The following is a 57,671-nucleotide window of genomic DNA, read 5'->3' on the forward strand; positions in this document are numbered from 1 at the left end:
TAAATTCCGAAACCCCTGTTTGCTAACGCGAACAGGGGTTTTGTTTTGTCCGCAGTAAAGTGGCCCGACCTTCATTTTGGCCTACAGGGCCGGCCGTTAGAGGAAATCGAACTAAATCACGCGCGCAGTTTTTGGTATGGTGCAGCTCGTTTTTTAATGGACTGATTTCCAAAGCCAGCGGACCCGGCTTCCTTTCAAAGTCAAAGAGCCGCTGCAGAAATGCCTGAACCGATACCCATCAAAGACCACGAAAAAGAGACGCGCCTCGTCAACAAGCGACTCATGGCCTGCGCCTTGTTCGTGGTCGCAATTACCTGCGCACTGGTTGTGCGCATGTATGTCCTGCAAGTAGTCGAGTTTGACTACCACTCCACGATTTCTGAAAATAACCGCGTGCATGTATTGCCGATCACCCCGACAAGAGGGCTGATCTACGATCGCAATGGTGTAGTTCTGGCGGACAATCGACCCAGCTTCAACCTGACCATCACTCGCGAGCGCGCCTCTGATATCAAGGAAGAGCTGGATGAGGTCGTAAACCTACTGCACCTGCCTGCAGACGATCGCACATTGTTCGACAAGGCGATGAAGCAAGCCCGGCACCCATTCGTGCCCGTGACCCTGTTCTATGAACTCAGTGAAGAGCAAATCGCAGTGCTGGCGGTCAACGAGTTTCGTTTGCCGGGTATCGATGTAGAACCGCAATTCGTTCGCCACTACCCCATGGGCGCACACTTCGCGCATTCAATCGGCTATGTCGGCCGGATCAACGAGAAAGAATCCAAAGCCCTGGATACGGTGGAGTACCGCGGCAGCCAATCGATCGGCAAGACCGGCATCGAGAAGTTCTACGAATCGGAACTGCATGGCCACGTAGGTTACGAGGAAGTCGAAACCAATGCGCAAGGTCGAGTGCTGCGAGTGCTCAAGCACACTGATCCAATTCCCGGCAAAAACATCGTCCTGAGCCTCGACGTCAAACTTCAGGAGGCCGCCGAGGAAGCGCTGGGTGATCGTCGAGGTTCCGTCGTCGCGCTGGATCCATCCACCGGTGAAGTGCTGGCGATGGTCAGCAAGCCGAGCTTCGACCCTAACCTGTTCGTCACCGGTATCAGCTTCAAAGAATACGCAGCGCTGCACGATTCCATCGATCGACCGCTCTTCAACCGCGTCCTGCGGGGGCTCTACGCGCCCGGATCAACCATCAAGCCGGAAGTGGCCATCGCTGGTCTTGACGCAGGTGTAGTAACTCCACAGACCCGTGTCTTCGATCCGGGCTACTACCAGCTTCCGGATTTCGATCACAAGTACCGTAATTGGAACCACAGCGGCGACGGTTGGGTGGACATGGACGCAGCGATCATGCGTTCCAACGACACTTACTTCTACGATCTGGCCCACAAACTGGGTATCGACCGCCTGCATGACTACATGGCGATGTTCGGACTCGGCGAGAAAGTCTCTCTGGACATGTTCGAAGAATCCGCCGGCCTGATGCCCTCCCAGGCCTGGAAACGCGCGACGCGCCGCCAGCCATGGTTCCCGGGGGAGACGGTGATCCTCGGCATTGGTCAAGGCTACATGCAAGTCACACCCCTGCAACTGGCTCAGGCCACGGCGCTGATCGCTAACAAAGGCGTGTGGAACCGACCGCATCTGGCGAAGACCGTGGACGGTGTTGCCCCCGTGGACGAACACCCAATGCCGAATATTCTGCTCAAGGATCTGCGTGATTGGGAACAGGTCAATCACGGTATGCAGATGGTGATGCACGACGCTCGCGGCATTGCTCGAGCCGCAGCGGCGGGTGCCCAATACCGCATCGCCGGCAAGAGCGGTACGGCCCAAGTGGTTGCGATCAAACAGGGCGAACGCTACAACCGGGCGAAAACCCTCGAACGCAACCGCGACAACGCATTGTTCGTAGGTTTTGCCCCGGCTGAACACCCGAAGATTGTCATTTCGGTGATGATCGAAAACGGTGAGGCGGGCGGTCGCGTTGCCGGTCCCGTGGTGCGCCAGATCATGGATGCCTGGCTACTCGATCAAGACGGTCACCTGAAACCGCAGTACGCCACACCGAGCAAAGTCCCGGGCGACCCTCACGTCTGATCAGTCAATGCAGCGATCCGACGAAGAACGATCTCCCGATCTACCAAGTTCAACGCAAGTGCCATAAGGCACTTGCCATCCCCCTGACGTTAACGTAAAGATTGCGGCAGGGCGCTGAACTAAAATAAGCGCAAAGCGGACCGATCCGGAGCGCTTGATGACGCTAATAAAAACCACATCCCCCAAGCTGCACCACGAAGCCCGGCTGGCCCGGGAAAAACTTCATCTGGAGGGCGAAGTCCCCGACGGCGTATTGCGCGCGGAAATCGACGCGTCGTGGCGCCGCAGCCTCGGCCATGGCGTGCATTTCAATGGCAAGCACGAGCTCGCGCTGGAATCGAGCGCCAGCCTGGAAGTCCTGCTGGCCAGCAATCGACTGCTGATCGACGCTGCATTGCCCGCCATCGACTACCTCGCTGAACGCCAAGGCAAGGAAGGTCTGATTATCCTGGCCAATTCCGACGCCACCATCCTTGCTGTCGAAGGTCGCGCTGATCGCCTCAAAGGCAGTGGGTTGCAAGACATTACCCTGGGTGCCTGCTGGAGCGAAGCCGCTCGCGGCACTAATGCCTTGGGCACTGCACTGGTCGAAGCCCGCCCGACGATGATCGATTGCGGCGAACATTACCTCGATCGTCTCACCGACTTTTCCTGTACATCGGTTCCCATTCATTGTCCGCAAGGCGACATCCTCGGCGTGCTCGACCTGACTCGCGAAGGTCCGCTCGGCCGTGTCCATGACAGCACTGCGCTGCTGGCGATGGCGGTCAGCCAGATTGAAAGCCGCGTGTTCAATGCCAGCTATCCAGACGAAATTGTCCTGGCTTTCCACAGTCGTCGGCAGTACCTCGAATCTCCCTGGCAAGGCCTGTTGGCGGTGAGCCTCGGCGGACAGATTCTCGCCGTCAGTGCCCAGGCTTGCCAGTTGCTGCACGCCGAGCGTTCGGCGCTGGTCGGTCGTCGTTGTGAAGAGTTTCTCGGCGTCGATGGCTTGCAACTGCTGTCGAGGTTGTATCAGGGCGGCATCGGCAGTCTGCAGACTGCCAAAGGCGAATTCTTCTACAAAACCCTGCGCGCACCACAGCGTTCGATCGGGGTCAGCACGCCCTCGCGCAGCGCCTCGAAAACCGCCAAACCCACTCCAGATCTGGAGTCCCTGGCCGGCAGCAATGTCCGTTACGCCAAGGCGTTGCGCATGGCCAGACAAGGTTTGGCCAATGAACTCCCTGTATTGCTGCTCGGCGAAACCGGTACCGGCAAGGAGGTCATCGCCCGTGCCCTGCACATGGCCGGCACTCGGTGCGACAAGCCCTTCGTCGCGGTGAACTGCGCCGCAATCCCCGAAGGCCTGATCGAGTCGGAGTTGTTCGGTTACCGTGAAGGCGCCTTCACCGGTTCTCGTCGCGGCGGCATGATCGGGCGTCTACAGCAGGCCCACGGCGGCACCTTGTTTCTCGACGAAATCGGCGACATGCCTCTGGCACTGCAAGCCCGCCTGTTGCGAGTGTTGCAGGACCGAAAAGTCGCGCCACTGGGGGCGGGCGAGGAGCAGGACATCGACGTCGCACTCATCTGTGCGACCCACCGTGACCTCAAGCGTCTGGTGGAAGAAAAACACTTTCGCGAAGACCTCTTCTATCGGGTCAACGGCATCAGCGTGATGCTTCCAGCGCTACGTGAACGTGAAGATTTCGACGGGCTGGTATCGCGCTTGCTCACCCGTCTGGACGCACCGACCGTCCTCTTGCATGACGACCTGAACCGTTTGCTCAGCGGCTATCACTGGCCTGGCAACATCCGCCAACTGGAGATGGTTCTGCGCACCGCCCTGGCAATGCGCGAACCGGGTGACACCGTACTCACCCTCGACCACCTGCCCGACAGCATGCTCGACGAGTTGACCGCCAGCGAGCGTCCGCAATCGGGCAGCATTCGCGAAAACGAGTTGGAAATGATTCGTCAGTCCCTGGACAGTCATCAAGGCAACGTCTCCGCCGCGGCCGACGCCCTCGGTATCAGTCGCGCGACCCTGTATCGCAAGCTCAAACAGTTACGTTCGTGATGCAGCGCCTGATCGTCCGGCTGATCGACAGCCAGAACCCCGAAGCCCTGCAAGCGGCACTTCGCTGGCTCTACAGTTTCGTGCGTCCGCACCGTTTGGCCATCGCCGGTTTGCTCGGTTTGTCGGTCTGCGCCTCGCTCCTGGTATTGGTGCAACCCTGGCTGACCAAGCTGCTCATCGACGATGGCCTGCTCGCGCGCGACTTCTCGATGCTGGTGCTGATCGCCGGCTTGATGATTGTCGCCGGCCTTCTGGGCACAGCGTTGTCGGGTATCAATCGATACCTGCACACGCGACTGTCCGGGCGGATTCTGTTTGCCCTGCGCGATGACCTCTACCGGCATTTGCAAACCCTGTCGCCGAGTTTTTACGGTCAGCGGCGCATCGGCGATTTGATGTCGCGCCTGGACGGTGATGTCGCCGAGATCCAGCGTTTCGCCGTGGATTCCTTGTTTTCGGCGGTATCGAGCGTGATCGGACTGGTGTGCGCCGTGGCCATGTTATTGACCCTGTCGTGGAAGTTGTCCTTGCTGGCACTAATACTGATTCCCCTCGACGTGCTGTGGCTGCGCTGGATGCGGCGCAAGGTCGAGCGGGATGTGCGGCAGTTGCGCGAGCGTTCGGCGGACATGTCCTCGTTCATGGTCGAGACACTGCCCGTGATGAAGTTCATCCAGTCCGCCGGTCAGCAACAGCGAGAATCGCGGCGCCTGGAAACCCTGGGGCAGGGCTACATGAGCCAGTTGCTGCGCCTGCAGGTCACCGAATTTTTCACCCAGGCCGTGCCCGGCACACTGACGTCATTGTCCCGCGCCTGTGCATTTCTGATTGGCGGTTACTGGGTGGTGCAGGGCACCTGGCAGTTGGGTGCATTGATCGCCTTTTCCACCTACCTCGGTATGGCCGTTGGACCTGTTCAGAGCCTGCTCGGGCTCTATGTCGCCATTCAGCGGATGACCGTCAGCCTTGGTCGGGTGATGGAGTTGCGTGGTGAAGAACCGACTGTGCTCACCCCTCACTCGCCTAAGCCGATGCCTGCCTCGGGCGAGTTGCGATTCGACAATGTGCACTTCAGCCATCCCGGCCGGCCCACCACTTTGCGCGGCATCGAAGCGCGAATTCCCTACGGCCTGAAAGTGGCCCTGAGCGGTGGTTCGGGCGTCGGCAAATCAACGCTCATCGACCTGCTGCAACGGCATCACGATCCACAGTCTGGCCGCGTGCTGCTGGGTGACGTCGATTTGCGCGAACTGGACCTGTTCCAGCTGCGTCGGCGGATTGCGGTGGTCAGTCAGGACATCGTGCTGTTTCGCGGCAGTCTCGCTGACAACCTGGCTTACGCCGTGCCCGACGCCAACCGCGAAGCCATTGCTGAAGTCGCCCGCCTGGCCCAGCTCGACAGCCTCATCGCGTCTTTGCCCGAAGGTCTCGACAGCCCGTTGGGCGAGCGTGGCCAGCAGTTGTCTGGCGGACAAAAGCAGCGCATCGCCATTGCCCGGGCTCTGCTGCAGGACCCGCTGATCCTGGTGCTGGACGAAGCGACGTCAGCGGTGGATGAGGCCACCGAGCGTGAAGTCATAGAAGCCATCGACCACCTGTTTGCGGGACGCACACGAATCCTCATCAGCCACCGTCCTTCAACCCTGGCCGATGCCGATCTGCGCTTTGAATTGCTCGATGGAGTACTCACCTCCAAGACGGTGCTGCATGAAGCCTGAACTGCGAGTCGGTGTGGTGGACAGCGGCCATTCGGCGGCGCAAAGGGTGCAGGTCATCGCCGGACGACGCTTCTCGCTGTTGAACGATGGGCTGGTCGAAAGCGAGTTGCGCGACGATCCGCTGGGGCACGGTAGCGCGGTGATCGAAGCGATCGGCCGACGGGCTCCCGCGGCGGTATTTTGCGTCGGTCAGGTGTTCGACCAGCGTGGTGTCACCAGTGCGTTGCAAATTGCCACGGCCATTGATTGGCTGGTCACGCAGAACGTGCGCCTGATCAATCTGAGCCTGGGCCTGCGTCAGGATCGCAGCCTGTTGCGCGAAGCTTGCGCGGCGGCGGTGGCGCAGGGCGTTTTGCTCTGCGCGTCGAGCCCGGCCCAGGGCGAAGGAGTCTTCCCGGCGAATTATCCACAGGTGCTGCGGGTGACCGGCGATGCCCGTTGCGCCGAGCAGGAATGGTCGTGGCTCGACAGCGCACAGGCGGATTTCGCCGCGTGTGTGCATGGCACCTATCCGGGGCAGTCTGGTGCGAGTTTGGGGTGCGCGGCGTTGAGCGGGCACATCGCGAGCTTCCTGGTCGAGCAGCCGGCGGCGAGTAATGAGCAGGTAACCCAGTGGCTGCGTGAAAATGCCCACTACCGTGGCCCTGAAAGGCGCTTCGGAGCATGACCAGGATTGTCGTACTCGGCGCCGGGCCGGCAGGCGCCGCAGTGGCCTTGGGGCTGCGACGACTCGGTTACGCAGTCGCGCTCATCAGTGAATGGCGCCGCTTCGCAGCCCTTGAAGGGGTGTCCGTCAGGGTGCTGGAGGCCTTGCGAAGTGCAGGGCTTAATCAGGCGTTGGCAGACGCGGCGTTACCTTCCCAACGGCAGGTGTCGTGGAACGGCCAGCAGCATGCGCAAAATATCGAGTTCCTGTTGGACCGTCCGGGTTTTGACCGCGGTCTGCGTGAAGACCTGCGTCTTGCCGGCGTAGACCTGATCGAGGGACGGGTGTTGACCGTTCAGACCTCAACCGCAGGTCATCGCATAGACATTGAAGGACATGAGGCACTGAACGCCGATTTCCTGGTGGAAGCCCGCGGTCGTCAAGCACCTGCGCTGGGCAAAGGCCTGCGCGGGCCGGAGACGGTCAGTCTGCTCAATCGCTGGCAAGGCCCTCCAGGCGACACCGCCAGCGCTGTGGAAAGCCTGGAGGACGGCTGGGCCTGGATGGCACGACGGGCCGACGGACAGTGTTACTGGCAATGGACGGTGGACGTGGCCAGTGCCGATCTGCCGGGCAAAGCGCAGTTACTCGATTACTGCCGTCAGCGACGTTTGAATTCGTCAGTGGCTCGAGCGTTTTTTGCCGATGGGCCGGAAAACGACCTGCAACTGCATGCTCGCAGCAGCACCGCGATTCTCAACCCGCAGGTCTGCGGTAATCACTGGATTCGAATTGGCGACGCAGCGATGGCGGTAGATCCGCTGTCGGGCAACGGGATTTTTCAGTCGTTGTCATCAGCGTTGCAGGCGCCGACCGTGATCAACACGTTACTGCGTAAACCCGAACGGGCCGCGTTGGCGCGTCAGTTTCATCAGCAGCGAGTGGAGCAGCTGTTCTTGCGATTCGCGCGGATCGGTCGGGATTTCTATGCCGATGAGCAACGCTGGCAGGACCGGCCATTCTGGCAGGCTCGGCGGCAGTGGCCGGATGCCGAAGTTGCGCATGCCGAGGTGGATTTCAGTTCGTTGAAAATCGCAACCGCGCCGGTGCTCAAGGATGGTTTTGTCGACGAGGCCGAGGTGGTCATCACCGCTGATCAACCCCTGGGCATCTGGCACGTTCAAGGAGTTGAGCTCGCGCCATTAGTGCGGCGGTTGAAGACCGAGCCGGCTGAGCAGGCGTTGGCAGGATTGACTGTGGAGCAGGGGCGGATGATTCGCGGCTGGTTATTGGCTCAGGGGTTTAAACCCTGAAATTCAAGTTGTCCTGCCTGACCTCACCGCTAGCAGGCTAGCTCCCACATGGGTTCTGCGTCGTTGGAACCCATGCGGGCCTGCTCCGGGCGGCGCTTTGACGAAAGCGGCTTACAGCCCGCCGCCCATCAAAGCTTGATCAACACCGACTTCAACTCCGTGTAATGCTCAATCGCCGCATACCCCATCTCCCTCCCGACCCCCGACATCTTGTAACCGCCAAACGGCAGTGCCGGGTCCAGCGCACTGTGACAGTTAACCCACACCGACCCCGACTTGATCCGCGGAATCATTCGATGCACCGCCGCCAGATCATTCGACCAGATACTCGCGCCCAGCCCATACGGGCTGTCATTGGCCATGCGCAATGCATCGGCTTCATCATCGAAGGGAATCGCTACCAGCACCGGACCGAAAATCTCCTCCTGCACCAGCGAGTGCTTCTGATCGACATCAACGATCACCGTTGGCTTGACGAAAAAACCCGGTCCGAACTGCTCGCCACCGCAGGCAATCGTCGCGCCGCTTTCGCGCCCTTTCTCGATGTAGCCATACACCCGCTCCTGCTGACGCGCAGAGATCAGTGGGCCCATCTCGACGCTCGGATCAAGTCCGTTACCCAACTTCATGGCATTGGCAATGTCAGCGATGTCCGCCACCACATTGTCGAAATGCTTGCGCTGCACATACAGCCTGGAACCGGCGCAGCACACCTGGCCCTGATTGAAGAAAATCGCGCTGGCGGCACCCGCTGCGGCACTCTTCAGATCGGCATCGCCCATCACGATGGTCGGTGATTTACCGCCCAGTTCCAGCGTGACCCGGGTCATCGAGTCCATGGCAATCTTGCCGATCTGTTTGCCCACGGCGGTGGAGCCCGTGAAGGTCAGTTTGTCCACCAATGGGTTGTGGGTCAGCGCGGAGCCAGCCGTAATGCCGGTGCCGGTGACCACGTTGAGTACGCCTTCGGGATAGCCGGCTTCCAGCACCAGCTCAGCGAGTTTCAGCGCGGTCAGCGGCGTTTCATCGGCGGGTTTGAGCACCACGGTGCAACCGGTCGCCAGCGCGGGACCGAGCTTCCAGCAGGCCAGGAGCAACGGGAAGTTCCAGGCGACGATGGCACCCACCACGCCGACGGCTTCGCGACGAATGAAACTGTGGAACTGATCGTTCGGCATCAACGGCAACGACACTTCAACGCTGGAGCCTTCGATCTTGGTCGCCCAACCCGCCATATAGCGCAAGAAATCGATGGCCAGTTGCACGTCCATCACCTGCGCAACCGCAGCGCTCTTGCCGTTGTTCAGGCACTCCAGTTGCGCCAGCAGTTCGGCGTCCCGTTGCATCAGGTCGGCGAGTTTCCATAGCAGGTTCTGCCGCTCACGGGGGCGAGTGCGGGTCCAGGTCGAATCATCGAACGCATGGCGGGCAGCAAGCACCGCGCGGTCGACATCTTCCGGCGTGGCACGTGGCACCACGCACAACACCTCTCCTGTGGCCGGGTTGTGCAGGGGCATGGTCTGGCCGTCAGCGGCCTCGACCCATTCGCCGCCAATAAGCATGCGCGGCGCACGCTGGATGAACGCCGAAGTGGCAGGAAGCAGAGCAGGAAGCGACATGATGAAACCTCGTCTTGTTCGTGTGACGAGGTCATTCGCAACGGTTGTGCCAGTTGTGTTTATTGGGCGCACACGCCTGGTTTTAGCGGGGGAGGCGGGCGGTCTGCACAGACCCGGAGGAGCAACGGCCGTCGCAAATTGCGACGCGATGAGACAAACAGGATCAAAAAGTCCCCGCCTCTGGCAGCCCCTGCATCCACCCCCTGTTGGAGCTGCCGCAGGCTGTGATCTTTTGATCTTGATCCTATGCTTGTCTCAGAGTGCAACAGATGTCGCGATATTAAACGCAACACGCCATCTGCCACCCGCTGGTAGCACTACAAAAATTCCACAACCAACTGATAAACAACACTATTCATAAGCTGGCACGCTCCGTGTATTGCTCATCGCAGACGTTTCTCTTGCCTCCGTCAGCGTTCACCGCCGGCGGCAGAAACCATAAAAACGATAAGCCACAAAAATAAGAAAGCACCGTGCGAGGTTCGACGTTGATGAAGAGAAAACTCCGATCAGGCCTGAGTGCCAGCCTGCTGGCCGTGGCCACCTGTATCGCGCTGCATTCGCCTTACAGCCTGGCAGCTCGCGATGCCCAGACCATTCTCAAGGAAACTTGCCAGGGCTGTCATACCCCTGAAGCCGATAACGCGCTGAGCCGCATCAGCCACCAGCGCAAAACGCCGGAAGGCTGGCTGATGAGCATCGCCCGGATGCAGACCATGCATGGCCTGCAGATCAGCGATGACGACCGCCGCACTCTGGTCAAGTACCTGGCCGACACCCAGGGCCTGGCGCCAAGCGAAACCGATGGCGTGCGCTATGCACTGGAACGTCGGCTCAATACCGTCGAGAAATTCGACGACCAGACCAGCCAGATGTGCGGTCGCTGCCACTCCGGCGCGCGGGTTGCCCTGCAACGGCGTCCGGCCCAGGAATGGGAGCGTCTGGTGAACTTCCATCTCGGCCAATGGCCGTCCCTCGAGTACCAGGCCCTGGCCCGGGACCGTGACTGGTTTGATCTGGCCCGCAAGGAAATGGTGCCGCTGCTTGCCAAGCGTTACCCGCTGGACAACCCGGCCTGGAAAAAGTGGCTGACCACGGCGCCAAAAGCCGAGGCGCTTGTCGGCGACTGGAGCTTCAGCGGCCACTTGCCCGGCAAAGGCGAACTGGCCGGGATCATGAGCGTGACGGCGGATGGTAACGACACCTTCAAGGTCAGCGTCAAAGGCCAATACGCCGATGGCAGCCCGTTCAATGGCGACAGCAGCGCAATTCTCTACACTGGCTATGAATGGCGCGGCAACGTGACCATCGACGGCGTAACCATGCGCCAGGTGTTCGCCGCCCAAGGCAACGCCATGCAAGGCCGGATGTTCGAGGCAGAGCATGATGAACGCGGCCTGGATTTCGTCGCCGCCAGGCAAGGCTCCAATCGTTTGCTCGCGGTGCAACCGGGTTATCTGAAGGCTGGCAGCGAAAGCGAAGTCACCCTGATCGGCAGCGGTCTCAGCGGCAAACCGAACTTCGGCAAAGGTGTTGAAGTGGTCGAAGTGCTGGAGCAAAGCCCCGAGCGAATCAGGGTCAGACTCAAGGCCGCCGCCAACGCCCAACCAGGCGTGCGCGCAGTCACGGTTGGCACGCTGAAAGGCCCGAGCCTGTCGGTGTACAGCAAGATCGATGCAGTCAAGGTCGTGCCTGAATTCTCGGTTGCACGGATCGGCGAGGGCGGCGGATCGACGCCGAAAGTCCAGGGCCGTTTCGACGCTGAAGCCTGGGGTAAGGGTGCCGACGGCAAGCCTTACCGCATCGGCGTATTCCCGGCACAGTGGAAAGTCGAAGCCTTCGACGACCGCGCCAGGGAAGACGAAGACGTCAAGTTCGCCGGCACTATGCAGGCCGACGCGGGCGTGTTCACCCCAGGCGATGCCGGGCCGAACCCACAGCGCAAAATGTCCACCAATAATGCCGGCAACCTAAAGGTGATCGCCGCCGTCGACGACGCAGGAAAATCCCTGACCGGCGAGGGCCACATGATCGTCACCGTGCAACGCTGGAACAATCCACCCATTCCATGAGTTGGCTGACCCAAACGGTTTTAGACACTTTTTCGGAATGACCGCAGCCCCCGGAAGCGGGGGTTGCACAGGAGGTTTGCAATGGGCGCTATCTTGAATCTGGTTGAGCGAAATCTGCATGAAGTGCACGTCGATGCCGACCGCATGCTGTTTCACATTCCCAGCAGTTCGCTGTTCGCCAGTGACGAACTCACCGGCACCATCATCGACACCTTGCGCGGTCCCGGCTGCTCGTCGGAAGACCTGATCGAGCGTCTGGCGGCGCGCTTCAACGGCGAAGAAATTACCGAGACCCTGCGCGAGTTGATGTCCCTGGAACTGGTCAGCGACGGTTCACCGCTGACCCCGGACATCGGCACCAAACGGGTCGAACGCACCGCGATCAACACCGTGGTGCTCAACGTCAACACCGGCTGCAACCTGAGCTGCACCTACTGCTACAAGGAAGACCTCGACAAGCCGTCCGCGGGCAAAAAAATGGATGTGGAAACCGCCATCGCGTCGGTGGAAATGCTGCTGCGCGAATCCCCGGACGAAGAGCGTTTTACCGTGGTGTTTTTCGGCGGCGAGCCTTTGAGCAATCGCAAGCTGATCGAGTACATGGTCGACTACTGCGAAAAACGCTTTTCGGAGGCGGGCAAGTTCGTCGAATTCGTCATGACCACCAACGCGACGCTGCTGACCGAAGACACCGTGGACTACCTCAATGCCCACCGTTTCGGGCTCTCGGTGAGTATCGACGGACCCAAAACCGTGCACGACCGCAACCGCATCACCGTCGGCGGGCAGGGCACCTATGACGTCGTTCGGCGCAAGGCTCAAATGCTGCTGTCGCGCTACAACAGCCGTCCGGTCGGCGCACGCGTCACCCTGACCACCGGCGTCACCGACGTCGAAACCATCTGGGATCACCTGTTCAACGAACTGGGGTTTGCCGAGGTCGGTTTCGCGCCGGTGACTTCCGGTGACATCAGCACGTTCAACCTGTCCAGCGACGAGCTGATCGAAGTCTTCGCCAACATGAAGAAACTCGGCCGACGCTATCTGGAAGCAGCGCTGGAGCACCGCAACATCGGGTTCTCCAACCTGCACCAGCTGATCACCGACATCCACGAAGGCCATAAAAAAGCCCTGCCATGCGGCGCGGGCCTGAAGATGCTGGCGGTGGATCACAAGGGCGAACTGAACCTGTGCCACCGTTTTACCGGTTCGTCATTACCGACCTTCGGCAACGTCCACAGCGGCGTCAAACAGGTGGAATTGAACGACTTCCTGTCCCAGCGCCTGGACCGTACCAACACCGGTTGCGAGGACTGTCAGATCCGTAACCTCTGTTCCGGCGGCTGCTACCACGAAAGCTACGCCCGTTACGGCGACCCGACCCACCCGACCTACCACTACTGCGAACTGATGCGTGACTGGGTCGATTTCGGCATCGAGGTCTACACCCGGATCATGGCCCACAACCCTGCGTTTATCAGCAGCTACATCACTCCGCGCAAGGCTCACTGATATGAAACATCTCAAGGCAATCAACAATAAAGCGTTGAAAATGGATCTGGCCGCGGCCGAAAACCGTATCGAAGAAGTGGTGGCGATGAGTTCTATCGCCGGCTGCGCCTCGACCACCGACCCCGGTTGGGAAATCGATGCGTTTGGCGGCGTGTCCTCGCTGTGTCAGCCGATGGAAGCCGATCTTTATGGGTGTTCCGACCCTTGCTGGTGGCCGGCCCAGGTGCCCGACATGATGAGCACCTACCCGGACTGGAACAAGGATGCCCAGGCGTCCAACGATAACTGGCGCAACCTCGGGACTGTCTTTCCAAAAGACAAGTGATCGGTCAACAGAAGGATTTCAGCATGCCTCGCATCAATGCCTGCGGCCTGGCCGCATTCGCCGTCCTAAGTGCCTGTTCGCTCACTGTCATGGCCGATGAGAACACCGCGCTCGAAACCGGTCACGAATACATGGTGACCACCAACTACCCGAACAACCTGCACGTCATCGACCTGGCCACCGATACCCTGTTGAAGACCTGCAAGATGCCCGATGCCTTCGGTCCAGGCACCGTGCAGCTATCGCCGGACCGCAAGACTGCCTATGTGCTGAACAATCACTACGCGGACGTCTACGGGGTCGAGCTGGACAGCTGCAAACAGGTGTTCCACGCCAGCATCACCCAGAAGCCGGGCGAAAAGGCGAAGTCCATGTTCGCCTTCACCCTGAGCCATGACGGCAAGGAATTGTTCGCCATCGCCAACCCCACCTTGATGCTCAACGACCGCTACGAAGTGCAGCAGCCACGGCTCGATGTGTACGCCACCGATGCCGGAATGGACGCAAAACCCGTGCGCAGTTTTCCGGCGCCGCGGCAGTTGACCATCATGCAGAGTGGCGATGACGGCACGTTGTATGTGGCAGGTGCGGACGTCTACAAGGTTGATGTGAAAACCGGCAAGTTCGATGTGCTGATTCCCAGCCGGCACTGGAAGCGAGCGAACTACAGCGCGCCGGATGTGCTGTACGTATGGAACCAGCAGACGTATCGCCATGACTTTTCGCTGCTCTACACCGCCGCGAAGTTCAAGGATAAAAAGCAGGACCCGGCCACTGCCGACTACCTGTACGGACTGTTCAGCATCGACCTGAAAACAGGCAAGACGGAAACCACCGATTTCGGCCCGCTGACAGAAATCTACTTCAGCGGCATGCGCTCGCCGAAGGATCCCAACCTGATGTTCGGCGTGCTCAACCGACTGGCCAAGTACGATATCAAGGAGAAGAAAATGCTCCAGGCGGCGACGCTTGATCATTCCTACTACTGCATTTCCTTCAACAAGGAGGGCAGCAAGATCTACCTGTCCGGAACGTTCAACGATGTGGCGATCTTTGACCCGGAGACCATGAAACAGATCGGCAGTATCAAGCTGCCGGGTGGGGACATGGCGATCACCACGGCGCAAGTGTTTACTCGTTAACGACGGCGTCTGATCCGACGCTATCGTCGGAACGCCGCCCGGAGCAAGCTGTGCTCCCACGGTGATCAATGATGTTCACAAAATTGTGATCACACTGAAGACCCACTGTGGGAGCTAGCCTGCTAGCGATGGGGGCCTGGATCAAACCCCCGGCACCGGACAACTCATATCCCCCTCCTGGCACTTCAAATAATTCTTGAACGTCTCCACCCGCGCCTTGGTTAACCCGGTAACGCAATTGCTGTAGATCAACGGGTACACACTCCCGCCCTCAACTGAGGACGCCGAAAACTTGCACTCCGCATCTCGAAACGCAATCCACGAACGCTGAGCACCGATCAGCAACTTCTTGCCGTCCGGGTTGCTCTTCAAGCGCGTGGTGATCTGCTGATACAGCGCATTCAGTTCCTTGTCCGCCGCCTTGTTCTGCTGCGCTGCGCACTGATTCATCGTGGCCTGGTCAGCGGCGTTGTCGCAATCCACGGCAAAGGCCGCATGAGTGAACAGCAAAGGCGTCAGCGCCAGGAGAAAGCGTGGGGTCATGGGGATTCTCGCTGTGACATCAAAAAGTGGAAGGCAGTGTAACGAACGCTTGCACGGTCAGTTGCCGGTATAGCCGCGCAAACGCATGCAATCGTTAACCAGGTCGATCTGCTTCTCGGCCACCACAATCCCGTCACCCACCCCGGCCCCCACGGCTGCAGACATACTCTTGTCCGACGGCGTGCTGCTGTAACTGGCCGTCGCGGCCTTGGCCTGGTACTCGCACTGGGATTTATCCTTATCAACATCCGCCTGAGTCGCGCCCGGCCGGCTCCAGTGATTGACGGACGTGGCGCAGGCGGTGAGGCACACGATTGATAAGCAGGTAAGGATTCGAGTCAGCGGCATTATTGGCGTCCCGAGCTTGGGTTTAGCGTTGAGGCGAACGTTTCGAGTCTAGACCCGTTCTCACGGGGTTGCGGATTCATGCCGACGGGCGAGGCGGTACTTTTCCAAGTAAATCCGGAACTTACCCTGAAATCACAGCTGAGCATTTCATACAGGGTTGATTGCAACGGCCTGTTGGTACAACTTTAGGGTGGGTCTTGTGGTCTTACAGGCCTACTGTTCATTACAGGAGGTGGCATATGAACCCAGCATCAGATCGCATCGAAAGGAAAATCCTGCTCAAAGTGCCGCGTTCGCACGTTTGGCGGGTGATCGCCCATGCTGAGGCATTCGGGCAGTGGTTTGGCGTGTCACTGGAGGGCAAGCGCTTTGTCGCCGGTGAATGGACCCAAGGGCAGATTACCTACCCCGGCTATGAGCACCTGCTGTGGAACGTGCTGGTGGAGCGGGTCGAGCCGGAACGGGTGTTTTCGTTTCGCTGGCATCCCTACGCGGTGGAGCCCGACGTCGACTATTCCCAGGAGCCCACTACGCTTGTGTTGTTCGAGCTTGAAGACATGGATGAAGGCACGCTGCTCAAGGTCACCGAATCGGGTTTCGATCATATTCCCCAAGCCCGTCGGCTCAAGGCGTTCCGTATGGACAGCCGTGGCTGGGATGAGCAGATGAGCAATATCGAAGAGTTTTTGAAGACCAACGCCAAACTCCACGCCCGTCAGGAAGAGTAAAGGCTGCATGTTTGAACCCTGGTTGAAACGCTGGGCGCTGGTGCCGGACGGAGAGCCGATCATCACGCCTGGCAGCCGCTTGTTACCGGTGCGGATGGGCTCTGCACCGGCGATGTTGAAGATTGCGATGGATGCCGACGAACAGGTCGGCAACCAGTTGATGACTTGGTGGGACGGCGAGGGCGCCGCACCGGTTTTCGCCCATCACGAGCAAGCGTTGGTCATGGAGCGGGCGATGGGCTCGCGTTCACTGATGCGCATGGCGCTCGAAAATCAGGACGACGAAGCCAGCCAGATCCTGTGCATGGCGCTGTCCCGGCTGCATACACCCCGATCCTTGCCGGCGCCGCCGCTGGTGCCCCTGGCGCTTTGGTTCAAGTCGCTGCGCCGGGCGGCTGATCTGCAGGATGGCCCGTACGCCTTGTGCCTCGCCACCGCCGAAGCGTTGCTGGCCGACCCGCAGGATGTGGTGGTACTGCACGGGGACATGCATCACGACAACGTCCTGGATTTCGGTCCGCGGGGTTGGTTGGCCATTGATCCCAAGCGCGTGATCGGTGAGCGCGGATTCGATTACGCCAACCTCATCTGTAACCCCGACCTGCCGACGGCCGCTGATCCTCGCCGCTTTCAACGACAGATAGACGTTGTGGCAGACGCCGCCGGCCTCGAACGCCGCCGATTGCTGCAATGGGTGTTGGCGTTTGCCGGACTGTCGGCCGCCTGGTTTCTCGAAGACAACGACACGGTGAGTGCAGAAGGTCAGCTACAGGTCGCGAAATTGGCGTCTTGTGCACTTGAGGCATAAGGCCATTAAGGGGTTTCGGAAGCAGGGTTATAGCGAATGTCTTACACGCGATGGTAGTGATATCGTCTGTTACAAATTGGATCCGATGCGTATTCTGACCCCATCAACCGAGGCACAGGAAGTGCCTCGGGATCATGGATGATCGACCATCAGCAAGGAACGCTACCGACAGGGAGTCGACATGGTCTTGGGAAAACCCGCTTCGGCGGGTTTTTTTTCGTCTGCAGGAAAGTCCACTCGCTCACACCTGCGAAAGACCACTTGTAGCAGCTGCCGAAGGCTGCGTCCGACTGCGAAGCAGTCGCTCGATCAATCAACACTGTCTTCCAGATAGGTTGCATTCAACCCAAGCGCGACTGCTGCGCAGTCGGACGCAGCCTTCGGCAGCTGCTATCAGGTCAGCGGCTCACAAACTGGCCGCCACCCGCTCAGTAATCAATGTCCGTTGCTCCAGCGATTGCGCCGCACGCCGATGAGCCTCCGCCAACACAGCAGCAGGCGCAGTTTGCGGGCTGCCTGAAGCAAACGGTGGCGCCGGCGCATACTCCAGCTGCAATTGCACCAACTGCGCCGTGCCCGCATCAAACAATTCCGCCGCCAGTGTCAGGGCAAAGTCGATCCCGGCCGTAATCCCGCCACCGGTCAGCAAATTGCCATCGCGTACCACCCGGTCGTTTACCGCAATCGCCCCCAAAGGCTTCAACAGTTCGTGGTAAGCCCAGTGGGTCGTAGCGCGTTTGCCCTTGAGCAATCCCGCCGCGCCCAACACAAGCGCTCCGGTGCACACGGACGTCACATAACGCGCATTCGCCGCTTGAGCCTTGATGAACGCCAGCGTCACTTCATCTTCCATCAAAGGCCCGACACCACTGCCGCCGGGAATACAAATCACATCCAGCGCCGGGCAATCGTCAAACGTGGTGGTCGGATTCAGCACCAGTCCGGTACTTGCAGTGACCGGCGCCAGATCCTTCCAGACCAGATGCACCTTCACATCAGGCAACGAAGCCAACACGTCATAGGGCCCCGTCAGGTCCAGTTGTTGAACCTGGGGAAACAACAGAAAACCGATCTGCAACGTCATGGTGTTTTTCTCACGCAGTGGGGTGGACGGCTTGATAGTAGACTCGTAGGATCTGGCGTATACGCCAATCACCCCACGAATTACGCCAATATGCCCAAGACCATTCATGTGCTCGCGTTCGCCAATGTGCAACTGCTCGACGTCACCGGGCCGTTGCAAGTGTTCGCCTCCGCCAACGACATTGCGCGCCAGCAGGGTTTTCAGCCGCCCTACGCACCGACGGTGATTTCCAGCGGTGGCGGGGCGGTCATGTCGTCCGCGGGATTGGCGCTGTTAGCCGAACCGTTGCCCGAACAGGCCAGCGATACATTGGTCATCGCGGGTGGCTGGGGTGTCTACGCCGCGGCAGAAGATGAGGCGCTGGTCGCCTGGGTGCGTGCGCAGGGCGTCGGATGCCGTCGGGTGGCCTCCGTGTGCACCGGCGCGTTCCTGCTCGCGGCCAGCGGTTGGCTCGACGGGCGTCGCGTGGTCACTCACTGGACCCGTTGCGAGCAACTGGCGCAGGCGCATCCCCGCCTGCACGTGGAGCCCAACCCGATCTTCATCAATGACGGCCCGGTCTGGACGTCCGCAGGTGTCACCGCAGGCATCGACCTGGCGCTGGCCATGGTCGAGGAAGACCTCGGCCGCGCCATGGCCATGGAAGTCGCCCGGCAACTGGTGGTGTTCCTCAAGCGCCCCGGCGGTCAATCGCAGTTCAGCGTGACCCTGTCCTTGCAAAAGGAAGACAGCCGATTCGACGAGCTTCACGCCTGGATCAGCGAAAACCTCACCCTCGACCTCGGCATCCCGACACTGGCCATGAAGGCCGGCATGAGCGAACGCAGCTTCGTCCGTCACTACCGCGCCGACACCGGCCAGACGCCCGCGCGGGCCATCGAACTGATCCGCGTCGAAACCGCCCGCAGACTGCTCAGCGACACTGGCCTGCCCATCAAACGTGTGGCAGTCCAATGCGGATTTGGCAGCGAAGAAACCCTGAGGCGCAGCTTCCTGCGATCGATGGGCGTCACGCCGCAAGCCTATCGGGAGCGGTTCTGCGTCAGCGCTGCAGCAGGCTAGACGCCTAACCGTTTGAATCGCTGCCGAAGACCGATGCAGTTCCCCCAAGGATCCCGAACCTGGCAGATCCGGTCACCATCCGCAATCTTCAGCGGCCCTCGATAAAGCACGCCGCCGATGGACTGCAGTCGAGCAACCTGCGAATCAAGATTTTCGACTGACCAATACACGACAGAACCTGCCGGGCCGCAACCCACCTTGTCGTCGGCATCGACAATCTCCAGGGCAACCCCGCCGATATCAAGGTGACCATAATCGTCGGACTCGGGATGGATCTGATTTGCCGTCTCAAACGCTCGAACGTACCACTGCGTGGCCGCGCGCCAGTCAGGTACATGAATCAGCACGGACACAATGGGAAAATCAGACAAACCCGCGCACTCCTCAGTCCACTGTCATTCAGTCTTGCGCCACCTGATTGAAATACTTCGACCGGTCCGGCGTGAACGTCACCACCATGGCGGTCCGCGAACAGGTCAGCTCAAGCTCTTCACTCAGATCGATATTCAAATCTTCCCCGCGCAATCCCTGCCATTGGGCCAGGTATTTGAGAGATCCGAATTTTTCGAGCTTCTTCAAACTGCGACTGACGCCACCTTTCCAGCCCAGCACAGGCAGTTCACCGGCGAGGCACTGGTTGGCGAGTTCGGGAAAGCGCGCCGCGCGTTGGCGGCCGACCTCCCAGCATTTGATCAGGCCTTTGTCGTGGTCTTCCCACAATTGCTCGCGGTTCAGACCCGTTCGTAGTGGAGAGTCGATGCTGCGCTGAATGTGTTGGCTCATTCGGGTTCCTTGAATCGGGTGGTGTTGGACAGCTCCGCTGTGCCCGTTGAGCGTGGATGTTAGGTGGGGTTCTGGACGCTGGCAACCTGCTATCTGCGCTGCATAGAACGATCAATTCGCGGATGTCGTTTAGCCGTTGTAGGAGCAAAGCTAGCTCGCGAAAGCGTCGTTTCAGTCGATATCAATCGCGAATGACAGTTCGCCGTCGCGAGCAAGACCGGCTCCCACAATCAACTTGTAGGACAGGCTACAACGGCAACCCAATCTACGGCTGCCAACTGGTCTTCTCGCCACTCAACCGCCGATCCAGAAAACTCGCCGCGCTGATCAGCGCCAGATGCGTCAGCGCTTGAGGCGTATTGCCCAGATGTCGCCCGCGGCTATCAAACTCCTCGGCATACAACCCCAATGGATTGGCGTACCTCAGCAACTGCTCGAACTCCAGATGCGCCTTTTCCACCTGGCCCGCCCGCGCCAGGCATTCAACGTACCAAAACGAGCACGCCGCAAACGCGCCCTCGGTCCCTTCGAGACCATCAATGCGGGCGTCGTCGTTGCGATAGCGGTAAACCATTCCATCACGCACCAGGGTCTTTTCAATCGCTTCCAGCGTCGAAAGCCAGCGTGGGTCCTTGGCGCTGACGAAGCGTACCAGTGGCATCAACAGCATCGAACCATCCAGCGCGGTGCCGCCAATATGCTGGACGAAATGCCCGCGTTCTTCGTTCCAGAAGTTTTCCCAGATATCCGCGTAGATCGCCTGGCGTGTCTCATCCCAACGGGCGAAAGGCGCAGGCAGCGAGCGTTTCGACGCCAGACGAATGGCCCGGTCCAGCGCCACCCAGCACATCAGCCGCGAGTGCAGGAAATGGTGTTGCTCGCCGCGCATTTCCCAGATGCCGACGTCTTTTTGCTGCCAGGTTTCACACACCTGATCGACGACTTTCACGGCGTGCTTCCAGCCTTCGTGGGAAATAGCGTCGCCGTATTTATTGACCAGGTACACCGCGTCCATCAGTTCGCCGAAGATGTCGAGCTGAACCTGATCGTAGGCCTGATTGCCGATCCGCACCGGCTTCGCATCGCCGTGACCGGTCAAGTGCGAGAGTTCGGTTTCCGGCAGTTCCTGACGACCATCGACGGCGTAGAGGATGTTGAGTTTCATCGGTTTACCCTGGCAATCGCTCACACGGCCACGCAGCCAGCCCATGTAGGCGTTGGCTTCCTCGACGAAACCCAGGCGCATAAAGGCATACACCGTAAAAGAGGCATCACGGATCCAGGTGTAGCGATAGTCCCAGTTGCGCTCGCCACCGGGGGTTTCCGGCAGGCCGAAGGTCGCGGCGGCGAGGATGGCGCCATGTTTGCGCGACGTCAGCAACTTCAGCGCAAGGGCGGAGCGGTTGACCATTTCCCGCCAGCGCCCTCGGTAATTGGACTGGGCGCTCCAGTCGCGCCAGAACTTCAGGGTGCGTTCCATGCACATCTCAGCGCCACCCTCCTTGAAGCGCGGGTCGTCCAGGCCACCGAGCAGAAATTGCGCGCTCTGGTCCTGTTCAAGGGTGAACTGCGCCACCGCCGCACCGTCCTCGACGCGCAGCACCTGGTCCGACGACAAGCGCAAGGAGGGCTGACCGGCGGCTTCGAATGCCACGTCTTTTTCCTCCATGCGTGCACGGGTATCGGCACGCGCATAGTCGTGCCGCACGGCGCAGCGCATGTGGAATGTCGCTTGTCCACTGACCACCCGGACCCGGCGCATCAACACCGGCAGATCGTCCTCACTGTCGCCGATGGGCAGCAGGTCGGTGACCTCGACCACTGCGCGGTCGCTGAGCCAGCGGGTTTGCAGGACGTTGGTGTCCGGCAGATAAATCTGTTCACGGCGAGCGTCAGGCAGGTCCGGTGCCAGCTGGAAAATGCCGGCCTCGGGCGTGTCCAGCAATGAACAGAAAATCGACGGACTGTCGAATTCCGGCCAGCAGAAAAAATCCACGCTGCCTTTGTCGTTGACCAGTGCAGCGCTGCGCATGTCGCCGATGATGCCGTGGGCGTCGATGGCGCTTTGTCGTTCGGGATGATGATCAGCCATTGCCGCGAAACTCCGGATAGAGGCTCATGCCGCCATCGATAAAAAGGGTGGTGCCGACGATGTAGTCGGAGGCATCGGAGGCGAGGAATACCACCGCATTGGCGATGTCCTCGACGTCACCAATGCGGCCATAGGGAATGAGTTTGAGCAGTTCCGGCGCGGCGTCGTCTTCGGTGGCGGCGCGATTGATCGCCGTGCGGATCGCCCCCGGCGCGATGCCGTTGATGCGGATGCGCTGGTGGCTGACTTCCTGGGCGAGGGTCTGCATCAGCATGTCGATCCCGCCCTTGGAGGCGGCGTAATTCACATGGCCGGCCCAGGGAATGCGCTGGTGCACCGAGCTCATGTGAATGATCTTGCCGGCCGCGCGGGACACGCCCTCACGAACGCCTTGTCGATTGAAAATGCGCAGGGCGGCGCGGGCACAGAGGAACTGGCCAGTGAGGTTGACGCCAATCACCTGGTTCCAGTCGGCGAGGCTCATGTCCACCGCCGGAGCGTCCTTCTGCATGCCTGAATTGGCCACCAGAATGTCCAGCGAGCCAAACGCTTCGAGGGTCTGGGTGAACAACAGTTCAACGTCTTCTTCGTTGGAAACGTCAGCGCCAATGGCCATGGCGCGACCGCCTTCAGCGATGATCTGCCGGGCCAGTTCCTCGGCGGGGGCGGCCTGGGAATTGTAGTTGAGCACCACGGCGGCACCGGCAGCCGCTAATGCCTTGGCGGCACCGGCACCAATGCCGGAACTGGCGCCGGTGACGAGGGCGACTTGTTGGTCGAGCGTTATCAACATGAACGTTAGCGCCTTGAGGTGAGGGCTTAACTAGCTGACTGGCGCTCTCCCTCCAGAGTTCACGTCGAAAAATGAAAAGATCGTCACAGTCCGGTTGATCCCGGCCATTGTTAACCCTGTTTTCGGCTCCACCCAATAGCCACCGACGTTCAAGTGTGGAGCAGTAGCCGCCCTGGTCCGCATCGGTCAGACATGGTATCGCGCGCTATGTTTATGCCACTCCAGGTTTCCAGCGATCCACGCCTTCAGGCCTGTGAGGTAACGCTTGAGCAACGGTGACGCGTCAGCCAGCAGGGAGTGCTCGGCTGCTTCGTAATCGGCCATTACGTCATCATGAATATCAGCAATTCGATCGATCGCCTGTTGCAGGGTGCATTGGTGTTCATTGGCAAGTAGATAAGGCAGTTTGAATGCTCCGACTTCGTTGATGTGCTCCTTGTAGGCAGAATAGAGATCGTTGACCAGCGTCGTTGCGAGGGACGCGAGTGCGGTGATGCGATGGACCTCAGGCTTTGAATACAGGTTCGCGGGTACCTCGTAACCACCCACCGGATCGATCAGTACCAGGCACGGCCAGAAGCTGTTTACCTGCCTGCTTGCCAGGTATTGCGCAATAGTGGGTTTGGTGCCGTGCATGCGCCATGAGCCTTCGGCGGCCATGGTCACAAACATGGCAATGCTTATCTGGCGAACTCTGGCAACTTGTGATGGGGTGCAAAACTGTTCAACCCGCTTCATGTAAGCGCGCAGCCCTACCAGAACCGGGTCGCTGTCGAGTTGGCGCTCCAGTTCAATGTCGAATGGCCGGGGCAGGTAGACCGGGTCCATGGCAGCGATGGCAAACGACAGGCGAGGGGCGACCGTTTTGGGGCTACAGCCAAGTGAGCGGTCATCGCAAAAATGGTCATCTACGGCGAACAGGGCCGCCAGGCATTGCCCCTGTAGCAGGAGACGATCAGGGTCCTGCGTATCCGCGTGACACAGCATCGCGTAGCGACCGAAATCCGAATCCCGAATCTTTTCAAGCTTGCCGGCGAAGATTCCGATTTCCTTGACCCACATCATCAATCGGTTATTGACCTCTCTTCCGAGCGCTTCGTCGATTCTTAGTGGCGCCGGACAGCGGAGTGGGCGCACTGCGAAAGGTGCAAGGGGCTCGGGAACACTTGTCCCAAGGGATAATCGGTCAGTCATGACGTTCTCCTGCCTCTGCCATTTTTTTCCAGATGTTCAAGTCTTCTGGTCCATTGGTTTCAAATATCCGGCGAAACCAGACACTGAACATGTAGGGGGCCGCTGCAATGAGAACGGGAATTTGCGAAGGTACTACCCACTGCCAGCTATGGGCTTCTTCGGGATTGGCGACCGGATCTTGATGACCGATGCCGGCGAAGACATGATCGAACTCATGCTCGATGAGTTGATTTGAAACCTGCTCGTGGTAAAGCAATGTGGCGACTTTGCTCAGTGAACAAGTGATGCCCATCTCTTCGTGCAACCGACGTTTCGCGGCTGCAATCGTCCGTTCGCCTGGGCGGGGATGGCCGCAACAGGTATTCGTCCAAAGCCCTTGGGAATGGTATTTGCCAAAAGCGCGTTGTTGCAGCAGGACACGCCCACGGCTATCGAATATGAAAATCGAGAAAGCACGGTGCAGCAGGCCTTGTTGATGAGCCTGTAGCTTGGGTGCGGTACCGTGTTTTCGGTCATGGGCATTGACGAGGATGAGTAACTCTTCCATAGCTCGACTCCATTGCGTCTTCGCTACTTGGCGTTACTACTGACCGGACGACGTAGGAAAAATCAGACGTGTGTTTTCGTTTTTAAACTAGTTGGCAGGGCGTGACGTTACAAGCCCCTACTTAGATTCTTTAGGTGTTAGCCGCAGCTGTAATTCCCATCTACAGGATTATGTGATTTGTACAGTTTTTGCGCGGCCACGCATCGACGCGCGGGTGTCCGGCGTCGCACCCCGTGGTGTTCACATTCAACCAACAATTGCGCACTTTCGCACCGCTCTGCCTTTGTGGCACCTTGCAGGCCTTTGTCGAGACGTCCACTCCATGGCCAACCCCTACCGCGACCTGTTCAAAGCCCCTGGCAGCAAAGCCTTCGTGCTGGCCGGCATGATCGCGCGCATGCCGATCTCCATGACCGGTATCGGCCTGATCACCATGCTCTCGCAATTGCAGGGCGGCTACGGATTGGCCGGCGCCGTCGCCGCGACGTTCGCCTTGGCCACGGCTTTTTGCGCGCCGCAAGTCTCGCGACTGGTGGACCGTTTCGGCCAGCGCCGGATCTTGCCGGTCGCGGCGCTGATCGGTGGCGGGGCGCTGTTGATGGTGTTGCTCTGCACCCGTTTGCAGGCACCGCACTGGACGCTGTTTGTGTTCGCCGCTCTGGCCGGTTGCATGCCCAGCATGTCGGCCATGGTGCGTGCACGCTGGACCGAGTTGTATCGCGGCCAGCCCGAGCTGCAGACCGCCTATGCCCTGGAGTCGGTACTCGACGAAGTCTGTTTCATCGTCGGACCGCCGCTGTCCGTAGGGTTGAGCGTGGTGGTGTTCCCCGAAGCCGGGCCGTTGGCCGCGTTGCTGATGCTGGCGATCGGGGTCACGGCATTCGTGCTGCAACGGGATACCGAGCCCGCCATTCATCCCCATGACGCGCACCATCAGGGGTCGATCATTCGTTCCGGTGAGCTTCGGTTGCTGGTGCTGCTGATGGTCGCCATGGGCACTATTGTCGGCGTCATCGATGTCGTCAGCGTGGCGTTCGCCCAGCATCAGGGCCAGCCGGCCGCCGCCAGTATCGTGCTGTCGGTGTACGCCATCGGTTCGTGCATGGCCGGGTTGGCGTTCGGTGCTTTACGCTCGAATGTGCCGCTGCCGCGACTGTTCCTGTACGGCGGCATAGCGACGGCGGTGACGACCTTGCCACTGTTGCTGGCGACGAACATTTTCGGGCTGTCACTGGCGGTGTTCATCGCCGGACTGTTCTTCGCACCGACCTTGATTGTCGCCATGGCCCTGGTTGAACAAATCGTCCCACCGGCCAAACTCACCGAAGGCCTCACCTGGCTGGTCACCGGCTTGAGCATCGGCGTGGCGATCGGCGCCGCCAGTTCAGGCTGGCTGGTAGACGCGTTCGGTGCCCCCAGCGGATTCTGGGTGGCCATCGCCGCCGGCGCCGTGGTCCTCGGCTCGGCCATCCAAAGCTTCCGCCACCTGAAATAACCCAGCCCTCTGAGACAGGCAAATATCAAACCTCAGCAAACACACAATCTGCGGCGAGGGAGCTTGTCGAATCGTCGCACCGTCCCGCTCGGCTGCGCAGCAGTCGTAGGAATGTTGGGGTTGCTGCACAACCCAGCGGGAGCGAGCTCCCTCGCCACAGGTTCTGTGTCCGCCTACTAATTCCACGCGCCCCTCATCCGTTCTCTAATCAGACAACTTTCGAGGTAAGCCCGGTGACCCAGCTGACATTGCTGTGCCTGCCCTATTCAGGCGCGAGCGCCATGGTCTACAGCCGCTGGCGGCGCAAGCTGCCGGAATGGATCAAGCTGCAACCGGTGGAGCTGCCGGGGCGTGGCGCGCGCTATGGCGAACCGCTGCACACCGACATGCGGCGCCTGGCGCTGCAACTGGCTCGTGAGCAACTCGCTACCCTCAAGCCACCGTATGCCTTGTTCGGCCACAGCCTGGGCGCATTACTGGCCTGTGAAATGGCCCACGCCTTGCGCTCATTGGGCGGCCCTGAACCGGTGGCACTGTTCGCCTCGGGTACCGCCGCTCCGACGATGCGCGCCGACTACGACCGGGGGTTCGCCGAACCGAAAACCGATGCCGAGCTGATCGAACAACTGCGCATCCTCAATGGCACCAGCGAAGAAGTATTGGCCAACGAAGAGCTGATGAGCCTGACGCTGCCAATCCTGCGTGCCGACTTTCAACTGTGCGGACGTTTCGAACCGCTCCAGCGCCCACTGCTCAAGTGCCCGGTGCACGTGCTCGGCGGCAAGACCGACCGCGCCACCCCCTCGCAACTGATCGGCTGGAGCAAGGAAACCCACGGCAGTTTTTCAGTGGATATACTCGCCGGCGGTCACTTCTTCATCCATGAACACGAAGCCAAGGTGTTGCGGCTGATCAAGGACCAGCTCGACATCCACCACCGGCGCCACGCCATGACCGCCTCAGCCTGACCCACCTTCCAACATCACCAAAATCCCGTGTAGGAGCGAGCCTGCGCGCGATTACGGTGTGTCATCCAACACATATATTGACTGACCCACCGCCATCGCGAGCAGGCTCACTCCTGCACTGATCGCGGCCAACCACCAAACCTGTAGGAGCTGTCGAGTGAAACGAGGCTGCGATCTTTTGATCTTGATCTGAAAAAAAAGATCAAAAGATCGCAGCCTCGTTTCACTCGACAGCTCCTACACAGCTCCTACAGAGCTCTGCGCGCCCCCGCATTCCACCTCGTTTCTGATACTTGTTCTCATTCGCTAATTTTTCCGGTCTGCATTCGTTTTATAGGGACGACGTGCCTTTGTGCTTCCCGCCACTGATCCGGATACCCAGAAATGAACGCTGAAGACTCCTTGAAACTTGCTCGCCGGTTTATCGGGTTGCCCCTGGAAAAGCGCCAGATGTTCCTTGCGGCCTTGCACAAGGAAGGCGTTGATTTCGCCCGTTTCCCCATTCCTGCCGACGTCGATGCCGAGGATCGCCAGGCGTTGTCGTACGCCCAGCAACGCATGTGGTTTCTCTGGCAGCTCGACCCGCACAGCGGCGCGTACAACCTGCCGGGCGCGGTACGTCTCACCGGCCAGTTAAACATTCCAGCGCTGGAACAGTCTTTCGCCAGCCTGGTGGCGCGTCACGAAACCCTGCGCACCGTGTTCCAGCACCAGGCCGACGACAGCTTGCTGCAAGTACCGACTGTTGCGCCGCTGGTGATCGAGCAGAAAAACTTCAGTCACCTGCCCGCCACGGAACGTGAAGCCGCCGTGGCACACGCCGCTGAACAGCAATCGGTACAGCCCTTCGATCTGGCAGTCGGCCCCTTGCTGCGCGTCACTTTGCTCAAACTTGCCGAGCAGGAACACGTCCTGCTGCTGACCCTGCACCACATCGTTTCCGACGGCTGGTCGATGAACGTCCTGATCGATGAATTCATCCGCTGCTACGACGCCTTCGAAGCCGGCGCTCAACCACAACTCGCACCTTTGCCGATCCAGTACAGCGACTACGCGTTGTGGCAGCGTCGCTGGCTGGAGGCGGGCGAGCAGGCGCGTCAACTCGAATACTGGCAGGCCCGACTGGGCGATGAGCACCCGGTCCTGGAACTCCCGACCGATCACCCGCGCCCGGCCATGCCGAGCTATCGCGGCACCCGTTACGAATTCGCCATCGACGCGTCACTGGCCGAGCGGCTGCGAGCCACTGCGCAGAAGCACAACATCACCCTGTTCATGCTGCTACTGAGCGCCTTCAACGCGCTGCTGCATCGCTACACCGGCCAGACCGACATCCGCGTCGGCGTGCCAATTGCCAACCGCAACCGCGCCGACATCGAAGGCCTGATCGGCTTCTTCGTCAACACCCAGGTGCTGCGCACTCAGCTCGACGGCCAGACCCGGGTTACCGACTTGCTGCTCGCGATCAAGGAAATCGCCCTCGGTGCTCAGGCCCATCAGGACCTGCCGTTCGAGCGTCTTGTCGAAGCGCTCAAACTGGAACGCAGCCTCAGCCACACACCGCTGTTCCAGGTGATGTACAACCACCAGCCGCACGTCGCCGACATCTCCACCGTCAGCACCGCGTCCGGCCTGGCGCTGGGTGTGATCGAGTGGGAAGGGCGCACCACGCAGTTCGACCTGACCCTCGATACATTTGAAAAGGGAGGAAAACTGCACGCCGCACTGACCTACGCCAACGACCTGTTCGACCCCGCCACCATCACCCGCATGGCGCAGCACTGGACGCATCTGCTGCGCGGCATGGTCAGCGACTCACAGCAGCGCATCAGCGATTTGCCGCTGCTGGACACCGCCGAATACCAGCGCATCGTGCATGACTGGAATCGTGTCGACGAACCCTTCGCCACAGACCGCTGCATCCACGAACTGATCAGCCAGCAAGCCGCCGCGACCCCGGATGCTTTGGCGGTGACCTTCGGCACACAACAGCTGACGTATGCCGAGATCGACTCTCAGGCCAATCGCCTGTCGCACAAACTGATCGAGCTGGGCGTCGGCCCGGAAATCCGCGTCGGCGTGGCGATGCCGCGTACCGACCAGTTGCTGGTCGCCCTGCTCGCCGTGCTCAAGGCTGGCGGCGCGTACGTGCCGCTCGACCCGGATTACCCGGCCGAACGCGTGGCCTACATGCTTGAAGACAGCCGCGCCCTGGTGTTGCTGACCGAGCAGTCGGTTGCCGCGACGCTGATCGCCCCCGCCGACACCCACGTGGTGCTGCTCGATCAGGTCGCCTCGACACTCGCGGCGTACCCCGCCAGCGCACCGCTCACTCGTGTCACCGCGGACAACCTCGCCTACGTCATCTACACCTCCGGCTCCACCGGCAGACCCAAGGGCGTCGCCATCGCCCATCGCAACGTGCTGGCGCTGATCGACTGGTCGAAATCGGTCTACCGCCGCGAGGACATCCAGGGCGTCCTGGCCTCCACCTCGGTGTGCTTCGACCTCTCGGTGTGGGAGCTGTTTGTGACCCTGGCCAACGGCGGTTCGGTAATCATCGCCCGCAATGCCCTGGAATTGCCGCTGTTGCCGGCCCGGGATCAGGTGCGTCTGATCAACACCGTGCCGTCGGCGATCAACGCGTTGCAACGCGACGGGCAGATTCCGCCAAGCGTGCGCATCATCAACCTTGCCGGCGAACCGTTGAAGCAGAGCCTGGTGGACGCGCTGTACCAGCAATCGACCGTCGAGCACGTCTTTGATTTGTACGGCCCGTCGGAAGACACCACCTACTCGACCTGGACCCGTCGCGAGGCCGGTGGCCGCGCCAGCATCGGCCGACCGCTCAAGCACACCGCCAGCTATTTGCTGGACGCCGAACTCCAACCGGTGCCCCAAGGCATAGCGGCGGAGTTGTACCTGGCGGGCGCGGGCATCACTCGCGGTTACCTCGGCCGGCCCGCAATGACCGCCGAAAAGTATGTGCCAAATCCCTTCGCCAGCAACGGCGAACGTCTGTACCGCACCGGCGACCTGACCCGTTATCAGGCCGATGGCACGTTGCAATACGTCGGACGCATCGACCATCAGGTCAAGGTGCGCGGCTTCCGCATCGAACTGGGGGAAATCGAAGCGCGGCTGTTGCAACAGGACGCCGTGCGCGAATTGGCGGTGCTGGCGCAGGACGGTACCAACGGCCAGCAACTGGTGGCCTATATCGTGCCCACCCATGCCGACGTCTTGACCGGCGATGTCGAGGCCCAGTCGAACCTGCGTGAAGTCCTCAAAACCGGACTGCGCCAGCACCTGCCGGATTACATGATCCCGTCGTTCCTGCTGTTCCTCGACCATCTGCCACTGACCCCCAACGGCAAGCTCGACCGCAAGGCGCTGCCTGCGGTGGACGGCAGCCAGCAGCAACGCGAACACATCGCGCCACGCAGCGCGCTGGAAAAGTCCCTCGCCGCCATTTGGCAGGACGTGCTGGCCATCGACACCGTCGGTCTCGAAGACAACTTCTTCGAACTGGGCGGCGATTCCATCGTGTCCATGCAAGTGGTCAGCCGCGCGCGTCAGGCGGGCATCCTGTTGAGCCCCAAGGACCTGTTCCAGCACCAGACCATTCGCAGCCTTGCCCAGGCTGCCCGCAGCGGTGAGCAAGTCTCTATCAATCAGGGGCCGGCCAGTGGTGCCGTGGCGCTGGCGCCCGTGCAGCAATGGTTCTTCGAGCAAGCCATTCCCGAGCGTCAGCACTGGAACCAGTCGCTGCTGCTGGTTCCGCGCAAGGCGTTAAACGTCGATGCGCTCGCCCGCGCGCTGGAGCACCTGTTGACCCATCACGACAGCTTGCGCCTGCGCTACCAACACACCGAAAACGGCTGGCAACAAGCCTACGCCGTACCGACCACCGAGTCGGTGCTGTGGCAACGTCAGGCGCAGACGACGGATCAACTCAACGCCTTGTGCGACGAAGCCCAACGCAGTCTCGACCTGCAAAACGGTCCGCTGCTGCGCGCATTGCTGGTGACAATGGCTGACGACTCCCAGCGCTTGCTGCTGGTGGTTCACCACTTGGCGGTGGACGGCGTGTCCTGGCGCGTGCTGCTGGAAGACCTTCAGCAGTTCTATAGCGGCGTCGCCTCGACAACGCCAAAAACCAGCAGCTATCAGTACTGGGTGGCGCGCCTGCAAGCCCACCTCCCGGTCTTTGAACAACGCCTGGAGCACTGGCAGACCCACTTGGGTGCAGCGTCAGGCGAACTGCCTTGCGACCGTCCAGACGGCGCACTGGAAAATCGCTTCGAGGAAAAACTCGAACTCAAACTCGACACCGAACAGACCCGCAAGCTGCTGCAACAAGCCCCAGCGGCCTATCGCACCCACGTCAACGACCTGCTGCTGACCGCTCTGGCCCGTGCTGTTTGCCGCTGGAGCGGGCAGGGCAGCACGTTGATTCAGCTCGAAGGCCATGGCCGCGAGGACCTGTTCGATGACATCGATCTGACCCGCACCGTCGGCTGGTTCACCAGCCTGTTCCCGGTCAATCTGAGCCCTTGCAATGACCTCGGCGCGTCAATCAAAACCATCAAGGAGCAGCTGCGCGCCATCCCCGACAAAGGCCTGGGTTATGGCGCGTTGCGCTACCTGGGCAACCCGGCGATTCGTGCCGGGCTGGCCGCGTTGCCGCAACCGCGTATCACCTTCAACTACCTGGGGCAGTTCGACCGTCAGTTCGACGACACCGCGCTGTTTGTGCCGTCCACTGAAGGCAACGGCGCGGCGCAGGATCCCACGGCCCCGCTGGGTAACTGGCTGACCGTCGAAGGCCAGGTGTACGGCGGCGAACTGGCCCTGAGCTGGGGCTTTAGCCGTGAGATGTTCGACACCGCGACCGTTCAGACGCTGGTCGATACCTGCGCGCAAGAGCTCGCGGCCCTGATCGAGCACTGCTGCACACTCGAAGAACAGCAAGCCACGCCGTCGGACTTTCCGTTGGCGCGCATCAGCCAGGCGCAACTCGACACATTGCCGGTCGCGACGCTGGAGGACCTCTATCCGCTGTCACCGATGCAGCAGGGCATGCTCTTTCACACGTTGTATGAACCGCAAGTCGGCGCCTACATCAGCCAGTTGCGCCTGGACATTCAAGGCCTCGATCCACAGCGCTTCGCCGATGCCTGGCAAGCGGCACTGGAGCGACACGACATTCTGCGCAGCAGCTTTCACTGGCAAGGCCTCGACACCGCCCATCAGGCGATCAGCCGTCAGGTACCGCTGCCGCTCCAAGTGCTTGAGGCGACCGACACCGATGCGCTGGCCGATGCCGAACGCAACCAGGGTTTCGCACTGAATGCCGCGCCGTTGTTTCGATTGAAATTAATCAGTACCGGCACTGACGCCTGGCACCTGATCTACACCAGCCACCACATCTTGATGGACGGCTGGAGCAACGCGCAGTTGCTCGCCGAAGTGATCCAGCACTACGCCGCCGGCCATTCACTGCCTGCGCCGACCGGGCAGTACCGCGATTACCTGGGCTGGTTGCAGCAGCAATCGGCCAGCGCCGGCGAGGCATTCTGGACAGCCGCACTGGCACCCCTCGAAGCCCCGACATTGCTGGCCGAAGCCTTGCGTCCACCGGTTGGAATCACAGGCAGCGAGGAACACCGCGTGGCTCTCGACTGCCGCGCCACCCAGCATCTGGCCGAGTTCGCCCGTCAGCAAAAAGTCACCCTCAACACCGTGCTCCAGGCGGCGTGGAGCCTGTTGCTGCATCGTTATACCGGTCAGGATTGCGTGGCCTTCGGCGCCACGGTGGCCGGCCGCTCTGCACCCTTGCCGGGCATCGAAGAGCAGCTCGGGCTGTTTATCAACACGCTGCCGCTGGTGTGCGCCATCAGGCCCGATCAGACCGTCAGCCAATGGTTGAACGCGTTGCAGGCATTGAACCTGGCCATGCGCGAGTTCGAGCATGTGCCGCTGTATGACATTCAGGGGTGGGCAGGGCAGCAGGGTTCGGCGCTGTTCGACAGCCTGCTGGTGTTCGAAAACTTCCCGGTGGCCGAAGCCCTGAAGCAAGGCGCGCCGGCCGGGTTGTCGTTCGGCAACCTGCACAATCACGAGCGCACGCATTACCCGCTGACCCTCGGTGTCGAGCTGGGCGAAGGCCTGAGCCTGGAGTTCAGCTACGACACCGCACGCTTCAGTGCCGCGCAAATCGCCGAACTGTCGGCCAATCTGCAGCACCTGCTGGCGCAACTGGTAGCGTCGCCGAACGCCGCGTTGGGCGCGCTGGAATTGCTCGATGAGGAGGGGAAAAACACCGTGCTCACGGTCAGCCAATCCGCTGCCGTCGAGTTATCCACAACCCTGTTGGCACACGAACAGATCGCCGCTCAAGCCGACGCAACGCCACATGCGCTGGCGGTGCGGGTCGACGGTCAATCCTTGAGCTACGGCGAGCTGAACGCCCAGGCCAACGACCTGGCCCATCGACTGATCACCAACGGCGCAGGCCGCGGCAAGCGTGTCGGTCTCGCCCTGCATCGCGGCCCGCAACTGATCGTCAGCCTGTTGGCCGTGCTCAAAACCGGCGCCGCCTACGTCCCGCTCGACCCGAAATACCCGGCCGAACGCCTGAGCTACATGATCCACGACAGCCGCCTCGACCTGCTGCTGTGCGAATCCAGTCTGCTGGAAGACGTAAAAAACGTCCCCCGTCTCACCCTCGAAAACAGCACCGATACAGCGCCTGCAGGAGCAAAGCCATCTGTAGGAGCAAAGCTCGCTCGCGATAGCGCCAGCCCGGCCACTGAAGACCTCGCCTACATCATCTACACCTCCGGCTCCACCGGCCAACCCAAAGGCGTCGCCATCACCCACGGCGCGTTGCGCGAGTTCTGCCAAACCGCCGCCGACTATTCGAAGCTGTCCCCAGCAGACCGCGTGCTGCAGTTCGCCACCTTCAGTTTCGATGGCTTCGTCGAACAATGCTTCCCGGCCCTGTGCGTCGGCGCGGCGTTGATCATGCGTGGCGATGACCTGTGGGATGCCGGCCGCCTCGCCGCCGAAATCGTCCAGCAGGGCATTACCGTGGCGGACTTGCCCGCCGCCTATTGGCACTTGCTGGCCCGGGAATGCGCAAGCGGCGTGGTGCGTCATCTTGGCGATTTGCGTCAGGTCCACGTGGGCGGTGAGGCGATGTCGGTTGAAGGTCTGCGCCTGTGGCATCAGGCCGGTCTGACGCATGTGCGGTTGCTCAACACCTACGGTCCGACCGAGGCGACGGTGGTGTCCAGCATTCACGAATGTCGTCTGGAGGATGCCAGCGATGCGTTTGGCATTCCCATCGGTCGCGCCATCGCCGGGCGTGCGCTCTACGTGCTGGACGCGGCGGGTCAATTACTGCCTCGTGGTGGTGTCGGCGAATTGTGCATCGGTGCTCAGACCTGCCTCGCTCAAAGCTACTTCGATCGTCCGGCACTGACTGCCGAGCGTTTCCTGCCGGACCCGTTCGCCCCTGAACCGGGCGCTCGCCTGTACCGCAGCGGCGACCTGGCGCGGTACAACGCCGAGGGCCATCTGGAATACGTCGGACGCATCGACCACCAAGTGAAAATCCGTGGTTTGCGCATCGAAATGGGCGAGATCGAAGCCTGCCTGCAAGCACGGGAAGACGTGCGCGACGCGGCTGTTGTTGCCCAGGACGGCACGCAGCTGGTGGCCTACGTCGTGGCGAGTGGCGCGGTGACTTCCGAGTCCGAGTATCTGCACAGTCTCAAAGCAGCACTGCGCCAGTCGCTGCCGGAGTACATGGTGCCCAACCACCTCGTCCTGCTAAACAAACTGCCCCTCAACAACAACGGCAAACTCGACCGAAAATCGCTCCCGCGAATTGACGGCGACAATGCTCAACGCGTTTTCGTGGCGCCGCTCGCCGGGCTTGAAACCCGGCTGGCAGAGATCTGGAAAGCCGTGCTGCAGGTCGAACACGTGGGCCGCGACGATAATTTCTTCGAACTGGGCGGGCACTCGTTGCTGGTGCTTCAGGTGATCTCCCGGGTGCGTCAGCAATTGCAGCTCGAGCTGTCCGTCAGCAGCCTGTTCTCGGCAGCGAACCTGGCGGAATTTGCCGAACGAGCCGCGTTGGCGAACATCGGCAATCAACCGGTCCTGCATGCCTTGGCGGTCGATCAGCCCCCGATCCTGTCCTACGCCCAGCAGCGTCAATGGATCCTCTGGCAACTGGACCCGCACAGCGCGGCCTACAACATCCCGGCGGCATTGCGCCTCAAGGGGGCGTTGAACCGTCCGGCCCTGCAAAAAGCTTTCGAACAACTCCAGGCCCGTCACCATACCCTGCGCACAACCTTTGAACAGGACGGCCAGCAGGCGCGTCCGGTGCTGCATGAAAACCTGGCGCTGCAATGGGTCGAACGTACGCTGGATCAAGCGTCGGTTGAACGCGCCGTGGCCGAAGCAATCGCCCAGCCGTTCGACCTGCGCAACGGTCCGCTGTGGCGTGCATTGCTGCTGCAGGTGAACACGGACGAACACGTTCTGGTCCTCACCGTGCACCACATCGCCGCCGATGGCTGGTCGATGCAGGTGATGGTCGATGAGTTCAGCGCGCTGTATCAGGCCGCTGTCGACGGTCGATCCGTCGACCTCGCCAGCCTGCCGGTGAGCTACAGCGATTACGCCCATTGGCAGCGACAGTGGCTGGAGGCAGGCGAGGGCGCTCGTCAGCTGGACTGGTGGCGCGAGCAACTGGCGGGCACCCAGGCACCGCTTGAACTGCCCAGCGAATTGACCCGCCCGGCCCGTCGCAGCGAGCGCGGCGCGAGCCTTGCACTCAACGTTGATCGCGGGTTGCTCGCCGGTCTGCGCCAGCGTGCACAGGCGCAGCAGGTGACGCTGTTCATGCTGTTGCTGGCGAGTTTCCAGGCCCTGCTGCATCGCCAGAGCGGGCAGTCGAGCATCAGTGTCGGCGTACCGAGTGCCGGTCGTTCGCGCCTGGAAACCGAAGGCCTGATCGGCTTCTTCATCAACACCCAGGTGCTGCGCGCCGAGATCGACGGGCAGTTGCCTTTCAGTGCCTTGCTGCAACAGGTCAAGCACACCGCATTGGATGCGCAGGCCCATCAGGACCTGCCGTTCGAACAATTGGTCGACGCCTTGCAACCTGACCGCACGCTCAATCACAGCCCATTGTTCCAGGTGCTCTACAACCATCAGCAGCAACTGGGCGCGAGCGTCGAGCGCAGCGTTGGCGGCCTGCAAGTCGAGCGTCTGCACTGGCAGCAACACACCACGCAATTCGACCTGGTGCTCGACACCCAGGAGCAGGGCGACACCCTGGATGCCAGCCTGACTTACGCCACGGACCTGTACGACGAAGCGTCCATGCAGCGCCTCGCCGAGCAGTGGCTGAACCTGTTGCGCGCCGTGGTCGAAGACCCGCAGCATCGAGTGGCCGAGTTGCCGATCCTCGATCAGCCACAACGCGATGCCCTGGTCCAGCACTGGAACCCGACATTCCACGCTCAACCGCGGTCACCTACGTTGCACCGGTTGTTTGAAACCCAGGCGGCCCTGCGGCCCGACGCCATCGCACTGGTCTACGAAGGCGAGCACCTGACCTACGCCGCGCTCAATGCCCAGTCCAACCAACTGGCGCGCAAACTGCGCGAACAGGGCGTCGGCCCGGAAGTGCGGGTCGGCATCGCCACTGAGCGGGCCATGCCGCTGGTGGTCGGGCTGCTGGCGATCCTCAAGGCCGGCGGCGCCTATGTACCACTCGATCCGCAATACCCGGCCGAGCGCTTGAGCTACATGATCGAAGACAGCGGCATCACGTTGCTGTTGACCCAGCAGCACCTGATCGATGGCTTGCCCTCGCGCGAAGGTGTGCAGGTGCTGAGCCTTGAATCGCTGCAGCTGGATGCCTACAGCGCTGACAACCTGCCCGTGCTGACGACTCCGGAAAACCTCGCCTACGTCATCTACACCTCTGGCTCCACTGGTCGTCCCAAAGGCGCCTTGCTCAGCCATGGCAACGTCGGGCGTCTGCTGAGCGCCACCGCCGCCGAGTTCAATTTCGGTCCGCATGACGTCTGGACGCTGTTCCATTCCTACGCGTTCGATTTCTCGGTGTGGGAGCTGTTTGGTTCGCTGTGCACCGGTGGCCGTTTGGTGGTCGTGCCGTACTACATCAGCCGCGAGCCGCAGGCATTCCACCGCCTGCTCTGTGATGAAGGCGTGACGGTGTTGAACCAGACGCCCAGCGCATTCCGTCAACTGTTGCCAATTGCCTGCGCCAGCGAACGCAATCTGGCCCTGCGCCAGGTGATTTTCGGCGGTGAAGCCCTCGAAGTCGCGAGCCTGCGTCCATGGTTCGAACGCTTTGGCGACCAGCAGCCCACCCTGGTCAACATGTACGGCATCACCGAAACCACGGTGCACGTGACTTACCGCGCCATCCGCCTGGCCGACCTCGACGGCAAGGCCCAGAGCCCCATCGGCCTGCCGATTCGCGACCTGCGCTGGTACTTGCTCGACAGCCAGTTGCAACCGGTGCCGGTCGGTGTGGCGGGCGAGTTGTACATCGCCGGTGCGGGTCTGGCGCGGGGTTATCACGGGCGTTTCGACCTGACCGCCGAGCGATTCGTGCCGAGCCCGTTCGAGGTGGCGCAGCGTCTTTATCGCAGCGGCGACCTGGCGCGTCAGCGTGCCGACGGCAGCATCGATTACCTGGGGCGAATCGACCAGCAAGTGAAGATTCGCGGATTCCGCATCGAACCTGGCGAAATCGAAGCGGCGCTGCTGGCCCAACCGGGTGTGCGTCAGGCGGTGCTGAGCGTTCACCCGAGCGAAGGCGGGCCGCAGCTCTGCGCCTACGTCGTGGCCGAGCAGACGCCCCACGATCCGATTGCCTGGCGTGACCACCTGCGCGCCGCGCTCAAGGTCGAACTGCCGGAGTACATGGTGCCGAGCCACTGGCTGCTGCTCGATGCCTTGCCGCTGACCGGCAACGGCAAGCTCGACCGCAGGGCCTTGCCAGTGCCGGACGCGCAAGACTGGCAACGACCGTTCGAAGCCCCGGAAGGCGATCTTGAACGGCACCTCGCCGGCATCTGGGCCAGCGTGCTCGGTGTGGCGCAGATTGGCCGCCGCGACAACTTCTTCGAATTGGGCGGGCATTCGCTGCTCGCCGCCCAGGCCAGTGCCCGCGTGGAACTGGAACTGGGTATCGAGCTGCCGCTGCGTGCGCTGTTCGAATCCGCCGACCTTCAGGCTTACGCCGCCATGGCCGGGCAACACGCCCCGACTGACAACGATGCACGTCTGAATGCGCTTGAGTCGCTTCTCGACGAGATGGAGATCAACTGATGGAACACACCACTGCCCAGCGTATCGCCAGCCGTTTCGCCGGCCTGCCTGCCGACAAGCGCCGCGAGTTTCTGACACGCATGCAAGAGCAGGGCGTGAGCTTCGGTCAGCTGCCGATTCCTCCAGCCGCCGAGCGGCAGGAAAGCTTCGAACTGTCCTATGCCCAGCAACGCCAATGGTTCCTCTGGCAGCTCGATCCACAGAGTTCGGCCTACAACATTCCCGCGGCGTTGCGCTTGCACGGGCCGCTGAATGTTGAAGCGTTGCAGCAGAGTTTCGACGTGCTGCTGGAGCGGCATCAGAGCCTGCGCAGCCGCTTCGTCGAGGACGACGGGCAGGTCATGCAGACGCTGGCCGAATTCACCTCGTTGCCCATCGGAATGATCGACTTGCGCCGTGAACCCGAGGAGCAACGCCTCGCCTGCGCCATGAACCGCGTCGAGCAGGACATCGCCCGGCCGTTCGATCTGCAGCAGGGTCCACTGCTGCGCGTCAGTCTGTTGCAGCTCGATGACCAGGACCATGTCCTGTTGCTGACCCTGCACCACATCGTCACGGATGGCTGGTCGATGGGCGTGCTGATCGAAGAGTTTTCCCGACTCTACGCCGCCCATTGCCAAGGGCAGAGCGCTGCGTTGGACCCGTTGCCGATCCAGTACTCGGACTACGCCCTGTGGCAACGCCGCTGGATGGACGCCGGCGAGCTGGAGCGTCAGCTCAACTGGTGGCGTGACACCCTGGGCAGTGAACAACCGCTGCTCGAATTGCCCACCGACCGTGCGCGCCCGGCACAACCGAGCCAGCGCGGTGCGCGTCTGGATTTCGCCCTCGATACAAACTTGGCCAAAGGGCTGATGGCCTTGGCCAAACAGCGCGGCGTCACACCGTTCATGCTGTTGCTCGCAAGTTTTCAGGCACTGCTCTATCGCTACAGCGGCCAGTCCGATCTGCGCATCGGCGTGCCGATTGCCAACCGTCATCGTGCGGAAACCCGAGGCTTGATTGGCTTTTTCGTCAACACCCAGGTGATGCGCGCCGAACTGGACGGGCGCCTGCCGTTCAGCCAGTTGCTCGACCTGACCCGCGCCGCATCGCTGGACGCCCAGGACTATCAGGACGTGCCGTTCGAACGTCTTGTCCAGGCGCTGCAAGGTGAGCGCAGCCTGAGCCACAGCCCGCTGTTCCAGGTGATGTTCAACCATCAGCAGGCGAAGCCGGCGGCCGTCAGTGGCTTGCTCGCCGGGCTGCGAGTCGAAGCGCTGAACGCGACGGCGCACACCACCCAGTTCGACCTGCAATTGGACACACAGGAGGAGGGCGACCAGCTGTTCGCCAGCCTGACCTACGCCACGGATTTGTTCGACGCCGAGCGCATCCAGCATTTGGCGCGTCATTGGAAAAACCTGCTGGCCGGCCTGTTGGCAAACCCGCAAAGCCCGATCGCGGAGCTGCCTTTGCTGGAGGCCGACGAGCGTCTGCGCATGCTCGACGACCTTAATGACACCGCCAGAAGCTACCCGGGCGAAGTCTGTGTGCAGCGTCATTTCGAAGAACGCGTGGCTGAACACGGCGATGCGACGGCGCTGGTGTTCCAGGGTCAAAAACTGTCTTACGCCGAGCTGAACCTGCGTGCCAACCGTCTGGCTCATCACTTGCGCGCCCAGGGCGTCGGCCCGGAAGTGCTGGTGGGGATCGCCTGCGACCGCTCGTTCGAAATGGTCGTCGGCCTGCTGGCGATTCTCAAGGCTGGCGGCGCTTATGTGCCGCTCGACCCGGAATACCCGCTGGATCGCCTGAGCTACATGATCGACGACAGCGGCATTTCGCTGCTGCTGACCCAGGCGCATCTGCTGGAACAATTGCCGACCCCGGACACCGTGCGCACCTTGTGCCTGCAGGCCGAGGCCGATTGGTTGAGCGATCTGCCGGGCACCGACCTGAACAACCTCGCGGTCGCCGAAAACCTCGCCTATGTGATTTACACCTCCGGTTCCACTGGCAAACCCAAAGGCGCGGGCAACCGTCATGTGGCCCTGCACAACCGTCTGGAGTGGATGCAGGAGGCCTACAACCTGTCGCCAACGGACCGCGTACTGCAAAAAACGCCGTTCAGTTTCGACGTGTCGGTGTGGGAGTTTTTCTGGCCATTGATGAAGGGCGCCACCCTGGTGATCGCCGCGCCCGGCGAGCATCGTGATCCGCAACGCCTGGCGGCGCTGATTGTCGAGCAGGCGATCACCACGCTGCACTTCGTGCCCTCGATGCTCTCGGCCTTCATCGCTGCCGACGAGGCACTGGCCTGCACTTCGCTGACTCGGATCATTTGCAGCGGTGAAGCGCTGCCGATGGAACTGCAACGTCAGACGTTGCGCGCTCTGCCGCACACCCATCTCTACAACCTGTATGGCCCGACCGAAGCGGCCATCGACGTCACCCACTGGACCTGCGTGGAAGAAGGCCGCGACAGCGTGCCGATCGGCCGTCCGATTGCCAACCTGCGCACCTGCATCCTCGACAGTGAACTGCAACCCTTGCCGCTGGGCGCGGTGGGCGAGTTGTACCTGGGCGGCGTCGGCCTGGCGCGCGGCTACCACCGCCGTGGCGCGCTGACCGCCGAGCGATTCGTGGTCGACCCGTTCGGCAGTGGCGAGCGCCTGTATCGCACCGGCGACCTGGCGCGTTATCGCGCTGATGGCGCCATCGATTACTGCGGCCGTATCGACCATCAAGTGAAGATTCGCGGTTTGCGTATCGAGCTGGGGGAAATCGAAGCGCGCCTGCAAGAACACGCCGACGTGCAGGAAGCCGTGGTCCTGGCACTCGACGGCCCGAGCGGTCAGCAATTGGTCGCCTACGTTGTGCCGCAGGATCGCACACGGGTGGGCGCTGATGCCGAGCAACAAGGCGCCTGGCGTGAAACCCTGAAAAGCCATCTGCTCGCCAGCCTGCCGGATTACATGGTGCCGGCGCAGACCGTGTTGATCGAACAAATGCCCCTGAGCCCCAACGGCAAACTCGACCGCAAACGCCTGCCTGCGCCGACCGCACACGTCAGTCAGCGCGCCTTCGAAGCGCCGCGCAGCGAACACGAGCAGGTGCTGGCGCAGATCTGGCAGGACGTCCTTGGTGTCGAGCAGGTCGGGCGTCAGGACAACTTCTTCGAACTGGGCGGTGACTCGATCATTTCGATCCAGGTGGTCAGCCGTGCCCGTCGTGCCGGCCTGAGCCTGCAACCGCGCGACCTGTTCCAGCAGCAAACCTTGCAAGCACTGGCCGCCGTGGTCAAAGAGCAGGCCGCGCCGCAGGTGCACCAAGGACAGGTGGACGGGGTGCAAACGCTCACGCCGATTCAGCGCTGGTTCTTCGACGAACCGATCCCGCAGCGAGGGCACTGGAACCAGGCCGTGCTACTGACACCCCGCGAAACCCTCGAATTACCCCGCCTGCAAGCGGCGCTGCAACGGGTTCTGAAACAGCACGATGCCCTGCGTTTGCGCTTCAGCCTGGTCGACGGAACACCGCAGGAACCCTGTGGGAGTGACGGTGCGACGATTCGACCTGCTCGCGATGGCGTTAGTGCAGGCAACGTTAAGGGTGACTGTGATGACCTCATCGCGAGCAGGCTCACTCCTACAAAGTGGTCGGCGCGCTATGTCGGGGCTGACAGCGCCGATGTCATCGATATGCTCTGGACCGCCAGCGTGGCCAATGATGCCTCCCTGGAATCGGTGTGCGACGAAGCCCAGCGCAGCCTCAGTCTGCAGGACGGGCCCCTGCTACGTGTGGCCTTGATTGCCCAGGCGGATGGCACGCAACGCTTGCTGTTGGTGGTTCACCATTTGGCGGTGGACGGCGTTTCGTGGCGGGTGTTGCTGGAAGATTTGCAGGCGGCTTACCAGGGCCAGGACTTGCCACCCAAGACCAGCGCGTTCCAGACCTGGGCGGACAAACTTGAGGCGTATGCACAGTCCGACGTTGCTGCCCGTGAACTGGGCTGGTGGCAAGGGCAACTGGCGGATGCAAGCGACTCGCTGCCGGCCGCCAACCCTCAGGCCAGCCAGGCCGGGCATCTGCGCCAGGGCGTCAGCATTGGCCTGGACCGTGAACAAACCCGCCAGTTGCTGCAACAGGCGCCAGCGATCTACCGCACCCAGGTCAACGACCTGTTGCTGACCGCACTGGCCCGAACCCTCAGCCGCTGGACCGGCCACGGCTCGGCATTGATTCAACTGGAAGGCCATGGCCGCGAAGAACTGTTCGACGGCATCGACCTGACCCGCACCGTCGGCTGGTTCTCCAGCCTGTTCCCGGTGCGCCTGACACCCACCACTGACCTTGCAGGTTCGATCAAGGCCATCAAGCAGCAGCTGCGTGAAATCCCCGGCAAAGGCATGGGCTTCGGGCTGCTTCGGTATATGGGCGATGCCGAGTCCCAGACGGCACTGGCCGCGCTGCCGCAAGCACGGGTCACCTTCAACTACCTCGGTCAGTTCGACCAGAGCTTCGCCGAGGACGCATTGTTCACCCCGGCCCGGGAATCCAGCGGTGCCGCGCAATCATCCCAGGCGCCGCTGCCGAACTGGCTGTCGGTGGACGGCCAGGTGTTTGGCGGTGAACTCAAGCTCGACTGGACCTTCAGTCGTGACTGCTTCTCTCTGGGTGAAATCGAAGCCCTGGCCGCCGATTACCAGCGCGAGTTACTGGCGCTGATCGCTCACTGCCTGAGCGATGGCGCGGGCGGCGTGACCCCGGCGGACTTCCCGTTGGCGCGTCTGACCCAGGCCCAACTCGATGAACTGCCAGTGCCGCCCGCGCAGATCGAGGACCTGTACCCGCTGTCGCCGATGCAAGCCGGTTTGTTGTTCCACAGCCTGTACGAAAGCGACTCCGGCGCCTACGTCAATCAGCTCAGTGTCGAGGCCCGTGGCCTCGATGCCGAACGGCTGGGGCACGCGTGGCAAGCGGTGCTCGACACCCATCCGATCTTGCGCAGCAGCTTCCATTTTCCTGACGGTTTCGAAGCACCGGTGCAACTGGTCCATCGTCATCTGCAATTGCCGCTGACCTGCCTCGACTGGCGCACCCGCAACGATCAGGCCGAAGCGCTGGCGCTGTTGATCGACAGTGAACGCCTGCAACTGGATTCGACTCGCGCCCCCTTGATGCGCTTGACCCTGGTGCGCCTGGACGACGAGCGCCAGCAACTGATCTACTCCCACCATCACCTGTTGCTCGATGGCTGGAGCAACTCGTTGCTGTTGAGCGAAGTCCTGCAGCGTTATGCCGGGCAGGACGTGCAGGCATCCACAGGGCGATTCGCCGACTACATCGGTTGGCTGCAACGTCAGGATGCCCAGGCCGACGAGCTGTTCTGGCGCGCGCAACTGGCGAGCCTCGACAACCCGACTTTGCTGGCGCAGAGCCTGGCGCCGGTCGGGCCCAAGCGTATGTCGAGCGTCGAGTTCGCCGACCATCGCCAGACCTTCGACGTGGCCACCAGCAAACGCTTCGGCGAGTTTGCCCGTCAGCAGAAAGTCACCCTCAACACCCTGGTTCAAGGTGCGTGGGCGATCTTGCTGCAACGCTACAGCGGCCAGCGCAGCGTGGCGTTCGGTGCCACGGTGGCGGGGCGTCCGGTCGATTTGCCGGGTGCCGAAACCCAGCTCGGCCTGTTCATCAACACCTTGCCGGTGATCAGCAGCCCGGACGCGATGGAAAGCGTCGCGCAATGGCTGACCCGTTTGCAGGCCCAGAACCTGGAACTGCGCGAACACGAGTTCACCGCGTTGGGCGATATTCAGCGCTGGGCCGGGCGTGCCGGTGAGTCGCTGTTCGACAGTCTGCTGGTGTTCGAAAACTTCCCGGTGGCCGAAGCATTGCAACAAGGCGCACCGGCCGGTTTGAGCTTCTCGATCCCGCACAACCATGAACGCACCAACTTCCCGCTGACCCTGGCGGCGACCGCCGAAAGCCAGCTCAGCCTGAACTGGAGCTACCAGTGCAGCCATTTCAGCAGTGAGGCGATTGCGCGCATGAGCGAGCATTTGGCGACGCTGCTGACGGCCATGGTTGCGGCGCCGCAGGTGGCGTTGAGCGAACTGGACCTGCTGACCGCGCCTGAGCGGAAGCAGCAGTTGCTCGAGTGGAACCCGGCGTTCACCGTCGCGGAAGATCCGCTCTGCGTGCATCAGTTGATCGAAGCCCAGGCTGTCGCTCGCCCCGACGCCACGGCACTGATCTTCAATGATCTGGAATTGAGCTTCGACCAACTCAACCGTCGCGCCAATCAACTGGCCCATCGCCTGCGCGCTCTGGGCATTGGCCCGGAAGTGCGGGTCGGCCTGGCGATGCAACGCTCGCCGGAGATGATCATCGGCCTGCTGGCGATCCTCAAGGCCGGCGGTGCCTACGTGCCGCTTGACCCGGCATACCCCGCCGAACGCCTGCGCTATCTGATGGAAGACAGTGGGATTTCGCTGCTGATCAGCCAATCGTGGCTGCGGGAAAAACTGCCGTTGCCAGAAAATCTGTCGGTGCTGGAAATCGATCGCGAGCCGCTGGACCTGATGGCGGACGCCAACCCGGTCAACCTCACTTGCGGCGAAAACCTTGCCTATCTGATCTACACCTCGGGCTCCACCGGCCGGCCGAAAGGCGTCAGCGTGGCGCACGGTCCGCTGGCCATGCATTGCCTGTCGATTGGCGAGCTGTACGGCATGACCCCGGATGATCGCGAGCTGCAATTCGCCTCGATCAGCTTCGACGGCGCCCACGAGCGCTGGTTGACGCCGCTGGTGTTCGGCTCGGCAGTGATGCCCCGCGATGACGAGTTGTGGAGCGTGGAGCGCACCTGCTCCGAAATCGAAAAACACGGCATCACCATCGCCTGTTTCACCCCGACCTACCTGTCGCAGATCGCCGATTTCATGGGCGTAGCGGGGCGCGATCTGCCGATCCGTTCCTACACGCCGTGCGGTGAAGGCATGGCCAAGCACGCGTTCGATGAGGTGCAGCAAGTTCTGCAACCCAAGCGCCTGATCAACGGCTACGGCCCGACCGAAACGGTGATTACGCCGCTGATCTGGCTAGCGTATCCCGACACTGAATTCGACTCGGCCTTCATGCCGATCGGTCGTCCGGTCGGCAACCGCAGCGCCTACATTCTGGACGGTGGTTTGCAGCCGTTGCCGGTGGGCGTCGCGGGCGAGTTGTACCTGGGCGGGGAGGGCGTGGCGCGTGGTTACCATCAACGTCCGGACCTGACCGCTGAACGTTTTGTGCCGGACCCGTTCGTGCCTGGCGCGCGGTTGTACCGCAGTGGTGACCTCGCGCGGTTCCGTGCCGATGGCGTCGTCGAGTACCTTGGGCGCATCGACCAGCAAGTGAAAATTCGCGGGTTCCGCATCGAGCTTGGCGAAATCGAAGCCTGCCTGCTGGAACACGAAGGCGTGCGCGAAGCGTTCGTGATCGACCGCGACGGCCCCGTGAGTCGCCAGCTGGTCGGTTATGTGGTGCCGCGTGACCCGCTGGCCGACGAGCAGGATTTGCGTGAAGCGCTGACCGTGCACCTGCGCAGTCGCTTGCCGGCGCACATGCTGCCCGCGCATTTGATGTGCCTGGCTGCCTTGCCGCTGACACCCAACGGCAAACTCGATCGCCAAGGCCTGCCCGCGCCTGAAACGTCGCGCCAGAACCTCGAACACGTGGCTGCGGCGTCACCGGCCGAGGCGATGCTGGTGACGATCTGGCAAGAGCTGCTGGGACTGGATTCAGTGGGCGTCACCGAGAGCTTCTTCGAACTTGGCGGCGACTCGATCATCTCGCTGCAAGCCGTGAGTCGTGCGGGGCAGCGCGGTCTGGTGTTCAGTCCCAAGCAACTGTTCGAACAGCAGACCATTCGTGCGCTCGCTGCGGTAGCGACCCGCCGTGAAGCAGCACTGATTGAAGCGGCGAAAGTCGAAGCGTTCTCACTGGTGCCGCACATCGATTTCGCCGCTCGCGAAGGCTTGCAAGACCTGTATCCGCTGTCGCCGATGCAGCAGGGCATGCTGTTCCACTGCCTTGATTCGCCGGAACTGAATCCGTACGTCAACCAGTTGAGCGTGGCCGTGGACGGCTTGCAGGTGCCGCGATTCCGCGCGGCGTGGCAGGCCTTGGTCGAGCGTCATGAAGTGCTGCGCGCGGCGTTCCGCTGGCGCGATGGCCTGGCGGATCCACTGCAAGCGGTGTTCGCCGATGTCGAGTTGCCGATCGAAGAACTCGACTGGCGCGACCGTAACGACACCGAACAGGCGTTGAGCGAATTGGCGGCTGCGGAACAAGCCAAAGGCTTCGACCTGAGCTGCCCGCCGTTGATGCGATTTATTCTGGTGCGCCTGGGTGACGACCGGCACCAGATGATCTGGATCTACCACCACTTGCTGCTGGACGGCTGGAGTGCTTCGCGGCTGCTGGGCGACATGTTGCGCCTGTACCACCACGACAGCCTTCCGGCCCTGACCGGTCGTTACGCCGACTACATCGCCTGGCTGCAACGCCAGGACGGTGCGCAGGCGGAAGGCTTCTGGCGCGAGCGTCTGGCGCTGCTTGAAGCGCCGACTATTCTGGCCAAGGCGTCGGGCGCCGCAGGGTCCGGGCATGGCGTGATGTACAGCAACCTCGACGCCGACGCGACGCGTAAGCTGCACACCTTCGCCAAGCGTCAGCGCGTGACGTTGAACACCCTGGTGCAAGGCGCCTGGCTGTTGCTGTTGCAACGCCACAGTGGCCAGCGCAGCGTGGCGTTCGGCGCCACGGTGGCGGGGCGTCCGACCGGTCTCGCCGGTGCCCAGGACATGCTCGGTCTGTTCATCAACACCTTGCCGGTGATCCAGACCCTCGACCCGCAACAGCCGCTGGGCGAGTGGTTGCGCGCCTTGCAGGACTACAACCTGATGGTGCGCGACTACGAGCACACGCCGTTGTCGGACATCCAGCGCTGGGCCGGGCAGGGTGGGCAAGGTCTGTTCGACAGTATCATCGTGTTTGAAAACCATCCGGTGGACCGTGCGTTGAAAGGGGGCGAGGAAGGTGAGTTGCGCTTTGCCGAAGTCGGCAGTGGCGGGGTCACCAACTTCCCGATGGACTTGATGGTCAGCGCCAACGAGGAAGGCCTGGAAGTCGAATACCTGTACCTGCGCGATCGCTTCAGTGACGTGGAAGTGCAGCGCATTCGTGCGCAGCTTGAGGGATTGTTGCGGGCGTTGCCTGAAGATGCGACCTGTTTGCTCGGCAACATCGGTTTGCCCCACGCGTTAATCAGCCAGCCACAGGCGTCGGACAACCACGCTGACCTGCTGCACGGGTTCAATCAGCATGTTCACAAGCAACCGCAGAAAATCGCCCTGTTCTGTGAGGATCGTGAAGTCAGTTATGCCGACCTTGACGCTCAGGCCAATGGGCTGGCGCAGCACCTGATCGATCTCGGTATCGGTCCGGAACAGCTGGTGGCGGTGGCGCTGCCGCGTTCCGAGCGCACCCTCATTGCGTTCCTGGCGGTGCTGAAGGCCGGGGCCGCCTACTTGCCGTTGGACCTGGCGTACCCGGCCGAGCGCCTGGCTTACATGCTCAAGGATTCGGCGGCGAGCCTGTTGCTGTGCGACAGCGACCTGAGTGAACGCTTGCCGCTGGCGGACAGCCCGCCACGGCTGTTGCTTGATCAGTTGAGCATTGCCGGCAACGTCCAGTGCCCATCGTCGACGCCGCTGGCGGGGCACCTGGCGTACCTGATCTACACCTCTGGTTCCACTGGCCAACCCAAGGGCGTGGCCGTGGCGCGCGGTCCGATCGCCCGGCATTGCCGCGGCATCATCGACCTCTATGAACTGGCCCCGCGCAGTCGTGAACTGCACTTCATGTCGTTCGCGTTCGACGGTGCGCAGGAGCGGTGGCTGAGTGTGCTGTTGGCCGGTGGCAGTCTGGTGATCCGCGACGACAGTTTGTGGACCCCGGAGCAGACCCTGGAGGTGCTGCACCGTCATGGCGTCACCGTGGCCTGCTTCCCGCCGGCGTACCTGCAACAGATGGCCGAAGTCGCCGAACGTCTCGGCAATCCACCGGCGGTCGAGGTGTATTGCTTTGGTGGGGACGCGGTGCCGCAAGCGAGTTTCGAGCAGGTCAAACGCGCCTTGCGTCCGCAACGTCTGGTCAACGGCTATGGCCCGACCGAAACCGTGGTCACGCCATTGCTGTGGCGTGCCGAGGCCAGCGAAACCTGCGACGCCGCCTATGCGCCGATCGGGCGTGGTGTGGCCGGGCGTGGCCTGTACGTGCTGGATGCTGACCTCAACCCGTTGCCGGTCGGTGTCAGCGGCGAGCTGTACTTGGGCGGTGAATGCCTGGCGCGGGGTTATCACCTGCGCCCGGGCATGAGCGCCGAGCGGTTCATCCCCGACCCGTTCGAGGCCGGTGGCCGCATGTATCGCACTGGCGACCTGGTGCGCCAGCGCGAGTGCGGGCTGATCGATTATCTGGGACGTCTTGACCAGCAGGTGAAGATCCGTGGTTTCCGCATCGAACTGGGGGAAATAGAAGCGCGTCTGCGTGAGTGCGCCGGGGTGCAGGATGCCGCCGTGGTGGTGCACGACACGCCGACCGGCAAGCAGTTGGTGGGTTACGTGGTGGGGGGCGGGGCGGTCGGGCTGGATAGACGCCTGAAAGCCGAACTGCAAGCGCAACTGCCGGACTACATGGTGCCGGCGCGCATCCTGGTGCTGGAGCGCTTCGCGCTTTCGGCCAACGGCAAACTCGATCGTCGTGCATTGCCGGTGCCTGAATGGGCGCTCGGCGGCTATCGCGCGCCGCGTAACCCATTGGAAACGGCGTTGACCGCGATCTGGCAAGACGTGCTCGGCGTGCCGCAGGTGGGCATCGACGACAACTTCTTCGAATTGGGCGGCGATTCGTTGCAGGTGCTCAAAGTCATCTCACGGGTGCGCAGTCAGCCGCAATTGGGCTTCGAATTGAAACTGCGGGATTTGATGCAGAAACCCTGCATCGCTGAACTCAGTGGTTACCAGGCAGCCGAGCCCGTGACGTCGGCGCCGGACCCGTTGCTGGCGTTGAACGCGCGGATCCCCAACGTGCCCGCGCTGTTCTGCCTGCATGCCGGTTTCGGCACGGTGTTCGATTACGAACCGCTGGCGCGGCGCCTGGAAGGACGGCGCACGGTGTATGGCCTGCAATGCCGCATGTTGCTCGATCCGAACTGGCAGGACGATTCCTTGCAGGCCATGGCTCAGGCCTATGCGCAACGTATTCGTGCTCAGCAGGCCAAGGGGCCGTACTACTTGCTGGGCTGGTCGCTGGGGGGCGCGCTGACGCAATTGGTCGCCCGGGAGCTGGAATCTCAAGGTGAGCAGGTGACCTTTGCCGGACTGGTCGACAGCTACATCGCCGGTACCGCCGAAGCGGGTGACTGGCGCGAGGACCTGGGGGATTTCCTCAGGTTCGTGCTGGGGCTGCCGGCTGAAGAGGCTCAGGCATTGATCGTGTTTAAGGCGGCTGATTTGAACGAGCGAGAGGGCGCCACTGCCGTGATCGAAGCCGCCTTGCACGGTTCCAACGAGCAAGCTGCGCTGGGGGCGGGGGAGCTTACACAGATCTTCGTCACTGGCTCACGGCTCAAGCAGCTGGCACTCGCGCACCGGCAACTGCCGGCGATCAACGCCGCGGCGCATCGCTGGTGGGTGGCTGAGCGTGACGATGAACGTCGGGTGTTCGAAGCTCAGGTCGGCAGCCATGGCGTTGATCGTCTGTTGGCCGGCGGGCACTACGAACTGCTGCGCAGTGATGAACTGCTTGATGAGCTGGAGGATTTGCTCGAACAGCGTTTGGCCACGGCATGAAAAACAATAAATAACCTGTGGCGAGGGAGCTTGCTCCCGCTGGGCTGCGAAGCAGTCCCCTGTTCCAGAAGGCAGGGGACCGCTTCGCGATCCAGCGGGAGCAAGCTCCCTCGCCACAGGGGGACGTTGCTGAATTGAAGATTTTTGTACTACCCGATTTTTGACCTCTCTGCATAGGATTCACTCCATGGCCGTACTGCCAGAACTCGAAGCATTCCTCGAACTCGCCGAGTTCGGCCGCATGACCGGCAAGAGCCGCGCCATGCACGAACTCACCCCGGAGCAGGCACGGATCGATTTCGAAGCCTCCTCGGGCTTCCTCGATACACCGCTGGAATCGGTGTCCTGCCAGTCACTCACGATCACCGCGCGAGACGGCTTCAGCCTGCCGGCGCGGTTGTATCGTGATGGCCAGGGAGGCGACGGCTTGCAACCCGTGGTGCTGTATTTTCACGGCGGTGGCTACGTGGTCGGCAGCCTCGACTCTCACGATGCGCTGTGCCGACGCCTGACCGCGCAAGGCGGGTTCGCCCTGTTGACGGTGGATTATCGTCTGGCCCCGCAATGGCGTTTCCCGACCCCGGTGCAGGACGCTTGCGATGCCGGCAACTGGCTGGTGCGCGAAGGTGCGCGACACGGCCTCGATGCCACACGCGTGGCGTTGGCCGGCGACAGCGTCGGTGCCACGTTGGCCACGGTCCTGTCGATCATGGCCGTGCGTGAACCGACCGAACTCACGCTGAAACCCAGGGCCCAGGTGCTGGTGTACCCGGTCACCGATGCCACCACCCAACGCGCGTCCCATCGGGATTTCTCCGAAGGCTACCTGCTCGAAACCCCGACCCTGGACTGGTTCTACGCCCACTACAGCCGCACACCCGCAGACCTCGCCGACTGGCGCTGTTCGCCATTGCTGGCGCAGGACCTGTCAGGCCTCGCTCCCGCCCTGGTCTACCTCGCCGGACATGACCCCTTGCACGACGAAGGGCTGGCCTACGCTGAGCGACTGCGAGAAACGGGGAACGAAGTGACGCTGCTGGAACAGCCAGGCATGACCCACGACTTCATGCGCATGGGCGGGTTGTTGAGCGAAGTGGAAGCCATTCACGAGCAAGTGGCGCAGTGGGTGCGTGCACGTTTGTGAGACGAAAAACCAAACCGCCGGCCCACATGTGATCCCGGATCTGCACGACCTGTGTGTTCACTGAAGATCAAATGCAGGAGTGAGCCTGCTCGCGATAGCGACATGACAGGCACCATTGAGTGACTGTTGGTCCGCTATCGCGAGCAGGCTCACTCCTACAGGGTTTGGTGCTGATCACAAGATCCAGCCACACCACCGCTCACTGTGGGAGCGGGCTTGCTCGCGAAGACGGCATCACATTCAGCACAAAACCATCACCCAAAAAAATGCCCGCCTCTCACGAAGCGGGCATTTCTCATTTCAGCTTATCGTTCAGAAATCATACTTCGCGGTCAGCTGCAGGTTGCGCGGTTCGCCGTAGAAGGTGGTGTCGAAGTTACCCAGGCCAGTCAGGTACTTCTTGTCGAAGACGTTGTTGGCATTGACGGTGAAGCTCAGGTGATCGTCGTACGCGTAGCGGGTCATCAGGTCCACGAGGGTGTAGCCGCCTTGCTTGATCTGCGTGTAGTCGTTAGCGGGAGTGCTCCAGATCTTGCCGTAGAACGCACTCTGCCAGCTCACGCCGCCACCGATGGTCACCTGGTTCAGCGCGCCAGGCAGGCGATAGGTAGTGAACGTGCGAACAACGTGTTCAGGCTTGGACGTGGACAGCGGGTAGCCGAAGATGCGCTGCTCGTCCTGGTCACGAGTACGTGCATAGGTGTAGCCGGCAGACACGTTCCAGTCTGGGGCCACTTCGCCAGCCAGTTCCAGTTCGACACCGTTGGTGGTGGCGCCGTCGATGGCCTTGTAGATGCCTTCGTTGGTGACCGGGTTGGTGCCGATCGATTCAGCGACGTTGTCCTGCTCGATACGGAAGAACGCCAGGCTGGCGTTCAGCTTGCCTTCGAAGTAGGCCGCTTTCAGACCGGTTTCATAAGCATTGCCTTCCACCGGCGCCAGGGTCGAACCGTTGACGTCCTTGTAGATCTGCGGCTGGTAAATGCTGGTGTAGCTGCCATACACCGAGTACGTGTCGTTCAGGTCATAGACCACACCGGCATAGGGCGTGACGACGCCGTGTTCCTTGTAGCTGGCGTGGGTGTCGTCCAGACCCGCACCCGGGTTATAGGAATAATCTTCGTTGTACTTGAAGGTGCTCAGACGGCTGCCGAGGATGAACGACAGGTCGTCGGTCGGACGCAGGCGAGTGGCGAGGTAGATGCCGTTCTGGCTCTGGGTCCGTTCGTATTTGCCGTTTTTCGGAAACTCTTGCTTGGGCAGGGTACCGTTCCAGTCATAGATGCTGCCCGGGACCGGCGAGAATGCGCTGGTGTCGTACGTCGCGCCGGTCTGACGTGAGTGCGATGCCATGAACCCGGCGACCAGTTCGTGCTCGCGACCGCCGAGGGAAAACGGTCCGGACACGTTCACGTCTGCCGTGTCCTGAACGCGATGGCCTTCCCAGCGACCCCAGTAGAGAAACATGCCTTCGCCGGTGGCGCGATCAGGGTTGCCGCCGCTGGCCGAGGCCAGTTGGGTATCGTGATCGGTGGTTTTCTGGTTGAGGCTGAGCTTGAGTTTCCAGTCGTTGGCCAGCGCCTGTTCGAGGGACGCGAAGTAGGTGGTGGTGTCGAAGTCACGACGGCTCCAGTCGGCGCCCGGATTGAAGCTGCGAGAGAAGTCGGTGCGACCGCCATCGGAGAAGTACACCGGGTTCCCGGTCCAGGACGAACCGCGTGGGGTCACGCTTTGATTGTCGATGCCGAAGGTCAGCAGGGTGTCGTCCGTGAGATCGGCTTCGAGGATACCGTAGTACACGTCCTTCTTCTGGCTGTAGTGATCGATGTAGGAATCTTTGTCCTGATAGGCGCCGACGAAGCGACCACGCACGGTGCCGGTATCGTTCAGCGGACCGGAGATGTCGCCTTCGGTACGGTAGTTATCCCACGAGCCCGCGGTGCCGGTAATTGATGCCTTGAATTCCTTGGTCGGTTTTTTGCGCACCAGGTTGACCGTTGCCGAAGGGTCGCCCGAACCGGTCATCAGGCCAGTGGCGCCTTTGATGACTTCGACGCGGTCGTAAGTCGCCATGTCGACATGCGTTGCACCTTCGTCGTACACGCCGTCGTAGATGGTGTTGACGCCGTCGTACTGGAAGTTGGTGATGGCAAAACCACGGGCCGAGTACTCGGTACGGTCGCTGTCATATTGCTGAACCGAAATGCCGGGTGTGTTGCGCAGTACGTCAGCGATGCTCTGGGCACCGCGATCGTCCATCTGCTGACGCGTCACCACGGTCACCGATTGCGGCGTTTCACGCAGGGTCAACGGCAGCTTGGTCGCCGTAGTCGTCGCACCGGTGGTGTAGGAACCGGTGTCTTCAGTGGTCAGGCCCAGGGCCTGGCCGGAAATGGTGGTTGCGCCCAGTTGCAGGCTCGAGCCGCCGCCGGACACCAGGGTTACGGTGTTGCCGTTGATCTGGAACGAGATGCCGGTGCCCTTGAGCAGTTCCGACAGGGCTTGCGACGGCTCCAGCGAACCGGACACAGCGCGGGATTTGATCCCTGCGACCTGGTCCGGGCTGTACAGAATCTGCAGATTGGTCTGCATGCCCAGTTCGGTGAGTGCGCTGGACAGTGGCTGTACCGCAATACTCACTTTTACAGGTGCAGCATTGGCCATCGAGCTCCCCAGCAAGGTGGCGCTCAGCAATACGCTGGTGAACAGGGTGCGATGCAAAGTCGGGCGCTTTACGGCCAGCGCGAGAGGTGTGCGGCGTGTGAGAGGTCGCATTACGTACCTGAGCTCCTGAAAAAGTGTTGTGCAGCGTTTTTGTTAATAAGAATGATTATTAAGACGGGGCGCAGACACAAAACCGGAAAGAAACTTTAAAAATAAATTCATGAGGGTGAAGGCAGTAGTATTCGCATTACCGGCAGGCTGACTCGGTTACTGTGGCGAGGGAGCTTGCTCCCGCTGGACTGCGCAGCAGGCCCCTGCTTTTTAGGCAAAGAGTGGGGCCGCTGCGCAGCCCAGCGGGAGCAAGCTCCCTCGCCACAAAAGCGTTTACATTCTTCACCAGTCAGGCAGGGGCCAACTCGGTGACAACCCGCCCGCTTTCCATCCGCACCAACTGATCCGCTACATCGAAATACCGGTCATCGTGGGAGATCACGATGATGGTCTTGCCCAGGCGCTTCAGGTCCGGCAGCAGCTCGGTGTAGAAGATTCGCCGGAAGGTCGGGTCCTGATCCGCCGCCCATTCGTCAAACACCAGCACCGGACGTTCCTCGAGCCAGGCATTCACCAAGGCCAGGCGTTTGCGCTGGCCGGTGGACAGGTCGGTGGTGGTGAAGCTGCCGTCCTTGACGCTGACCTTGTGCGAAATCTCCAGCCGTTGCAGGTACTTGTTGGCATCCTCGGGAATGTGTTGGTCGCCCTGAACCACATCATCGAACAGGTAGTAGTCAGCAAAGATCGTGGTGAACAACTGGCGGTAGTCATCGCGGTTCTGTGCGTCGATCGCCTCGCCATTGACGCAGATTTCCCCCTGCTGCGGCGTGTACAGCCCCAGCAGCAGCTTGATCAGCGTGGTCTTGCCGCAGCCGTTTTCGCCGACGATAAAGGTGATGTCGCCTTGCTTGATCGTCAGGTTCACCGGTCCCAGCTGGAAGGGCGCGGCACCTTCGGCGGCAGGAAAGGCGAAACGCACATCGGCGAGTTTCAGTTCGTGCACCGCTTGTTTGACCTGGCCCTGATCGCTCAGGAGCAGATGCGGTTCGGGGGTGGAAAATTGCTCCGACAGTTCGGCGATCCGGCGGAAGGCGATTTGCGCGCGGCTGACAATCGGCAGGGTGCTGATCAAATGTTCCAGCGGCCCTTTCATGTACAGCAGCACCAGCACAAAGCCGCTCATCACGGTTTTATCAGCGCTCGGCCAGTAGGTTTGCAGTGCCAGCGCCAGGCCGATCACCACGAAGAACAGCATGGAACCAAAGGTTTTGGCGATGACAAAGGTGTTGATCGAGCGCACCTGGGTGTTGCAGATGAATTCGGCCGTGGACTTGATCCCCGAGACGAACATGCGTTGGCGGCGTGGGCGATGAATACGCAGTTCCTTGGCACCTTCGGCAATCGCGTTGTAGTGCTTTTGCAGCTCATCTTCGGCATCGCGGGCGGCCATGAAACCTTGCACACCCTTGCTTTGAGCGTAGGCCTGGATGGCCGTGCCGATCAGGATCGCAGCGACCATGATCAGGAACATCGGCCACGACAGCATCGCCAGATAACCCATGCAACCCAAGGTCACCGTGACGGAAATCGCCAGTGGCGCGAAGGCAAATGCGAAGTCGCTGATGGTGTCGACGTCGTGAGTCAGCACCGGAATCAGGCGGTGGCTGCGATAGCGCTCGATCTGTTCAATGGGCGCCGACAGAACCTTTTCACCCAACTGTTTACGCAGCTTGGCGATGATGTGCTGGCCGACGTAATTGGTGCCGATGTCCGAGCAGATCGAGCTGGCCAACGCCAACAGGCACAGCCCCGCGAACAACGCGACAAGGCCTTGGGTCAGGCCGGTGTCCGAATGCAGGGCGTTGTTGATGGTCGCCAGCAAGACCGTGACGCTCAGACCGCCGACCATGCCCAGGAAAATGGACGTAGCGACGATGAGTCGAAACGGTTTCAGCAAGGCGAACAACTCGCCGATGGCGCCACGGGGAGGCTGGGTCATGGAAGACAGTTCCTTGGGTGTAAAGGCAGATACCCAGTAGAACGTCTGGTCGCAGGCTTAATTTAGAGGGGCGCCGACTGGCGGCAGTACAGATTGACACGACCCCTGTAGGAGCTGCCGAAGGCTGCGATCTTTTGATCTTGTTTTTTAGAATCAAGATCAAAAGATCGCAGCCTGCGGCTGCTCCTACAGGGTGCGGCGGTGCGGCGTTTCGATTGGTGCGGGGCGGAGAGGGCGCTGCGTGACTCAGAGCTCGCGCACAATCCGGAGTCCAATCCAGTCCCCACGTTCTTGCGGGTACTGGCTGTTGCGATTGCCTGAACGGGAAAACACCGGAGCCTCACCCCAGTCGTTGCCGCGAATTCGCACCGCTTCGCACTTGGCTTCGACCCATGCGCTGCCGTCGGTGGGGGCGCCGACGTAGTTCGGATGCTCGCAGTCTTCGACCCATTCATAGACGTTGCCATGCATGTCGTACATGCCGAACGCGTTCGGTGCATAACTGCCCACCGGCGAGCTGTAGCTATAGCCGTCCGCCGGGCCGTAGGTGTTGGCGTGTTTGGCGATGCTGTATTCCTTGCCCTCGTCGAAGGGGAAGGGAAACGGTCCCTTGGTACCGCCACGCGCGGCGTATTCGCGCTGGGCTTCGCTGACCATGCGGTACGTCTGCCCGGTCTTTTTCGACAACCAGGCGACGTAGTTTTTCACGTCGTCAAAATTCATGCACACCGCAGGCTGGCGCGGGCCCTGGGGGTAACGCGGTTTGCTGGCGACGCACTCACGACCAGGCCTTGTGTCGCCATTGGCGATGGTCACGCCACTGTCGCGCATGTAGCTGTCCCATTCGCCGGCGGTGACCTGGAAGCGGCTCATGGCGAAGGGCTTGGCGAAGGTTACCGCATGCATCGGACTTTCATCGGGCTCGCGACCGACTTCATCGTCCGGCGTGCCCATGGTGAACGTGCCAGCGGGCAGCACCACCATTTCCGGGCAGTCCCGACAGTCCTTGAACACCTTGCCCGGCTGTGGCGGCGTGGCGGCCACGGCGGTGGCAGGTGCAAGAGCGGCCATGAGTGCAGTGAGGGCAAGCGCCTTGAGTGGCAGTGTCGGCAGATCTCGATTCATGAGTCATCTCGAGTAAAGAAAAACGGAGGTATGAGCAACAAATCATTGTGGCGAGGGGATTCATCCCCGTTGGGTTGCGAAGCAACCCCGCTCTTTACCTCAAAAGCAGAGGCCTGCTGCGCAGCCCAGCGGGCGTGAACTCCCTCGCCACATGAACCTGTATGCCTTTGATCCTGTGCGCAGGTGTGCATCGTCAGGTTGTCTTGCTCAGCAGGGCCATAAATCGGTCGATCTCGTGTTCGGTATTGAGCAAACCCGGGGCAATGCGAATCACCGGACCAACATCGCGTTCCACGGAATCGCAGACAACGCGGTTTGCCATCAACTGCGCGGCGACTTTTTCGCAGTCGCGGTCCTTGATCCGGAAGAAGGTGAAGCCAGCCGACAGCGCCGGGCTTTGCGGCGTCACCAGTTCGATCTGCGACTGTTCCAGCAGGCGATTT

Annotated in this window: 31 protein-coding genes (1 of these 31 running past the window's edge); 17 read left to right on the forward strand and 14 right to left on the reverse strand. The window is 61.4% G+C overall.

From position 1 onward, the window contains the following. The first annotated feature begins 219 nt into the window (after positions 1-219). The 5 genes from mrdA to qhpG all read left to right on the forward strand — a co-directional run bounded on the left by mrdA (position 220) and on the right by qhpG (position 7,851). The gene (gene mrdA / locus AC3ZVB_RS24670; RefSeq protein ID WP_490147959.1) at positions 220-2,112 is read left to right on the forward strand and encodes a penicillin-binding protein 2; all 1,893 of its coding nucleotides are present in this window, start codon (positions 220-222) and stop codon (positions 2,110-2,112) included. Between the two features lie 157 nt (positions 2,113-2,269). After that, positions 2,270-4,174 (forward strand): sigma-54-dependent Fis family transcriptional regulator, encoded by a 1,905-nt coding sequence (locus tag AC3ZVB_RS24675; protein WP_490147960.1) that lies wholly within the window; start codon positions 2,270-2,272, stop codon positions 4,172-4,174. After that, the gene (locus AC3ZVB_RS24680; protein ID WP_162440814.1) at positions 4,174-5,892 is read left to right on the forward strand and encodes an ABC transporter ATP-binding protein; all 1,719 of its coding nucleotides are present in this window, start codon (positions 4,174-4,176) and stop codon (positions 5,890-5,892) included. The genes AC3ZVB_RS24675 and AC3ZVB_RS24680 overlap by 1 nt, the downstream gene beginning before the upstream one ends. Next, entirely contained in the window at positions 5,882-6,559 is a 678-nt protein-coding gene (gene qhpE, locus AC3ZVB_RS24685) for a subtilisin-like serine protease QhpE (protein ID WP_490147961.1), read from the forward strand. Before AC3ZVB_RS24680 ends, qhpE begins: the two co-directional genes overlap by 11 nt. Beyond that, a complete protein-coding gene (gene qhpG / locus AC3ZVB_RS24690; protein WP_490147962.1) occupies positions 6,556-7,851 on the forward strand; it encodes a flavin-dependent monooxygenase QhpG in 1,296 nt (431 codons plus the stop codon). Before qhpE ends, qhpG begins: the two co-directional genes overlap by 4 nt. Before the next feature lie 128 nt (positions 7,852-7,979). On the opposite strand, the gene AC3ZVB_RS24695 is transcribed toward qhpG, so the two are convergent. Further along, positions 7,980-9,470, reverse strand: coding sequence for an aldehyde dehydrogenase family protein (locus AC3ZVB_RS24695; RefSeq protein WP_490147963.1), 1,491 nt, complete (start codon positions 9,468-9,470; stop codon positions 7,980-7,982). Positions 9,471-9,961: 491 nt separating this feature from the next. On the opposite strand from AC3ZVB_RS24695, the gene peaA reads away from it, so the two are divergent. The 4 genes from peaA (at position 9,962) to peaD (ending at position 14,521) form a co-directional block, all read left to right on the forward strand. Then, entirely contained in the window at positions 9,962-11,542 is a 1,581-nt protein-coding gene (gene peaA / locus AC3ZVB_RS24700; protein ID WP_490147964.1) for a quinohemoprotein amine dehydrogenase subunit alpha, read from the forward strand. Positions 11,543-11,623: 81 nt separating this feature from the next. Beyond that, positions 11,624-13,054, forward strand: a complete 1,431-nt coding sequence (gene peaB, locus AC3ZVB_RS24705) for a quinohemoprotein amine dehydrogenase maturation protein (protein ID WP_490147965.1) — start codon at positions 11,624-11,626, stop codon at positions 13,052-13,054. Between the two features lies 1 nt (position 13,055). Continuing rightward, complete coding sequence (gene qhpC / locus AC3ZVB_RS24710) at positions 13,056-13,379, forward strand: quinohemoprotein amine dehydrogenase subunit gamma (protein ID WP_162440820.1); 324 nt, start codon at positions 13,056-13,058, stop codon at positions 13,377-13,379. Between the two features lie 23 nt (positions 13,380-13,402). Then, positions 13,403-14,521 carry a quinohemoprotein amine dehydrogenase subunit beta gene (gene peaD / locus AC3ZVB_RS24715; RefSeq protein ID WP_162440821.1) on the forward strand — a complete coding sequence of 373 codons (1,119 nt, stop codon included), beginning with the start codon at positions 13,403-13,405 and terminating at the stop codon, positions 14,519-14,521. Positions 14,522-14,662: 141 nt separating this feature from the next. Here the strand turns inward: peaD and AC3ZVB_RS24720 are convergent, their stop codons facing one another. Next, positions 14,663-15,064, reverse strand: coding sequence for a lysozyme inhibitor LprI family protein (locus AC3ZVB_RS24720; protein ID WP_490147966.1), 402 nt, complete (start codon positions 15,062-15,064; stop codon positions 14,663-14,665). A 57-nt stretch (positions 15,065-15,121) separates the two neighbouring features. Continuing rightward, on the reverse strand, positions 15,122-15,412 hold the full coding sequence (locus tag AC3ZVB_RS24725; protein WP_162440823.1) for a hypothetical protein: 291 nt from the start codon (positions 15,410-15,412) through the stop codon (positions 15,122-15,124). 239 nt (positions 15,413-15,651) lie between these two features. On the opposite strand from AC3ZVB_RS24725, the gene AC3ZVB_RS24730 reads away from it, so the two are divergent. Beyond that, a complete protein-coding gene (locus AC3ZVB_RS24730) occupies positions 15,652-16,140 on the forward strand; it encodes an SRPBCC family protein (protein WP_162440824.1) in 489 nt (162 codons plus the stop codon). Between the two features lie 7 nt (positions 16,141-16,147). Further along, positions 16,148-16,948, forward strand: a complete 801-nt coding sequence (locus AC3ZVB_RS24735; protein ID WP_490147967.1) for an aminoglycoside phosphotransferase family protein — start codon at positions 16,148-16,150, stop codon at positions 16,946-16,948. A gap of 406 nt (positions 16,949-17,354) precedes the next feature. Here the strand turns inward: AC3ZVB_RS24735 and inhA are convergent, their stop codons facing one another. Then, entirely contained in the window at positions 17,355-18,032 is a 678-nt protein-coding gene (gene inhA, locus AC3ZVB_RS24740; protein ID WP_490147990.1) for an isonitrile hydratase, read from the reverse strand. 90 nt (positions 18,033-18,122) lie between these two features. Between inhA and AC3ZVB_RS24745 the strand changes: the two genes are divergently transcribed. Continuing rightward, entirely contained in the window at positions 18,123-19,094 is a 972-nt protein-coding gene (locus tag AC3ZVB_RS24745; RefSeq protein ID WP_490147968.1) for a GlxA family transcriptional regulator, read from the forward strand. Here the strand turns inward: AC3ZVB_RS24745 and AC3ZVB_RS24750 are convergent. The 6 genes from AC3ZVB_RS24750 to idi all read right to left on the reverse strand — a co-directional run bounded on the left by AC3ZVB_RS24750 (position 19,091) and on the right by idi (position 24,503). Then, on the reverse strand, positions 19,091-19,465 hold the full coding sequence (locus tag AC3ZVB_RS24750; protein ID WP_490147969.1) for a VOC family protein: 375 nt from the start codon (positions 19,463-19,465) through the stop codon (positions 19,091-19,093). The genes AC3ZVB_RS24745 and AC3ZVB_RS24750 overlap by 4 nt on opposite strands. Positions 19,466-19,493: 28 nt before the next feature. Continuing rightward, positions 19,494-19,877, reverse strand: a complete 384-nt coding sequence (locus AC3ZVB_RS24755) for a hypothetical protein (RefSeq protein WP_490147970.1) — start codon at positions 19,875-19,877, stop codon at positions 19,494-19,496. A gap of 265 nt (positions 19,878-20,142) precedes the next feature. Beyond that, the gene (locus AC3ZVB_RS24760; RefSeq protein WP_194692533.1) at positions 20,143-21,969 is read right to left on the reverse strand and encodes a glycoside hydrolase family 15 protein; all 1,827 of its coding nucleotides are present in this window, start codon (positions 21,967-21,969) and stop codon (positions 20,143-20,145) included. Beyond that, complete coding sequence (locus tag AC3ZVB_RS24765) at positions 21,962-22,762, reverse strand: SDR family oxidoreductase (protein ID WP_490147971.1); 801 nt, start codon at positions 22,760-22,762, stop codon at positions 21,962-21,964. Before AC3ZVB_RS24765 ends, AC3ZVB_RS24760 begins: the two co-directional genes overlap by 8 nt. Positions 22,763-22,948: 186 nt before the next feature. After that, on the reverse strand, positions 22,949-23,956 hold the full coding sequence (locus AC3ZVB_RS24770; protein ID WP_490147972.1) for a terpene synthase family protein: 1,008 nt from the start codon (positions 23,954-23,956) through the stop codon (positions 22,949-22,951). Then, a complete protein-coding gene (idi, locus tag AC3ZVB_RS24775; protein WP_490147973.1) occupies positions 23,949-24,503 on the reverse strand; it encodes an isopentenyl-diphosphate Delta-isomerase in 555 nt (184 codons plus the stop codon). Before idi ends, AC3ZVB_RS24770 begins: the two co-directional genes overlap by 8 nt. 322 nt (positions 24,504-24,825) lie before the next feature. On the opposite strand from idi, the gene AC3ZVB_RS24780 reads away from it, so the two are divergent. The 5 genes from AC3ZVB_RS24780 (at position 24,826) to AC3ZVB_RS24800 (ending at position 51,389) form a co-directional block, all read left to right on the forward strand. Next, a complete protein-coding gene (locus AC3ZVB_RS24780; protein WP_490147974.1) occupies positions 24,826-25,998 on the forward strand; it encodes an MFS transporter in 1,173 nt (390 codons plus the stop codon). A 233-nt stretch (positions 25,999-26,231) separates the two neighbouring features. Further along, positions 26,232-26,966 (forward strand): thioesterase II family protein, encoded by a 735-nt coding sequence (locus tag AC3ZVB_RS24785; RefSeq protein WP_490147975.1) that lies wholly within the window; start codon positions 26,232-26,234, stop codon positions 26,964-26,966. A gap of 384 nt (positions 26,967-27,350) precedes the next feature. Then, positions 27,351-38,360 (forward strand): amino acid adenylation domain-containing protein, encoded by an 11,010-nt coding sequence (locus tag AC3ZVB_RS24790; RefSeq protein ID WP_490147976.1) that lies wholly within the window; start codon positions 27,351-27,353, stop codon positions 38,358-38,360. Next, positions 38,360-50,245 (forward strand): non-ribosomal peptide synthase/polyketide synthase, encoded by an 11,886-nt coding sequence (locus tag AC3ZVB_RS24795; protein ID WP_490147977.1) that lies wholly within the window; start codon positions 38,360-38,362, stop codon positions 50,243-50,245. The genes AC3ZVB_RS24790 and AC3ZVB_RS24795 overlap by 1 nt, the downstream gene beginning before the upstream one ends. Before the next feature lie 187 nt (positions 50,246-50,432). Beyond that, entirely contained in the window at positions 50,433-51,389 is a 957-nt protein-coding gene (locus tag AC3ZVB_RS24800) for an alpha/beta hydrolase (protein WP_490147978.1), read from the forward strand. Positions 51,390-51,701: 312 nt separating this feature from the next. On the opposite strand, the gene AC3ZVB_RS24805 is transcribed toward AC3ZVB_RS24800, so the two are convergent. The 4 genes from AC3ZVB_RS24805 to pvdN form a co-directional block, all read right to left on the reverse strand. Beyond that, positions 51,702-54,164, reverse strand: a complete 2,463-nt coding sequence (locus tag AC3ZVB_RS24805) for a TonB-dependent siderophore receptor (RefSeq protein ID WP_490147979.1) — start codon at positions 54,162-54,164, stop codon at positions 51,702-51,704. A gap of 289 nt (positions 54,165-54,453) precedes the next feature. Beyond that, complete coding sequence (locus AC3ZVB_RS24810) at positions 54,454-56,103, reverse strand: cyclic peptide export ABC transporter (RefSeq protein ID WP_490147980.1); 1,650 nt, start codon at positions 56,101-56,103, stop codon at positions 54,454-54,456. A 246-nt stretch (positions 56,104-56,349) separates the two neighbouring features. Further along, the gene (gene pvdO / locus AC3ZVB_RS24815) at positions 56,350-57,228 is read right to left on the reverse strand and encodes a dihydropyoverdine dehydrogenase (RefSeq protein ID WP_490147981.1); all 879 of its coding nucleotides are present in this window, start codon (positions 57,226-57,228) and stop codon (positions 56,350-56,352) included. A 193-nt stretch (positions 57,229-57,421) separates the two neighbouring features. Further along, on the reverse strand, positions 57,422-57,671 hold the 3' end of the coding sequence (gene pvdN, locus AC3ZVB_RS24820) for a pyoverdine-tailoring periplasmic protein PvdN (RefSeq protein ID WP_490147982.1). 1,031 nt of this gene lie beyond the right edge of the window; only the last 250 of its 1,281 coding nucleotides appear in the window; its start codon lies beyond the right edge, outside the window; its stop codon occupies positions 57,422-57,424.

The sequence above is a fragment of the Pseudomonas sp. MDV22-iso1 genome, from assembly GCF_058145095.1.

Coding starts and splice junctions, on each gene's coding strand:
- mrdA (WP_490147959.1), top strand. CDS start 220: ATGCCTGAACCGATACCCATCAAAGACCACGAAAAAGAGACGCGCCTC.
- AC3ZVB_RS24675 (WP_490147960.1), top strand. CDS start 2,270: ATGACGCTAATAAAAACCACATCCCCCAAGCTGCACCACGAAGCCCGG.
- AC3ZVB_RS24680 (WP_162440814.1), top strand. CDS start 4,174: ATGCAGCGCCTGATCGTCCGGCTGATCGACAGCCAGAACCCCGAAGCC.
- qhpE (WP_490147961.1), top strand. CDS start 5,882: ATGAAGCCTGAACTGCGAGTCGGTGTGGTGGACAGCGGCCATTCGGCG.
- qhpG (WP_490147962.1), top strand. CDS start 6,556: ATGACCAGGATTGTCGTACTCGGCGCCGGGCCGGCAGGCGCCGCAGTG.
- AC3ZVB_RS24695 (WP_490147963.1), bottom strand. CDS start 9,470: ATGTCGCTTCCTGCTCTGCTTCCTGCCACTTCGGCGTTCATCCAGCGT.
- peaA (WP_490147964.1), top strand. CDS start 9,962: ATGAAGAGAAAACTCCGATCAGGCCTGAGTGCCAGCCTGCTGGCCGTG.
- peaB (WP_490147965.1), top strand. CDS start 11,624: ATGGGCGCTATCTTGAATCTGGTTGAGCGAAATCTGCATGAAGTGCAC.
- qhpC (WP_162440820.1), top strand. CDS start 13,056: ATGAAACATCTCAAGGCAATCAACAATAAAGCGTTGAAAATGGATCTG.
- peaD (WP_162440821.1), top strand. CDS start 13,403: ATGCCTCGCATCAATGCCTGCGGCCTGGCCGCATTCGCCGTCCTAAGT.
- AC3ZVB_RS24720 (WP_490147966.1), bottom strand. CDS start 15,064: ATGACCCCACGCTTTCTCCTGGCGCTGACGCCTTTGCTGTTCACTCAT.
- AC3ZVB_RS24725 (WP_162440823.1), bottom strand. CDS start 15,412: ATGCCGCTGACTCGAATCCTTACCTGCTTATCAATCGTGTGCCTCACC.
- AC3ZVB_RS24730 (WP_162440824.1), top strand. CDS start 15,652: ATGAACCCAGCATCAGATCGCATCGAAAGGAAAATCCTGCTCAAAGTG.
- AC3ZVB_RS24735 (WP_490147967.1), top strand. CDS start 16,148: ATGTTTGAACCCTGGTTGAAACGCTGGGCGCTGGTGCCGGACGGAGAG.
- inhA (WP_490147990.1), bottom strand. CDS start 18,032: ATGACGTTGCAGATCGGTTTTCTGTTGTTTCCCCAGGTTCAACAACTG.
- AC3ZVB_RS24745 (WP_490147968.1), top strand. CDS start 18,123: ATGCCCAAGACCATTCATGTGCTCGCGTTCGCCAATGTGCAACTGCTC.
- AC3ZVB_RS24755 (WP_490147970.1), bottom strand. CDS start 19,877: ATGAGCCAACACATTCAGCGCAGCATCGACTCTCCACTACGAACGGGT.
- AC3ZVB_RS24760 (WP_194692533.1), bottom strand. CDS start 21,969: ATGGCTGATCATCATCCCGAACGACAAAGCGCCATCGACGCCCACGGC.
- AC3ZVB_RS24765 (WP_490147971.1), bottom strand. CDS start 22,762: ATGTTGATAACGCTCGACCAACAAGTCGCCCTCGTCACCGGCGCCAGT.
- AC3ZVB_RS24770 (WP_490147972.1), bottom strand. CDS start 23,956: ATGACTGACCGATTATCCCTTGGGACAAGTGTTCCCGAGCCCCTTGCA.
- idi (WP_490147973.1), bottom strand. CDS start 24,503: ATGGAAGAGTTACTCATCCTCGTCAATGCCCATGACCGAAAACACGGT.
- AC3ZVB_RS24780 (WP_490147974.1), top strand. CDS start 24,826: ATGGCCAACCCCTACCGCGACCTGTTCAAAGCCCCTGGCAGCAAAGCC.
- AC3ZVB_RS24790 (WP_490147976.1), top strand. CDS start 27,351: ATGAACGCTGAAGACTCCTTGAAACTTGCTCGCCGGTTTATCGGGTTG.
- AC3ZVB_RS24795 (WP_490147977.1), top strand. CDS start 38,360: ATGGAACACACCACTGCCCAGCGTATCGCCAGCCGTTTCGCCGGCCTG.
- AC3ZVB_RS24800 (WP_490147978.1), top strand. CDS start 50,433: ATGGCCGTACTGCCAGAACTCGAAGCATTCCTCGAACTCGCCGAGTTC.
- AC3ZVB_RS24805 (WP_490147979.1), bottom strand. CDS start 54,164: ATGCGACCTCTCACACGCCGCACACCTCTCGCGCTGGCCGTAAAGCGC.
- AC3ZVB_RS24810 (WP_490147980.1), bottom strand. CDS start 56,103: ATGACCCAGCCTCCCCGTGGCGCCATCGGCGAGTTGTTCGCCTTGCTG.
- pvdO (WP_490147981.1), bottom strand. CDS start 57,228: ATGAATCGAGATCTGCCGACACTGCCACTCAAGGCGCTTGCCCTCACT.